This is a genomic window from Deltaproteobacteria bacterium (assembly GCA_020848905.1).
Classification (GTDB): Bacteria; Myxococcota_A; Polyangia.
This window is the reverse complement of the sequence record JADLHG010000033.1, coordinates 1-57671: the sequence shown is the minus strand read 5'-3', so window position 1 is coordinate 57671 and position 57671 is coordinate 1. Positions and strand designations below refer to the sequence as shown.

Annotated in this window: 44 protein-coding genes (1 of these 44 running past the window's edge); 29 read left to right on the top strand and 15 right to left on the bottom strand. The window is 71.7% G+C overall.

What is annotated here, in order from left to right:
* The 5 genes in view from IT371_14865 to IT371_14845 are tightly spaced (at most 12 nt apart) and all read left to right on the top strand, a layout consistent with a single transcriptional unit that may run on beyond the window.
* Nucleotides 1-422, top strand: the 3' portion of a protein-coding gene (locus IT371_14865) for a haloacid dehalogenase-like hydrolase (protein MCC6748938.1). The gene continues 343 nt to the left of window position 1, outside the view; only the last 422 of its 765 coding nucleotides appear in the window; its start codon lies beyond the left edge, outside the window; it ends in the stop codon at nt 420-422.
* 9 nt (nt 423-431) lie between these two features.
* On the top strand, nt 432-1208 hold the full coding sequence (locus tag IT371_14860; GenBank protein ID MCC6748937.1) for a TerC family protein: 777 nt from the start codon (nt 432-434) through the stop codon (nt 1206-1208).
* Nucleotide 1209: 1 nt separating this feature from the next.
* Complete coding sequence (locus IT371_14855; protein ID MCC6748936.1) at nt 1210-2595, top strand: TolC family protein; 1386 nt, start codon at nt 1210-1212, stop codon at nt 2593-2595.
* Complete coding sequence (locus IT371_14850; protein ID MCC6748935.1) at nt 2592-4109, top strand: efflux RND transporter periplasmic adaptor subunit; 1518 nt, start codon at nt 2592-2594, stop codon at nt 4107-4109. The genes IT371_14855 and IT371_14850 overlap by 4 nt, the downstream gene beginning before the upstream one ends.
* A gap of 12 nt (nt 4110-4121) precedes the next feature.
* On the top strand, nt 4122-7736 hold the full coding sequence (locus tag IT371_14845; GenBank protein MCC6748934.1) for an efflux RND transporter permease subunit: 3615 nt from the start codon (nt 4122-4124) through the stop codon (nt 7734-7736).
* Here IT371_14845 and IT371_14840 read toward each other — a convergent pair.
* A complete protein-coding gene (locus tag IT371_14840) occupies nt 7684-8907 on the bottom strand; it encodes an MFS transporter (protein MCC6748933.1) in 1224 nt (407 codons plus the stop codon). The two genes, IT371_14845 and IT371_14840, sit on opposite strands and share 53 nt — an antisense overlap.
* 559 nt (nt 8908-9466) lie before the next feature.
* Between IT371_14840 and IT371_14835 the strand changes: the two genes are divergently transcribed.
* Entirely contained in the window at nt 9467-9658 is a 192-nt protein-coding gene (locus IT371_14835) for a hypothetical protein (protein ID MCC6748932.1), read from the top strand.
* Between the two features lie 365 nt (nt 9659-10023).
* Nucleotides 10024-11481, top strand: a complete 1458-nt coding sequence (locus IT371_14830) for an amino acid permease (GenBank protein ID MCC6748931.1) — start codon at nt 10024-10026, stop codon at nt 11479-11481.
* 23 nt (nt 11482-11504) lie between these two features.
* Here IT371_14830 and IT371_14825 read toward each other — a convergent pair whose 3' ends face one another.
* Both IT371_14825 and IT371_14820 read right to left on the bottom strand, forming a co-directional pair.
* Nucleotides 11505-12062, bottom strand: coding sequence for a hypothetical protein (locus tag IT371_14825; protein ID MCC6748930.1), 558 nt, complete (start codon nt 12060-12062; stop codon nt 11505-11507).
* A 12-nt stretch (nt 12063-12074) separates the two neighbouring features.
* Nucleotides 12075-13085, bottom strand: a complete 1011-nt coding sequence (locus IT371_14820) for an AraC family transcriptional regulator (protein ID MCC6748929.1) — start codon at nt 13083-13085, stop codon at nt 12075-12077.
* Nucleotides 13086-13292: 207 nt separating this feature from the next.
* On the opposite strand from IT371_14820, the gene IT371_14815 reads away from it, so the two are divergent.
* Nucleotides 13293-14081 carry a sigma-70 family RNA polymerase sigma factor gene (locus IT371_14815; protein ID MCC6748928.1) on the top strand — a complete coding sequence of 263 codons (789 nt, stop codon included), beginning with the start codon at nt 13293-13295 and terminating at the stop codon, nt 14079-14081.
* Here IT371_14815 and IT371_14810 read toward each other — a convergent pair.
* The 5 genes from IT371_14810 to IT371_14790 all read right to left on the bottom strand — a co-directional run bounded on the left by IT371_14810 (nt 13965) and on the right by IT371_14790 (nt 21620).
* Nucleotides 13965-15128 (bottom strand): hypothetical protein, encoded by a 1164-nt coding sequence (locus tag IT371_14810; protein ID MCC6748927.1) that lies wholly within the window; start codon nt 15126-15128, stop codon nt 13965-13967. The two genes, IT371_14815 and IT371_14810, sit on opposite strands and share 117 nt — an antisense overlap.
* Nucleotides 15125-17317, bottom strand: coding sequence for a TonB-dependent receptor (locus tag IT371_14805; protein ID MCC6748926.1), 2193 nt, complete (start codon nt 17315-17317; stop codon nt 15125-15127). Before IT371_14805 ends, IT371_14810 begins: the two co-directional genes overlap by 4 nt.
* 3 nt (nt 17318-17320) lie before the next feature.
* A complete protein-coding gene (locus IT371_14800; protein MCC6748925.1) occupies nt 17321-19495 on the bottom strand; it encodes a diguanylate cyclase in 2175 nt (724 codons plus the stop codon).
* A gap of 89 nt (nt 19496-19584) precedes the next feature.
* Nucleotides 19585-20898, bottom strand: coding sequence for an MFS transporter (locus tag IT371_14795; GenBank protein MCC6748924.1), 1314 nt, complete (start codon nt 20896-20898; stop codon nt 19585-19587).
* Nucleotides 20886-21620: an SDR family oxidoreductase gene (locus tag IT371_14790; GenBank protein MCC6748923.1), complete on the bottom strand. Its 735-nt coding sequence runs from the start codon at nt 21618-21620 to the stop codon at nt 20886-20888. The genes IT371_14795 and IT371_14790 overlap by 13 nt, the downstream gene beginning before the upstream one ends.
* Nucleotides 21621-21718: 98 nt before the next feature.
* Between IT371_14790 and IT371_14785 the strand changes: the two genes are divergently transcribed.
* Entirely contained in the window at nt 21719-22864 is a 1146-nt protein-coding gene (locus IT371_14785) for a hypothetical protein (GenBank protein MCC6748922.1), read from the top strand.
* Nucleotides 22865-22873: 9 nt separating this feature from the next.
* On the opposite strand, the gene IT371_14780 is transcribed toward IT371_14785, so the two are convergent.
* Nucleotides 22874-23857, bottom strand: coding sequence for a zinc-dependent alcohol dehydrogenase family protein (locus IT371_14780; GenBank protein ID MCC6748921.1), 984 nt, complete (start codon nt 23855-23857; stop codon nt 22874-22876).
* 293 nt (nt 23858-24150) lie between these two features.
* Between IT371_14780 and IT371_14775 the strand changes: the two genes are divergently transcribed.
* The 9 genes from IT371_14775 to IT371_14735 all read left to right on the top strand — a co-directional run bounded on the left by IT371_14775 (nt 24151) and on the right by IT371_14735 (nt 34703).
* Entirely contained in the window at nt 24151-24522 is a 372-nt protein-coding gene (locus IT371_14775) for a response regulator (GenBank protein MCC6748920.1), read from the top strand.
* 95 nt (nt 24523-24617) lie between these two features.
* Nucleotides 24618-25634, top strand: a complete 1017-nt coding sequence (locus tag IT371_14770; protein ID MCC6748919.1) for a thiamine pyrophosphate-dependent dehydrogenase E1 component subunit alpha — start codon at nt 24618-24620, stop codon at nt 25632-25634.
* Nucleotides 25634-26659: a pyruvate dehydrogenase gene (locus IT371_14765; protein ID MCC6748918.1), complete on the top strand. Its 1026-nt coding sequence runs from the start codon at nt 25634-25636 to the stop codon at nt 26657-26659. Before IT371_14770 ends, IT371_14765 begins: the two co-directional genes overlap by 1 nt.
* A gap of 12 nt (nt 26660-26671) precedes the next feature.
* On the top strand, nt 26672-27769 hold the full coding sequence (locus IT371_14760) for a M20/M25/M40 family metallo-hydrolase (GenBank protein ID MCC6748917.1): 1098 nt from the start codon (nt 26672-26674) through the stop codon (nt 27767-27769).
* On the top strand, nt 27756-28940 hold the full coding sequence (locus tag IT371_14755) for a hypothetical protein (protein ID MCC6748916.1): 1185 nt from the start codon (nt 27756-27758) through the stop codon (nt 28938-28940). The genes IT371_14760 and IT371_14755 overlap by 14 nt, the downstream gene beginning before the upstream one ends.
* A 24-nt stretch (nt 28941-28964) precedes the next feature.
* Nucleotides 28965-29759 (top strand): hypothetical protein, encoded by a 795-nt coding sequence (locus tag IT371_14750; GenBank protein MCC6748915.1) that lies wholly within the window; start codon nt 28965-28967, stop codon nt 29757-29759.
* Between the two features lie 174 nt (nt 29760-29933).
* Entirely contained in the window at nt 29934-30941 is a 1008-nt protein-coding gene (locus tag IT371_14745) for a hypothetical protein (GenBank protein MCC6748914.1), read from the top strand.
* A 112-nt stretch (nt 30942-31053) separates the two neighbouring features.
* Nucleotides 31054-33186 (top strand): glycogen debranching protein GlgX, encoded by a 2133-nt coding sequence (gene glgX / locus IT371_14740; GenBank protein MCC6748913.1) that lies wholly within the window; start codon nt 31054-31056, stop codon nt 33184-33186.
* Between the two features lie 8 nt (nt 33187-33194).
* On the top strand, nt 33195-34703 hold the full coding sequence (locus IT371_14735; GenBank protein ID MCC6748912.1) for a hypothetical protein: 1509 nt from the start codon (nt 33195-33197) through the stop codon (nt 34701-34703).
* Nucleotides 34704-34747: 44 nt separating this feature from the next.
* On the opposite strand, the gene IT371_14730 is transcribed toward IT371_14735, so the two are convergent.
* Nucleotides 34748-35404 carry a hypothetical protein gene (locus tag IT371_14730; protein ID MCC6748911.1) on the bottom strand — a complete coding sequence of 219 codons (657 nt, stop codon included), beginning with the start codon at nt 35402-35404 and terminating at the stop codon, nt 34748-34750.
* Between the two features lie 310 nt (nt 35405-35714).
* Between IT371_14730 and IT371_14725 the strand changes: the two genes are divergently transcribed.
* Together IT371_14725 and IT371_14720 are read left to right on the top strand one after the other, a co-directional pair.
* Nucleotides 35715-36251, top strand: coding sequence for a hypothetical protein (locus IT371_14725; protein ID MCC6748910.1), 537 nt, complete (start codon nt 35715-35717; stop codon nt 36249-36251).
* A gap of 54 nt (nt 36252-36305) precedes the next feature.
* Complete coding sequence (locus IT371_14720) at nt 36306-37250, top strand: LysR family transcriptional regulator (protein MCC6748909.1); 945 nt, start codon at nt 36306-36308, stop codon at nt 37248-37250.
* 164 nt (nt 37251-37414) lie between these two features.
* On the opposite strand, the gene IT371_14715 is transcribed toward IT371_14720, so the two are convergent.
* Nucleotides 37415-38440, bottom strand: coding sequence for a hypothetical protein (locus tag IT371_14715; GenBank protein ID MCC6748908.1), 1026 nt, complete (start codon nt 38438-38440; stop codon nt 37415-37417).
* A 38-nt stretch (nt 38441-38478) separates the two neighbouring features.
* Entirely contained in the window at nt 38479-39108 is a 630-nt protein-coding gene (locus tag IT371_14710; protein ID MCC6748907.1) for a nucleotide-binding protein, read from the bottom strand.
* A 587-nt stretch (nt 39109-39695) separates the two neighbouring features.
* Between IT371_14710 and IT371_14705 the strand changes: the two genes are divergently transcribed.
* The 4 genes from IT371_14705 (at nt 39696) to IT371_14690 (ending at nt 43592) form a co-directional block, all read left to right on the top strand.
* A complete protein-coding gene (locus tag IT371_14705) occupies nt 39696-40670 on the top strand; it encodes a phosphatase PAP2 family protein (GenBank protein ID MCC6748906.1) in 975 nt (324 codons plus the stop codon).
* A gap of 282 nt (nt 40671-40952) precedes the next feature.
* The gene (locus tag IT371_14700) at nt 40953-41936 is read left to right on the top strand and encodes a hypothetical protein (protein ID MCC6748905.1); all 984 of its coding nucleotides are present in this window, start codon (nt 40953-40955) and stop codon (nt 41934-41936) included.
* 57 nt (nt 41937-41993) lie between these two features.
* Nucleotides 41994-42368 (top strand): hypothetical protein, encoded by a 375-nt coding sequence (locus IT371_14695; protein MCC6748904.1) that lies wholly within the window; start codon nt 41994-41996, stop codon nt 42366-42368.
* A gap of 213 nt (nt 42369-42581) precedes the next feature.
* Nucleotides 42582-43592, top strand: a complete 1011-nt coding sequence (locus IT371_14690) for a hypothetical protein (protein MCC6748903.1) — start codon at nt 42582-42584, stop codon at nt 43590-43592.
* A gap of 66 nt (nt 43593-43658) precedes the next feature.
* On the opposite strand, the gene IT371_14685 is transcribed toward IT371_14690, so the two are convergent.
* Nucleotides 43659-44282: a glutathione S-transferase family protein gene (locus IT371_14685; protein ID MCC6748902.1), complete on the bottom strand. Its 624-nt coding sequence runs from the start codon at nt 44280-44282 to the stop codon at nt 43659-43661.
* Between the two features lie 160 nt (nt 44283-44442).
* On the opposite strand from IT371_14685, the gene IT371_14680 reads away from it, so the two are divergent.
* A complete protein-coding gene (locus IT371_14680; GenBank protein ID MCC6748901.1) occupies nt 44443-47043 on the top strand; it encodes a hypothetical protein in 2601 nt (866 codons plus the stop codon).
* A gap of 14 nt (nt 47044-47057) precedes the next feature.
* On the opposite strand, the gene IT371_14675 is transcribed toward IT371_14680, so the two are convergent.
* Together IT371_14675 and IT371_14670 are read right to left on the bottom strand one after the other, a co-directional pair.
* The gene (locus IT371_14675; GenBank protein ID MCC6748900.1) at nt 47058-47651 is read right to left on the bottom strand and encodes a hypothetical protein; all 594 of its coding nucleotides are present in this window, start codon (nt 47649-47651) and stop codon (nt 47058-47060) included.
* A gap of 63 nt (nt 47652-47714) precedes the next feature.
* The gene (locus tag IT371_14670; protein MCC6748899.1) at nt 47715-52724 is read right to left on the bottom strand and encodes a protein kinase; all 5010 of its coding nucleotides are present in this window, start codon (nt 52722-52724) and stop codon (nt 47715-47717) included.
* Nucleotides 52725-52810: 86 nt separating this feature from the next.
* Here IT371_14670 and IT371_14665 point away from each other — a divergent pair, with 86 nt between their 5' ends.
* The 4 genes from IT371_14665 to IT371_14650 all read left to right on the top strand — a co-directional run bounded on the left by IT371_14665 (nt 52811) and on the right by IT371_14650 (nt 57577).
* Complete coding sequence (locus IT371_14665) at nt 52811-53758, top strand: sigma-70 family RNA polymerase sigma factor (GenBank protein MCC6748898.1); 948 nt, start codon at nt 52811-52813, stop codon at nt 53756-53758.
* Between the two features lie 152 nt (nt 53759-53910).
* Nucleotides 53911-55158, top strand: a complete 1248-nt coding sequence (locus IT371_14660) for a PDZ domain-containing protein (protein ID MCC6748897.1) — start codon at nt 53911-53913, stop codon at nt 55156-55158.
* Nucleotides 55159-55334: 176 nt separating this feature from the next.
* Complete coding sequence (locus IT371_14655) at nt 55335-56696, top strand: hypothetical protein (GenBank protein ID MCC6748896.1); 1362 nt, start codon at nt 55335-55337, stop codon at nt 56694-56696.
* Between the two features lie 335 nt (nt 56697-57031).
* Nucleotides 57032-57577 carry a hypothetical protein gene (locus IT371_14650; GenBank protein ID MCC6748895.1) on the top strand — a complete coding sequence of 182 codons (546 nt, stop codon included), beginning with the start codon at nt 57032-57034 and terminating at the stop codon, nt 57575-57577.
* Nucleotides 57578-57671: the final 94 nt, after the last annotated feature.

The window sequence follows — 57671 nt, the reverse complement described above, 5'->3', positions numbered from 1 at the left end:
TGGTGGAGCTCCTCGACGCGCTGGACGAGCTCGCCGATCGGACGACCGTCGCGGTGGGGCTCGGCACCGGAAATCTGGAGCGCGGCGCCGAGCTCAAGCTGGCCCGGGTCGGTCTGTCCGGTCGCTTCGCCTTCGGCGGGTACGGCAGCGACCACGAGGAGCGCGCCGAGCTGATTCGCGCCGGCGCTCGTCGAGGCGCCGACCGCCTCGGTTGCGACGCCGGAGACTGCCGGGTGGTGGTGGTCGGGGACACCCCGCGCGACGTGGCGGCCGCGCTCGCGGTCGGGGGCGAATGCGTGGCCGTGGCAACCGGCGGGCACCGCACCGAGGCGCTGCTCGCCGTCGGAGCAGTGGCAGCCTTCGAAGATCTGACGGCGCCCGGCGTGCTCGAGGCGCTGCTTCCCTCGCGCCCCGGCCGCTGACCGGAGCAGATGCACGACGCGCGCCTGGCCCCGCGGCCAGGCAAGGAGACGGAACCGGTGGCAGACATCTTCACCATGGAGAACCTGCTGGCGCTCCTCACGCTCACCACGATGGAGATCGTGCTGGGCATCGACAACGTCGTCTTCATCGCCATCCTCTCGGCACGCCTCGAGCCCTCGAAACGCAACCGAGCCCGCCGGATCGGCCTGGCCCTGGCCATGGTCGTGCGCGTCCTCCTCCTGCTCGGCCTGCAGTGGGTGAGCAAGCTGACCAAGCCGCTCTTTCACCTCGTGGGGCACGACTTCGCCGGACGCCACCTGATCTTCATCGTGGGCGGGCTGTTCCTCATCGCCAAGGCCACCTACGAAATCCACCACAAGATCCAGGACCACGAGGCCACCGCCGAGGGGGTGACGAAGTACGCCTCGATGCGCAGCATCATCATTCAGATCATCTTGCTCGACATCGTCTTCTCCCTGGATTCGGTGATCCCCGCGGTGGGGATGGCGCGCGCGCTGTGGGTCATGATCACGGCGGTCGTGCTCGCGGTGGTCGTGATGCTCCTCTTCGCCGGCAAGATCGGCGACTTCATCGAGCGCCATCCGACCTTCAAGATGCTCGCCCTCTCCTTCCTGCTGCTCATCGGCGTGATGCTCCTCGCCGAGGGCTTCGAGCGCCACATCGAGAAGGGCTACGTTTACTTCGCCATGGCCTTCGCTCTCGGCGTAGAGCTCCTCAACCTGCGCGTCCGAAAGGCGCGCGCGCCGGGACCCGAGCAGGGGTGACATGCACGCGTCGGTCATCTCCCTGGCCGCGTGCTGGGCGCTGGTGGGGACGGGCTCGGGCTGCCTGACCGGCGCGACCCGCCAGAGCTACGACGCGCTCCTCCGCGAGAGCGCCGCGCCAGCGAGCCGCCGCGGGCCCGCCTCCCCGCCAGGCGACCTGGAGGCCGAGCTCGCCCGTGCGCCGCGTCTGACGACCATCCTGCGCCTCATCGGCGAGCGGCACCCGGAGCTCGCCGAAGCGCGAGGCCGCCTCGGGGGCCTCCTCGAGCGGGTTCCGGCGGCCAGCCGCCTTCCGGACCTGGAGCTCCGGTACGAGCAGCGCGGGGTGCCGGTCGTGCGCCCGCACCGGCTCGACCGGGCCGACGGGATCGCCTTCGGCCTGCGGCAATCCTTTCCCGCCCTCGGCCTCCGCGACGCGAGCTCCCGCGTCGCGCTGGAGGAGGCCCGCGCCGCCGCCGAGCTCCTGCGCGCCAAGGAGCGTGACCTCCTCGCGCGAGCCCGACGGGCCTTCATCCAGCTCTACCAGGCGGAGCGCGAGCTGGAGCTGCAGCAGGAGCACGTGGCGCTGGTCGGGCGCCTCGTGGAGCTCTCGCGCGCCACCTACCAGAGCGGCCAGGGGAGCCAGCACGACGTGCTGCGCCTGGTCCTCGAACAGACGCGGCAGCGTGCGCGCCTGCTCGGCCTGGACGAGGAGCGGCGCCTGGCCCGCCTGCAACTGAACACGCTCATGGCCCGGCGCCCCGACGCCCCCCTCGGGGTCCCTCCGCCCCCCGCCCTCGCCCCGCAGAGCCTCTCCGCCGCGGCGCTCGAGGCCCTGCTCCACCAGCATCGCGCGGAGCTCCGCGCGGCCGATCACGCCGTCCTCCGGAGCACCGCCGCCGTCGAGGCCTCGCGCAGCGTCGCCCGCTGGCCGACGCTGATGATCGGCGCGGACTACATGGTCATGCCGGCCGCGATGGACTCCATCCATACCTACGGGCTGATGCTCGGGGCGAACCTGCCGTGGCTCAATCCGCTCTACGCCGACCGGCAGCGCGAGGCCGAGGCGCTGCTCGCCGCGGACCGCCGCGCGAAGGAGAACCTCGCCAACCTCCTGCGCCAGGAGCTGCGCGAAGCGCTCGTCCGCGTCCAGACCCTCGGCCGGACGCGCCACCTCATCCACACCGAGCTCCTCCCGCAGGCCCGCCAGAGCTTCGACGCAGCGCGCGCGGCCTACGCCGCGGGACAGGGCGAGGCGTCGGCTCTCGTGGATGCCCTGCGCACCCTCCTCGAGGTCCGCCTCGAGGAGCACCGCACCCTGGCGCAGCTCGCCGCGGCCGAGGTCGAACTGGAACGCGCGGTCGGCCGCCCCGTGGCGCCCGCGCCCACCTCCGGGGGGGATCGATGACGGAACCCGAAGGCCGAGAGACCCACGGACCCGGCGAGCCCCTCCCCGAGGGGAAGGAGCCCCCGCCCCCGGGGACGCGCGCCATGGCCGTCGTGCGCTGGAGCCTCGTCGCCGGCATGGCGCTCCTGGCCGTCCTGGCGCTGCGCACGACCTGCCGCGAGAGCGCGACGCCACCTGCGACCAAGGCCACGCGCTACCACTGCCCGATGCACCCGACCATCGTGCGGGACCGTCCCGGGGAGTGCCCCATCTGCGGCATGGGCCTCGTCCCCGTGCCGGAGAAGCCCGACGCCCGGGCCGGACAGAAGACGGTCCTCGCCACCGGGCCGGTCTACGCCTGCCCGATGCACCCCGACCAGACCTCCTCGGACAGCAAAGCCGAGTGCCCGATCTGCGGCATGCGCCTCGAGCCCCGGCCCACCGCTGGCCCCGACCACGGCGGGCACGGGGTCCCCGGGCTCGCCCCGCTCCAGCTCTCCCCCGATCGGGTGCAGCTCATCGGCATGCGCACGGCCAAGGTCACCCGCGAGCGGCTCGTCCCGAACCTCCGCACCGTCGGTTTCGTCTCGGCTACCGAGACCGGCGTGGCGCACGTGCACACCCGCTTCTCCGGCTGGATCGAGCACCTCTACGTCTCGCAGACCGGGGCCCGGGTGAAGAAGGGCGACCCGCTGGCCACGATCTACAGCCCCCAGCTCCTCACCGCGCAGCAGGAGTACCTGAACGCGCTCAAGTGGTCCTCCGGTGCCACGCGCGACGGAGGCAGCTCCCGGCTGGGCGAGAACTTCCTCGAGGACGCCCGGCGGCGCCTCGAACTCCTCGGCATCTCCGCCAAGGAGATCGACGAGCTCAAGCGCACCGGCGAGCGCATCCGCGCGGTGAAGCTCCGCGCCCCCATCAGCGGCTACGTGGCGCGCAAGACCGCCCTGCACGGCCTCTTCGTCCAGCCGGGCACCGAGCTCTTCGAGCTGGCCGACCTCTCCACGCTCTGGGTCCTCGCCGAGATCTACGAGTACGAGATCCCCCGCGTCACCGTCGGACAGACGGCCCGGCTCGCCCTGCGCGGCCAGGCCGAGGATTTCACCGGACGCGTGACCTTCATCCACCCCACGCTCAACCCGGAGACGCGGACGCTGCGCGTGCGCCTCGAGTTCAAGAACCCCAAGCTCCGCCTGCGCCCGGGCATGTACGGCGACGTGAACATCGACCTGGAGCCTGCCGAAGGGCTCGTCCTCCCCCTCGAGGCCGTGGTGGACACGGGGGCCGTGCAGTACGTCTTCGTCGCGCTCTCCGAAGGGCGCTTCGAACCCCGCCGCGTGCGCCTCGGGGCCCGCTCGGGTGGCAAGGTGCAGGCCCTCTCCGGGGTCGGCGAAGGCGAGATCGTCGTCACCACGGCCAACTTCCTCATCGACTCGGAGAGCCGCCTGCGCGCCGCCATCGAGGGGCTCTCGGGCGGCAGAGACGGCGCGGCACCCCGAGCTCCCTCCGACGCCGGTCTCCACCGTCACCCCTGAAAGGCCTCGTCGATGGTCGAGCGGATCATCGAAGTCTGCGCGCGCAACCGGGGGCTGGTCCTCCTCGGCGTGGCGTTCGCCACCGTCCTCGCCGTCTGGTCGATCCGACGCGTGGAGCTCGACGCCATCCCCGACCTCTCGGACCCCCAGGTGATCGTCTTCACCGAGTGGATGGGGCGCAGCCCCACTCTCCTCGAGGACCAGGTCACCTACCCGCTCGTCTCCGCGCTGCGGGCCGCGCCGCGCGTGACCGACGTCCGCGGCTACTCGATGTTCGGCATGTCCTTCATCTACGTCATCTTCGAGGAGGGCACCGACCTCTACTGGGCGCGCACCCGCGTCAGCGAGCTCCTCGGCACCGCGCGGAGCCGCCTCCCCGAGGGGGTCAGCCCCGTGCTCGGTCCCGACGCCACGAGCGTGGGGTGGGTCTTTCAGTACGCGCTCGTGGACCGCAGCGGTCGCCACGGCCTCGACGAGCTGCGCGCCTTTCAGGACTTCACCCTGCGCTACGCCCTCGGGAGCGTCCCCGGCGTGGCCGAGGTGGCCTCGGTCGGTGGCTACCAGAAGCAGTACCAGGTCACGGTGGACCCGAACCGCCTGCAGGCCTTCGGCGTGACGCTGCAGGAGGTCATCGCCGCCATCCGCGACTCGAACAACGACGCCGGGGCGCGGATCATCGAGCTCTCGGGCCGCGAGTATTACGTCCGCGGGCGCGGCTACCTGACCGACCTCGGCAGCCTCGAGAAGGTGGCCGTGCGCGCCTCCGGGCCGAATGGAACGCCCGTTCTAGTACGCGACGTCGGATCGGTCCGCTTCGGCCCCGACATCCGCCGGGGCCTCCTCGAGTGGAACGGGGACGGCGAGGCGGTGGGGGCCGTGGTGGTCATGCGCCAGGGCGAGAACGCCCTCGCCGTGATCGAGCGCGTGAAGAAGAAGCTCGCCGAGCTCCGCCCGAGCCTGCCCCCCGGCGTGGAGGTGGAGATCGCCTACGACCGGTCGGGCCTGATCGAGCGCTCGATCCGCACGCTGGCCCACGCCCTGCTCGAGGAGGCGGTGGTGGTGAGCCTGGTGATCATCCTCTTCCTCCTCCACCTGCGCAGCGCGCTCCTGCCCATCCTCTCGCTGCCGCTCAGCGTGGCGCTCTCCTTCATCCCCATGTACCTCCTCGGCATCCCTTCCACGATCATGAGCCTCGGCGGGATCGCCATCGCCATCGGAGCCACCGTCGACGCCGAGATCGTGATGATCGAGGCCGCCCACAAGAAGCTCGAGACCGCCCCCCCCGGTGCCGACCGCCAGGCGCTCCTGCGGCACGCCGCGGCGGAGGTGACGCCGGCCATCTTCTTCTCGCTCCTCATCATCGCCGTCTCCTTTCTCCCCGTCTTCACCCTCACCGGACAGGCGGGGCGGCTCTTCCGGCCGCTGGCCTTCACCAAGACCTTCGTCATGCTCTCGGCGGCGCTGCTCTCGATCACCTTCGCGCCGGCGCTCCGCGACCTGCTCATCCGGGGGCGCATCCTCTCCGAGGCCCGCCACCCGCTCTCCCGTTTCATCGTGCGGCTCTACAAGCCGTTCGTCTTCGTGGCCCTGCGAAACCCGAAGTCCACCGTCGCGCTCGGGCTGCTCGCGGTCCTCTCCGCCGTCCCCCTCGCCGGCCGCCTCGGCCACGAGTTCATGCCCCCGCTCAACGAGGGGGACCTGCTCTACATGCCCACCACCTTCCCGAACATCTCGATCGAGGAGGCCAAGCGCCAGCTCCAGTATCAGGACCGCCTCCTGCGCTCCTTTCCCGAGGTAGCCTCGGTCTTCGGCAAGGTGGGGCGCATCGAATCGCCCACCGACCCCGCGCCCCTCACCATGGTCGAGACCACCGTCCGGCTGCGCCCGGCCGCGGAGTGGCGCAAGGTCCCCATCCACCGCTTCTACACCGCCTGGGCCCCGCGCTGGCTCAAGGGCCTCCTGCGTCCCTTCTGGCCCGAGGAGAAGCCCCTCTCCTTCGAGGCGCTCACGGCCGAGATGAACGACAAGATGCAGTTCCCGGGCTGGACCAACGCCTTCACCATGCCCATCAAGACCCGCATCGACATGCTCTCCACGGGGGTTCGCACCCCGATCGGGGTGAAGGTCTTCGGCAGCGACCTGGCGGAGATCGAGCGCGTGGGGACGAGCCTCGAACGGGTGCTCGCCCCCCTCGCCGGCACGCGCAGCGTCTACTACGAGCGGAACGAGGGGGGCCTCTACCTGGACATCATCCCGGACCGGGACGCGCTCGGACGCTACGGGCTACGAAGCGGGGACGTGCAGCGCACGATCGAGGCTGCCGTGGGCGGCCTTCCGATCACCGTGACCATCGAGGGCCGCAAGCGCTTCAGCGTGAACGTCCGCTACCCGCACGACCTGCGCAACGACCTGGACCGGCTCAAGCGCGTGCTCGTGCCGCTTCCCCCGCGCGCCGCGGGGAGCGCCTCGGCGGGCATGGGCTCCGGCTCCTCTGCGATGGACGCCTCCGCGGGTGGAGAGCCGATGTCCGAGCCACCGCAGGGGTCGACCGGCGGTGGCGCGCCTGCCTCCCCTTCGGCGGGGGAGCCGGCCTCGCTCGGCGGCTCCCGTCAGGCCTTCGTCCCGCTCGGGCAGCTCGCCGAGCTCAAGGTGGTGGGGGGCCCGCCCATGATCCGCGACGAGGACGGCCTGCTCGTGGGCTACGTCTACGTGGACGTGGACCAGACCCAGCGGGACATCGGCGGCTACGTCACCGAGGCCAAGGCCGCCGTGGCGCGCGCCCAGCAGGCGGGGACCCTCGCCTTTCCGCCCGGCACCTTCCTCAAGTGGACGGGGCAGTACGAGCTCCTCGAGCAGATGGTGGCCAGGATGAAGCTCGTCGTTCCGCTGACCCTCTTCCTCGTGGTGCTTCTGCTCTTGCTCCACTTCCGCAACCTGGTCGAGACGCTGATCGTCTTGCTCTCCATCCCCTTCGCGCTCGTCGGCAGCGTCTGGCTGCTCTGGCTGCTCGACTACCGGATCTCGACGGCGGTCTGGGTGGGGGTCATCGCGCTCGTGGGCCTCGCCGCGCAGACCGGCATCGTGATGATCGTCTACATCGACCAGGCCTTCGAGCGGCGCCGGCGGGCGGGGAAGATCCGCGACCTGGACGACATCATCTGGGCGCACCTGGAAGGGACGGTGCAGCGGGTGCGTCCCAAGCTGATGACCGTGAGCACCATGCTGGTGGGTCTCATCCCGCTCCTTTGGGCCCAGGGCTCGGGGGCCGACGTGATGAAGCGCATCGCCGCGCCGATGGTCGGAGGCCTGCTCACCTCGGCCTTCCTGACGCTCGAGATCATCCCGGTGGTCTACACCTACTGGCGGCTGGAGCAGCTCCTCTGGGAGCGCCTCGCACCGCTCGACCCGCAGAGGCTCCGGCGGCTGAAGCTCGCCTCCCTCGGCCAGGGGGCGGGGTGGTTCATTGGAGCCGCTGTTCTAGTAGCCCCCATCTATTATCCGCCGGCCGGGGCGCTCTCGACGCCGCTCCTCGCGCTCGGGGGCCTGCTGGTCCTCGCGAGCGGGGTCGCGTACCTCACGCTCCGGCCCGCGGCGCGTCGGCAGGTGTGGCCCGCGCCCGCGCACTAGCCCGGCGGCGCTCGCTCGCGCCGAGCGTCATGGCCAGCGCCAGCGAAACCACCGCCGCCCCGACCCAGACCCAGCGGACGTGCCCGAAGTCGTAGACCGTCTTTCCGTCCACCACGTGGCGCGTGGACTCGATCATGGCACCGCTGATCCAGTCCTGCGCCGCGGCGCCGGCGTAGCTCAGGCCACCCACGATGCCGAGCGCCGCCCCCGCCGCGCGCTTGGAGGAGATATCCATCGCGGCCAGGCCCCCGAGGAAGACGAGCTGCCCGCCGGTGGCAAAGCCCGCCACGGCCATCGCCCCCTTCACGAGCCACGGACTTCCGGGGGGAGAGAAGAAGAGGACCGCCAGCGCCACGACGAGCATCACGCCGTAGATCGTGGTCACCGGACCGCGCCGCGCCTGGAAGAGCCGGTCGGAGATGATCCCCGAGAGCGCGGAGCCGAAGATCCCGACGATGGGAAAGAGCGAGACCACGAAGGCCGCGTCCACGAGCGAGTAGCCCTTGTCGACCTGGAGGTAGAGCACGCCCCAGTTGTTCAGGGCGTAGCGCGCCACGTACATCGAGGCCGAGGCGAGACCGAGGATCCAGACCATCGGGTTGCGGAGCGCCTCGAGCTGCAGCTCGCCGATGCTCGCCCCCTCGTGGGCCCGCGCGGCCGCAGGGTCCTGCACGGGGGGGAGTCCGAGCGCGACGGGGCGGTCGGCGAGGGTCCGATAGAGGACGAGCGCCACCGCGAGGCAGACGAGCCCCGGCCCGATGAAGCCCCAGCGCCACCCGGCCCTGTGCACGAGCACCGCCGTCCCGACGAAGGTCGCCCCCTCACCGAGGCTGTGGGCGATGCTCCAGACCCCGTAGCGCGTGCCGAGCTCCCGCGGATCGAACCAGCTCGCCAGCGTCACACCGCTCGTGGTGGCTCCCACCGACTGGAACCAGCCGTTGAAGGACCAGAGCACGAGAAACGCCAGAAAGCTCCCCGAGAGGCCGAAGAGCACGTTGGCTCCCGCGGAGAGGAGCAGGCCCGTGGCCATGAAGCGGGCCAGGTGCACCCAGTCGGCGATGAAGCCGTTGAGGGTCTTGCCGATGGCGTAGGTGAAGAGCATGCCGAAGCCGACCTGCCCCATCTGCTCGACCGTCAGCACGCCGGCGTCCAGGAGCGGCTTCTTGGCCACCGAGAGGCTCAGGCGAACGGTGTAGAAGAAGCCGTACCCGATCGTCGCCGAGAGAAAGATGCTCCAGCGCCACCGGCGGTAGCGGCGCGTGAGCGCTTCCCAGCTCCTGGGTGACCGGCTGCGGGTCGCCGGTACGAAAGAAGCGAAGCAGGGGACGGAGCATCTACGGGCCAGCCCTCGACCGGAGGTCGGATGACAGTCGACGGCTCCTCACGGTCTGTCAATCGCCAAACGGGTCGGAGCGGCGCTGCAGGGCGATCGCGTTTTCCGGATGGAAGAGACTGGGGAGGGCCTTGGGCGCTCGTGACGCGGGCCCTGGCGGACGCCGCCCGGGCCTCGCGTCACCTCGCGCCCGCCGGGGCCCCGGTGATGCCGGCGTAGGCGTGGAGGATGGACCGCGCGGGAGGGCTCGAGGGAACCGAAGGGTGCTAAGAGCGGTGTGCGGCGAGGACCAACATGCCTCGCGCCTGCTCGCCGAGGCCAAGCACATAGCGATCGATGGCAAGACGAGCCGCGGCCTTCACGGAGGTGGACGACCCACGAGGGCACGGTCCTCGACGTGGCCGTTGGCGAGGACCGGGCCCGGCATCGCGCCAAGAACGCCGCGGCCAACGTGCCCATCCTGCGCCACTTCGCCCTCAACCTCGTGAAGACCGACCAGCGCCGCAAGGTCGGCGTCGCCAACTCCAGAAAGCGCGCCGGATTCGACCGTTCCTACCTCCTGCACCTCCTGATGGGCGCTCAGGCCTAGCTCCTCTCCTCGGCCCACCCGAGCACCCCGACAACGGCAGCGGCGCGGCGGGGCAAGGCCCCCGAGCGCAGCGTCCGTAGGCAGCAGCGCCCGCCAGGGCGCTGTCGCCGGAGGTCCGCAGCCCCGCACGTCGCGCCTCTCGCATGTCCCCCTGCCTCCTCTCCCCACGGCCTCCTCGGCACCCTCCATCCCACCCCTCCACGGCGCGCGACGACTGCGGGGCGGTGCGCGAGGGGGCGCTTGCCCGACGCGCCGCCCACTCTATACCCCCATGTCCGAGAACTCGGGAGCCCTGAGCAGGGCTGTCGGCGCTCTAGCCCAGGGCCGCGCGGCCATGGTAGATGTGGCACCGACGAGGTGCAGACATGGCGAAGGGGTTGTTCGTCCGCAAACAGATCGGGGATCTACTCGCCGAGCCCGGCGAAGGGCACGGGCTCAAACGGGTGCTCGGGCCCCTCAACCTGACGAGTCTCGGCATCGGCGCCATCATCGGCGCGGGCATCTTCGTCCTCACGGGGCAGGCCGCGGCGGGCTACGCCGGACCGGCCATCGTGCTCTCGTTCGTCATCTCGGGGCTCGGCTGCGCCTTCAACGGCCTCTGCTACGCCGAGATGGCCTCGATGATCCCCCTCGCGGGAAGCGCGTACACCTACGCCTACGCGACGCTCGGCGAGTTTCTGGCCTGGATCATCGGCTGGGACCTCATCCTCGAGTACCTCTTCGGGGCCTCGACCGTCGCCGTCGGCTGGTCGGCCTACGTGGTGAGCTTCCTCAAGGACTTCGGCCTGGCTTTGCCGGCCCAGCTCACCAGCGCCCCCTTCTCCTACGATGCGGTGCACGGCTGGTCGAGCACGGGCGCGCTCGTGAACCTGCCGGCCATCTTCATCGTGGCCCTCGCCACCGCGATCCTGGTCATCGGCATGCGCGAATCGGCCCGCTTCAATAACCTGATCGTGCTGACCAAGATCGTCGTCCTGCTGCTCTTCATCGGCTTCGGCGTCTCCTACATCCACACGGAGAACTGGACCCCCTTCATCCCGCCCAACGACGGCACGTTCGGCCACTTCGGCTGGAGCGGGGTGATGCGCGGCGCGGGGGTGATCTTCTTCGCCTACATCGGCTTCGACGCGGTCTCCACCGCGGCGCAGGAGGCCAAGAACCCGCAGCGGACCCTGCCCATCGGCATCCTGGCCTCTCTGGCCGTCTCCACCGTGCTCTACATCATCGTCGGCCTGGTGATGACCGGCATGGTCCCCTACAACCAGCTCGGCGTGCCCGACCCCATCGCCGTCGCCGTGAACGCCGCCGGCCCGGCCCTCTTCTGGCTCCGCCCGGTGATCAAGGTGGGCGCCATCGCCGGGCTGAGCTCGGTCGTGCTCGTGCTCCTCATGGGTCAGCCGCGCATCTTCTACGCCATGGCGCGCGACGGGCTGCTGCCGGCGGGCTTCGGCAAGATCCACCCCCGCTTCCACACGCCGCACGTCACGACCCTCCTCACGGGCTGCGTGGCGGCCATCATCGCCGGCCTCTTCCCGATCGGGATCCTCGGGGAGCTCGTCTCCATCGGCACCCTGCTGGCCTTCGTGATCGTCAGCGTGGGCGTGGTGGCGCTGCGCTACTCCCGCCCCGACCTGGAGCGCCCGTTCAAAACGCCGCTCTCCCCCTTCGTGCCGATCCTGGGGGCGCTGATCAGCGTGGCGCAGATGGCCGCGCTCCCCCGGGACACCTGGCTACGCCTCGGCGTCTGGCTGGCCATCGGGCTGGCGATCTACTTCGGTTACGGTCGGCACCACAGCCTGGTGCAGAAGGCGGGCCGCGCCTAGCGCCTCAGGCCGCGCCTAGCGCCTCAGGCCGCGCCGCTCTCCACCCGCGCCAGCAGGTCGGGGCGCGCCTCGTGAATGCGCAGGAAGTCGTTCGTGCTGCCGCAGCGGAGCCGCACCCAGTCGAGCTCCAGGCCGCGCACCGCGGGAAACCCGGGCCGGCAACGCTCGAGCCCGAGGAGCACGGCGTCGGTGCAGATCCAGTGCGACTGGTCGACCCGGGGCGCGGCGAGCGGAACCGCGATCCCCGTCAGCCGACGGGCGAGGAGCCGGGGCACCAGGCCGTAGGTGCGCCGGCGGTCATACGGCCGCCCGAGGAGGCTCCGGGTCCAGGCGAGGAAGGCCCGCCGTTCGTCGGGGTGCTGCCACCCCGGACGGAGCACGAGGGGCGCGAGCGAGGCCCGCAGCAGTCGCTCCACCGGAAGGCACCGCACGCGTGGCTTGTCGATGTTCACCGTCTCGCCCCCTTCGACGACGATGGCGACGTGGTCGTAGGCGTTGCCGGCCAAGCGGCGCCCGAGCGCAAAGATGCGCCCCGGGCTGCGCACCAGGATCAGATCGCCGGGCTCCGCGACCGTCGTCATGGGCGCGCCTCCCTACTGGGTCCGCCGGAACTCTCCGGGCGTGGTTCCGGTCCATCGCTTGAAGGCCCGGTGGAAGGCGCTCGGCTCCGAGAAACCGAGGAGAAAGGCCGCCTCTCCGATGGCCATCTGCCGCTCGCCCAGGTACTGCGTGGCGAGCTCGCAGCGCATCGTGTCCACCAGGTCCTGGTGCGAGGCCCCCTCGTCCTTGAGGCGTCGCTGCAAGGTCCGGGGGCTCATCTGCAGCCGGCGCGCCACGGCCTCGACCGACGGATCGCCCCCGCGAAGCGCCTCCGCCACGAGCCGCCGCACGCGGTCGGTGAAGGCTTCCACCTTCGGCAGCCGGTCGAGCAGGTCCTGCGCGTAGCGGTCCAGGATCGCCCCCAGTTGATGATCGGCCCGGCGCGCGGGTCGCTCGAGGAGCGCCGCCTCCATCAGCAGCGCGTTCGTGCTGCGCTCGAAGGCGATCGGCGCCTTGAAGAGCCGTCGGTGCTCGCGCGTGTCGTGCGGCGCCTCGTGCTGGAACCAGACCTCCGTCGGGACCCACTCCTCCTCGAGGATCTGACGCCCCGCCACGAGCCAGATCGCGACGGCCCACTCGGCCGCCTGGCGCGGCGAGGCGCGCGGATCCTTCGGTACGTCGTAGCTCAGTCGGGCGATCCGGCCGGTCACCTCCAGCCGCACCTCGGCCAGGTCGTGCACAAGCCGCGAGTAGCGCGCCAGGCGGGCAAATGCCTCACCGAGAGTGGGGGCGTTGCGTGCGGCGTAGTCGAGCACGGCGAAGGCCCCCGGCTGCAGGCGCTCTGCCACGTGCAGCCCGATCGCGTCGTCGCGGGTGCGGACGGCCAGCTCCTGCCACAGACGAAAGGTAGCCTCGCGCGGCACGCGCCCGTCGGAATCGGCGAGCGCCTCGGGCGCAAGGCCCACCGCGGCCAGAAGCTCCGCCAGCCCCAGGCCCGCCGCCTGCGCGCCACCGAGGAGCATTCGGACGTAGGGGACCGAAACCGTGCTGTGGTCAGAAAGCATACCTGTAGGTTGCCCTCCTGGTTCGTTGATTCTAGTGGCGGTATCGAGGACTTCAACGGGGACAGATGTGAGCACCTTCTCCCACCTGCCTGACGCAACCTGTCAACGCTTCTGACGGAACGCGTCACTGCGCCACGCGGCTCCGCGGCTACTCTGAGCGGCGCTGGCGTCAACGCGGACCATCTGACGGAAGGCACAGAGGATTTCATGACAGTTGCAGACACGATGGCGTGGAAGGTCACTCGAGCCCCGGACGGAGAATCGCTCGCCGGTGGAGCCTCGGCCGAGGAGCTCGCGCTGCTCGACCGGGTGCTGGCGGGGGACCGGGAAGGCTGGACTCTCTTCTGCGAGCGCTACGAACGCCTCATCAGCGGCTGCGTCGCGCGCGTGCTGCGCCGGTTCGGCGCCGCGGCCACGGCAGACGACCGGGCCGACCTGGTGGCCGAGGTCTGGGTGCAGCTCCTCGGCGAGGACCGGCGGAAGCTGCGGGCCTTCGACCCCGCACGCGGCTACCGGCTATCGAGCTGGCTCATGCTCCTCACGATCAACTGCACGATCGATCGCCTGCGAGCGCGCTCGAGTCACAAGAGCCGCCTCGAGGCCCTCGCGGCCGAGGCGCCGCTCGCCGTCACCGACGAGAGCCCCGACGCCCAGCTCGAGGCCGAGCAGGCGGCCGAGCTGGCGCGACGGGCGCTCGCCCACCTGCCCGTGGAGGACCAGCGGTTCCTCTGGCTCTGTTTCTGCGACGAGCGCCCCACGGCCGACGTGGCCCGCGAGCTCGGAATCGCGGTGAACACGGTGCACAGCCGGAAGTTCAAGCTGCGGAAGAAGCTCGAACAGCTCGTGGCACGCCTCGAACGGCAGGCGCTCGGCCGCCCCTCAGGGGCAGGGAAAGAGGGCCTCGACGGCCCCGTGGACCGCGGACACCGCGCGCGCCTCGACGCGCGGACGCGAGAGCTCCGCGCGCAGCGCCTCGGCCTGCGCGGCGTCGCGTAGCCTCGCCTCTCGCTCCAGGATGCGCCCGACGAGCTGCGCGCTGTTCCACAGCGCGGCCCGCGCGGCCTCGCACCCCGCGTCCGCGGCGGCCTGGACCCGCGCCTTCACCAGCAGCGCGAGCCCCCGGAGGAGCGCACGGTCGAGCTGGCCCACCGCCTTGCCGCGCAGGTCGAGCTGCTCCGCCTTGTCCGCCGGGTCGAGGTCGCGCCAGCAGCGCACGGCAAGGAGACCGTCCCAGACGCGGTCGTGCGCCTGCGCACTGAGGTCGCGCACGTAGCGGGCGAGTCCGAGCCCTCCGCTCCGCGGCGCGCCGCCGTGGTAGTAGGCCTGGCTGGAGTCGCAGTCCTTGCGATTGCTCGCGCAGGTGAGCGCCTCCTTGTGCACGGAGAGGTAGAGGAACCAGAGGAGACCCGCCTCGACGCGGGCCGCGCTGGTCAAGGGCTCCGTGCCCTGCGCCCCCGCCGCAAAGGCCTGCGTGAGGAGCGGCAGGATCTGCGCGGGCCCCGCACAGCGGTCGCGGCTCGCGGAGAGCTCGTCCGCGGTCATGTCGGCGCACGCCTTGGCCGCCGGCGCGACGTGCTCGTCCTCGCGCCGCGCCACCCGCGAGAGGAGGCCCTCGGGCTGCGAGTAGGCCACCCGCGCGTCCACGAAGGCCTGCCGCGAAGGAGCGTCCCCCCCGAGCAGTCGGCTCCGGATCTCCTCGAAGGCCGCGACCCGCGCCGCGCTGCTGATGCTCGGATCGAAGGGGTGGTAGGCGCCGTCGTCCGAGACGCACGGCGGCCAGCCATCCGCCGCGTCCCCCGGCGTGTAGTCACCCGCCCGCTTCGCGCATCCGCCCGGCTGCCCCGTCACCGTCGGGAGCGCCCAGCTCGCGCGGCAGCTCGAGACCGCATCGGCCAGCGTGCCGCTCTCGCGCCCGTTCACCCTCGCGTCGCGGGGGCCCGCGTCGCCCGTCGGGACGGGGTCCGAGGCCGAACACGCGCCGAGGCAAAGGGCGAGCACCGCGATACGGACGTGCCGGGCCGACCCGCACCTTCGTGTTCTCACAAGCGTCCCTCCAGGTTCACGGTCACGCTGCGTCCCGGCCCGTTCACGCTCGAGCCGTGATAGCGGTACACCGCATCGCCCAGGTTTTCCAGGAGCAGGCTGACGAGCAGGTGTCGCCGGAAGCGGTAGCCCGCGCGCAGCTCCAGCACGGCGAAGCCCGGGGTGCCGCCAGCGGGGATCCGCACGTCCTGCTGATCCCCGAGGGAGAGCCGGCTCTGCGCGAGCGCCCAGCGCAGGCCAGCCCCGCCGAAGAGGCCCACGCGGTGACGGTAGCGGAGTTCCGCGGTGCCGTTCAGCGGCGGCACGCGAGAGAGCGGCACCGAACCGGAGGCGGCGCCGAGGGGACTCGGGCCCTCGCCCACGGCGTAGGCCAGCGTGGTCCGCACGGCGAAGCCGAAGGGGAGCGTGACGCGCAGCACGGCCTCGGCGCCGGCGAGGTGCGACCAGCCGTCCAGGTTCACGAGCTGGAAACGCGACCAGGACGCCGCGCACTGCGGCAAGGAGGGCGGGCACGACGCCGCGCTGCGGGGGGCGCGTTCGATCGTATCGGCGAGGCCGGTCCAGTAGCCCCAGAGCTCGGCCGACACGAAGCGCGACGCGAGCCGCAGCCCCGCCTCGACCGTCAACGCGTGCTCGGGGTCGAGCGCCGGGTTCTCGAGCTGAAAGCCCGGGCCGGTCTGCTGCCGCGAGGTCAGGTCGTCCAGGTTCGGCGCCCGGAACGATCGATCCACGTGCACGAAGAGCGCGAGCGCGTAAAGCGCCTGCCACTCGAGCCCGAGGTGGCCGACCGCGGAGCCGAACTTCCGGTTCACGGCGCGACTCCCCGACTCGCGGTCCGCCGACGCCCGCGCCGCGACGCCCGACGCGCGGCCGCCGACGCGCAGCCAGAGGCGTTCGGCCACGCCGAGCTCACCCTGCGCGAAACCTCCCCCCCAGAGGTAGCGCGCGCCGTCCAGGTACTGCCCACGCGTGGAGGGGATGACCCGGTCGTCCAGATCGGAGAAGAGCGTCCACGCCGTCGAGGCGACCCAGTCGTGGTAGAGGTCCGCGCCGTAGCGCACCCGCGCGCGGAGTCGAGGCCCGACCGCGAACCAGCGCGATTCGAGCTGCGCCGCGAGCCCGAGCGTGTGCACGTCGTCGCGGCCGCCGTTCACGGTGAAGGCGTACGGGCGCTCGTGGGCCCGTCGTTCGTGCTGGAGCTGATACGAGAGCACCGCGCGGCTTCGCGGGGCGAGCCGGCCGAAGGGCCCTTCGTACGCCAGGTAGCCGAGCGTCCGATACTGCTCCTCGTAGCGCAGACACTCCGAGCGGGGCGCGTAGGCCGGCGGACATTGATCGGTGCGAGGCGCGTCGAATTGCCGGTAGTCGTAGAGCGCCGCCACGAGCCGGGAGGTCGGGCCGAGCCGCACGGCGAGTCGCCCGTCGGAGGCGAGCTCCCGAAAGCCCGTGCCGAGCTGCGTGCGGCCATCCTCCGCCAGGCGCGGCACGAGCGACGGCTCCCCCGTCGAGCGACTCCGCAGCAGGCCGCCCCCCTCGAGCGCCCCCACGCGCCGGTACCCCGTGCCGCCCACGAAGGCGGCGCGGTCGCCGAGCTGGAGGTCGAGCTGCACGCGCCCCCCGAGCTCGCCGTCGGCCGAGCCATAACGAAGCATCGCCGCCGGCCGCACCCGCCGCCACCCGCGATCCTCCGCACGAAGCGTCGGCTCGATGGGGTTGGCCTGCAGCACGCCGCCAATCGCGTCGCTACCGTAGAGCGTGGAGGCCCCTCCGCGCAGGACCTCGAGGCTCTGGACCGTACGCGCGTCCACCGTGAAGAAGTACTGGTTCGGCCCCTGCCGGAAGGTGCTGGTGTTCAGCCGCACGCCGTCGAAGAGCAGCACCGTCTGCTGGCCCGTGCGCCCCCGCACGTAGGCCGAGGCCTGCCCGTGCCCGGTCTGCTGGACGAACACGCCCGGCTCGTAGCGCAGCGCATCGGGGGTGGACCTGGGGAGGCGCTCCTCCAGCTCCTCACGACCGACGCGGCTCGTGGCGCGCCCCTGCGGCAGGCGTGGCGGCCCCTTGGGCCCGTGCACCACCGTCTCGAAGGAGGGGCTCGGCCCGGGCTCAGCCTGCGCGAGAGCGGAGCGCGCCGGTCCGGCGCAGACGAGGGCGGCGGCGGCGAGCATCGGCGCGAAGAGGCGACGGCCCACGACTCAATCGCTGCTCGTCCCCGGCAGCGCGGCGGGCCGCCCGAAGTGGTAGCCCTGCAAGAGGTGGCATCCCAGATCCGACAGGGTCACCGCCTCCTCCTCGCTCTCCACCCCCTCGGCGATGACGCGGATCCCCTCGCCATTGGCGAAGTCCACGATGCGGTTGATGAGGCGCGAGCGGCGTCCGGCCTTGTCCACGTCGCGCACCATCGAGCGATCGATCTTGATGAAGTCCGGTCCGAGGAGGGCCACCGAGTTGAGGCTGGCGTAACCAGCTCCCAGATCGTCCACGGCGAAGCGGTAGCCGAGGGCCCGCAGGCTGTCGACCGTGTCCAGGAAGCAGCCGAAGTCCGGGATGGCGGCGCGCTCGGTCAGCTCGAAGACCACCCGCGAGGCGTACGCGCGGAGGTGCCGCTCCCCCTCCATCAGGTGCGGGTCGCGGATCTCGGCCGGGTGCAGGTTCACGAAGACGAGGCACGAGTCGGGCACCGCGGCGAGCCCGTCGGCGATCAGCTCGCGCACGGTGCGCCCGAGCTTCCAGAGGCGACCGACGCGCAGGGCCGCGTCGAAGAGCACCTCGGGGCTGGCGAGCGAGACGCTCGCGGCGCGACAGAGCGCCTCGTAGGCGAAGAGCTTGCGCGAGCCCACCTCCACGATCGGCTGATAGAGCAGCTTCAGCGCCCGATCCGTGATCAGGCGATCGATCTCGTCGGCCTGGTCCGGCGCCACCGCGCGCAGGATGTCCGACGGCGTACGCAGGTTCTGGCGGGCGAGCTCGCGGCGCACGAGGCCGTCCTCGACGGCGGCGGGGAGGTGCGTCGCCCCGTCCGCACGCAGGAGGAAGAAGTCCACGCGCGCCACGTTCGTCCCACGGATGGCGATGAAGATGTCTTGCGTGTCGAGGAAGAGCACCCGCAGGGCTCCCGGGAGAAACGCCTGCGTGTTGCGCAGGAACTCCACGCCGCTCTCGGTGCCAAGATCCTGGTCCGCGATGACCACGTCGAACTGCTCGTGCGCGCAGAAGGTGAGTCCGGTCGTGGCTGCGTGGGCCACCGAGACCTCGTAGCGCGCGTCGAGCGCCTTGCGGTAGGCCTCCGCCCGCCCGCGGTCGGGGTCCACGATCAGGGCCCGCACGGTGTTGCGGTGCAGCGCCTGCGGGGGCGGCGCCTCGGTGCGCGGGGAGTAGACCTCCACGCGATTGCGCCCGAGACGCTTCGCCTCGTAGAGCGCCTCGTCCGCGTGGCCCACCAGCTCCTCGAGCGACCGGCCGTGCTCGGGGAAGACCGCCACGCCGATGGAGATGGTCTGGCGCCGCGTGGACCCCGGGACGAGCTCCCCCACGGGCAGGTCGTAGACCACCTGGCGGCAGCGCTCGGCCACCTGCACCACGGCCTCGGGCAACGTCTCGGTGAGCAGGACGAGGAATTCCTCCCCGCCGAAGCGGGCCACCTTGTCCGTCTGCCGCACGGTGCGCCCGAGACCCTGCGCCGTGGCGACCAGGATCGAGTCACCGGCCTGGTGGCCGTGGGTGTCGTTCAGCTTCTTGAAGAAGTCGAGGTCGCACATCAAGAGACCCACCGAGCGGTCGTGCCGGCGGGCGAGGCTCAGCGCCTGCTCCGCGTACTCGGTGAAGGCCCGGCGATTGAGGACGCCCGTGAGCGGATCCACGAGGGAGAGCCGCGTGACCTCCTCGAGCGCCGCCGTGAGCTCGTTCGTTCGCTGCAGCACCTGCCGCTCGAGGTCGTCGGCGCGCGCGCGTTCCTGCGCGAGCAGCTCCTTGTAGTGCATCTGCATGCGCGCTTCGGCGCTCACGTCCCGGAAGGCCTCGATCACGCCGACCGCCACGCCCCCCTCGTCGAGGAGCGGGATGAAGGTCTGCAGCACGGTGAAGGTCTGCCCCGACAGGTTCTGGACGCGCACCTCGGCGAGGTGGATCACGCGTCCGCCGCCCAGACTCGCCTCGGCGTTGCGGCGATCGGTGTCTACCGAGTGCCCGAGCACCTCGAAGACCGAGGCCCCCTTCGCGAGCGTGCGCTGGAGGTCCCGATGACGAAGCCCCGTGAGGGAGACGAAGATCGAGTTGTAGTGCACCGCACGGAGTTCCCGGTCGAGCAGCACCGCAGCGTCGGGGAACCCGGACACGATGGACCGGGCGAAGAGCAGGGGATCTGTGGTCATGCTGTGCTGTGGCCTTCGTTCGCCAGGACGCCAGCTTATCAGGGACGGCCGCGCCCCGCGACCTTGCATCGCGAGGCGCAGAAAACCAGTTAGGACTCCTCTGCATGCTCCTCGCGCGGAGGCCCCTCCGCGCGGACGACCCTAGGTGGCGGTCGCCAAAGGAGCCAGGTCAGACAGCCGGGAAGCAGCCACGCGGCGAGACCGAAGATCGCCGGCCGGTAGCTCCCGGTCCTCTTGACGGCAAAACCGATGAGCGGGTTCGCCACGATGTACGCGGCGGACTGGGCCGCGGCCGTTACCCCGCTGGCGGTGGAGATGGCTTCCTGCGGCACGCGCGCCAGCATGTCGGAGGTGAGGAGCGCGAGGAGCCCGCCGCCTCCCGCCATGGCGAGGCCCCCGCACCCCATCGCCTCCCACGGCGTGCGAGCGAACGGAACGAGGGCGAGCCCTGCCGTGAGCAGCAGCGCGAGGGCGAAGAGGCCTCGGTGGGGGGTGTCGAGGCGCTGCGGGGCGGCCCAATGTCGGCGGTCGACGCGCGTGGCGAGAGCGCCGAAGAGCACGCTGCCGGCGTCGAAGCAGAGAGGGGGGAACCAGAGGTAGCGGGCGGTCTCGGCCTGACTCATACCGAAAAGCGCCACGAGGAGCTTGGCCCCCCAGAGGAGCAGGAAGGCCAGGGCGGGCGAGGTCGCGACGACCACCGCCATCGCGCGAAGCACTGCCGGATGCCTCGCCAGCCGGAAGGGCGACGGGGCGGCTCGCGAGACGTTGGGCGCACCTCGCCGGTCGAGAAGGGCTCGCACCTCGCGCGGGCGCGTGGCCCACCACCAGAGCGGGAGCCAGAGGAGCCCGGCCAGCGAGGTCCCCACGAACGACAGCCGCCAGCCGAAGCGCCCCGCCAGCGCGACGGCCAGGGGCGGCGCCACCGCCGCGCCGACGGAGCTCCCGGTGAAGAGCACGCCGAAACCCGCCGCACGGTCGGGGGGCGGCAGGACGCGCTGCACGGTCTGCGCGGCGCCGGGAAACGAAGGCGCCTCCGCCAGACCGAGGAGGATGCGCAGCGCGAAGAGCGCGGCGTACCCGGGGACCAGCGCGTGGGAAGCGGCCACCACCGACCAGACCAGCACCGCCGCGAAGAGCGCCAGGCGTGCGCCGGCGCGGTCGACCCACCGTCCGGCGAGGGGCGCGGCCACCAGGTAGGCCAGCGAGAAGGCCGCCTGCAACCAGCCGTAGGCCGGGTCGGAGATGGCGAGCTCGCGCGTCACCGTCGGAGCGAGCGCGGCGAGGGCCTGCCGGTCCACGTAGCTCACGGCCATCGTGAGGGTGCCGGCGAGAGACACGCTCCAGGCGCGACCCCGGGAGAGCGGCCAGTCGCTCCCTGCGGGCGGCACCGTCAGATCCCCCACCCGCCGCTCACCACGAGGTTCGCGCCGTTCACGTAGCGCGCGTCGTCCGATAGGAGGTAGCGCACCGCCCCCACGGCGTCGTCCACCGTCCCCACGTAACCGGCCGGGATGGACTTCACCATCTTCGCCAGCTCGTCCGGAGGGGCGCTCCCCGAATCGATGAAGCCCGGCGAGATCGCGTTCACCGTGATGCCGTCCGGGGCGAGGAGCTTGGCCAGCGTCCGCGTGAGGACGAGCACGCCGACCTTGGCGATGTAGTGCGCGGTGACCATCGGCTGCGCCAGCGCCTGGTCTGCGTTGGCCATGGCGAAGGTCACGATGCGTCCCCACCGGCGCGTCCGCATTCCCGGCGCCACGGCCTGCGCCAGGTAGAAGACAGGATGCAGGTTGTGGTCGAACATCTCGCGCCACCCCTCGGCGCTCTCCTCGAGCAGCGGGACGCGGTGGTAGGGTCCCGCGCCGTTCACGAGGACGTCGACGCGCCCCCACTCGCGCTCCACGTCGGCGACGAGCTGCCGCGCCACGACCGGGTCCGAGACGTCCCGCGCGAGGGCCAGGCATCGCCCGCCCCCTCGCTCGACCGCGGCGACCGTCTCCGCGGCCGCGCCGGTGCTCGAACGGTACGCGACGGCCACCCGCCACCCCTGCCGGCCGAGGTCGAGCGCCACCGCCCGACCGATCCCCTTCGCTCCTCCCGTGATGAGCGCCACGCGCGCCGTCATGTTCCCCCTCCTTTCGTGCCAGGGCCCCATTCCTATCATGTGGCCGTGAAGCTGCCGCGCGCTTTTCGCGCCCCCGAACCTGTGCTAAGCGGACCCGCATGGCCGACCTGAGCGCGGACGAGCTGGTGGCGCTCCTCGAGCGCGTCTTCGCCCCGACCTCCGAGGAGCGGCGGCTGGCCGTGCTCGTGGACCTGCCGGACGAGGAGCTGCCCGACACCCCCGCCTGGAGCGAGCGGCGCCGGACGGCGAAGGGCTGGGTCGAGGCGCTCGCCACCTCGCCGTACGAGGCGGAGCTCTTCGTCTATCCGCACGCGCCGGCGAACAACGCGGACCTCCCCCCGGCCCTCTTCTCCCTCGGCGAGGGGGCCTTGCCGAACGACGCCTCGGAAGTGGACCCGCGCGCCGCGCGTCCGCTGGTAGAGGTGCTCTCGGCCTTTCCGCTCGTCCTCGCGCCCACGCAGCTCTCCGCCACCGCGCCGCTGAAGCTCCTGGCTCTTCGACACGGATTCCGCGCCGCGACGATGCCCGGCTTCTCGGCGGCCATGCTCCCCGCGCTCCGGCTCGACTACGCCGAGGTCCACCGGCGCGTGCTGCGCCTGAAGGCGCTGCTCGACCGCGCCACCTCCGCCGAGCTGGACTTCGACGTGACGGGGTTCGGTCCCCGCGCGCTGACGCTCGACCTGCGCCACCGCACCGCCCACGCCTCGAGCGGGCTCCTGCACCGACGAGGAACCGCGGGGAACCTCCCCTCGGGGGAGGCCTTCATCGTCCCCTACGAGGGGGAGCGCGCCGGTGACCCGAGCCTCTCGCGGGGGGAGCTCCCCGTCGAGCTCGGCGACTCGCTCCTGCTCTACCGCATCGAGGAGAACCGGGCGCGCGCCGTGGAAGGGTCGGGGCCCGCGCGGGAGAGCGAAGCCGCGCGACTCGTCGCCGAGCCCGCGTACGGCAACCTGGCGGAGCTCGGGCTCGGCGTGCTGGCCGACTTCGGGTTGCGTCCCACCGGGGACCTTCTGCTCGACGAGAAGCTGGGCCTGCACCTGGCCTTCGGGCGAAGCGACCACTTCGGAGGTCGCGTGGGCCCGCAGGACTTCTCGCGCCCCGAAGCGGTCGTGCACCTCGATCGGGTCTACCTGCCGGAGCTCCAGCCGCGCGTGAAGGTGCGCGCCCTGGACCTCCTCCTCGAGGACGACGACCGGCGCCTGCCGCTCATGCGCGACGGACGGTATCTGGACCTCTTCGACTAGCCCCGGGCCTCAGGGGACGAGGACCGCCGCACCTCGTAGCTTCCCCGAGCGCAGCGCCTGCAACGCCTGGTTGGCCGCCGCGAGGGGAAAGGTGCAGGTCTCCGTTCGAATGGGGACGCGCGGCGCGAGCGCGAAGAACTCCTCGGCGTCCCGACGCGTGAGGTTGGCCACCGAGCGCACCGTGCGCTCCCCCCAGAGGAGCCGATACGGAAAGCTCGGGAGGTCGCTCATGTGGATCCCGGCGCAGACCACCACGCCGCCGGGCGCCACGTCACGCAGCGCCGTCGGAACGGACTCGCCCACGGGGGCGAAGAGGATCGCGGCGTCGAGCGGAACGGGGGGCACGCTGCCGGCGTCGTGCGCCCAGACCGCCCCGAGCTCGAGGGCGAAGCGCTGCGCCTCGCGGTCCCCGGGGCGCGTGAAGGCGAAGACCTCGCGCCCCTGATGACGCGCCACCTGCACGAGGATGTGCGCCGCGGCGCCGAAGCCGTAGAAACCGAGGCGCCGCCCCTCCCCTGCCGCGACCAGCGCGCGGTACCCGATGAGGCCCGCGCAGAGGAGGGGTGCCGCCTCGACGTCGCCGTACGCGTCGGGGATCGGCACGCAGAAGCGCTCGTCGGCCACGAGGTGCTCGGCGTAGCCTCCGTCGAGCTGATACCCCGTGAAGCGCGCCGCCGGACAGAGATTCTCGCGGCCCGCGAGGCAGTAGGAGCAGCTGCCGCAGGTGTGCCCGAGCCACGGGACCCCCACCCGATCCCCGCACCGCAGGCGGTGCGCCGCGGCGCCCGTCGCCTCGACCACCCCGACGACCTCGTGCCCCGGAATGAGCGGAAGCTTCGCGTCGGGCAGCTCGCCGTCCACGACGTGGAGATCGGTCCGGCACACGGCGCACGCGCGCACGCGGATCAGCACCTGCTCCGCCGCAGGGACAGGGACCGGCACCTCGGAGAGCAGGAGCGGCCGCCCTCTCGCCTCGAGCACCATGGCCTGCATGCGCCGCACCCTCCGCGCCTCGCACCACCTCGCGGCGAGGCGCCACGCTGACCCTATCGCAGGGTCGGCGCAGTCGCCATCGGCTCAGATCGACCCACTCCTGCCTTCGGCCTCGCGCGGATTCGGCGCCCCGGCCGGGCCCACCTCGGGCCCGGAACGCCTCGGTGGCGACGCGCCACGTTGACGTAGCAAAGGATCCCGCGAAGATGGCCGCCGAGAGGGGACGCGAGGTCCAGGATTCCCCCGCTGGAACGTGCCTTGCAATCGTCGCGCTCCCGGAAACAGGACGACCTGTGCCGCTAACGATCCTCCTCGTCGAAGATGACGCAGCCTGCCGGACGAGCCTGGCCGAGGCGCTCGAGTTCTCCGGCCACGTCGTGCACACCGCCGTGGATGGCCAGGACGCGCTCGAGCGGCTGAACGGCCATCCGATCGACGTGGTGGTCACCGATCTCATGATGCCGCGCCTGGGCGGACTCGAGCTCATCGACCGGCTGGGCGCGCACCAGCCGGGCCTGCCGGTCATCCTGGTGACCGCCTTCGCCAACGCGCCCGAGGGACAGGTTGCTCTCGACCACGGCGCCTTCGCCGTGCTGCACAAGCCGATCGACCTCGACCGCCTGGAGGAGCTCGTGGAACGCGCGGGCGCCTCGCTCCGTCCCTGAACCAGGCTCCCGTCCGGCGCACGCCGCGGGGAAATCCGCTCCCACGCCCCTCCAATTTTGCTAGGCTCGCCGCGCGTGGCGGACGGAGGCGTCGCATGGCGGGGCTCACCTTGTATCGCAGCATGGCGCGGGCCCGGGCGTTCGAACTGGCGCTCGCGGATCTCTGGCAGCGCGGGCTCATCTCGGGCGAGATGCACCTCGGCACCGGCGAAGAGGCCATCGCCGCCGGAGTCGTGGCGCACCTGAAGCCCGGCGACGCGGTCGCGCTCGATCACCGTCCGACCCCCGTGCTCACCCTCCTCGGCGTAGACCTGCGGCTGATGCTGGCCGAGATGCTCGGCCGGCGCAGCGGCCTGTGCGGCGGCATGGGCGGGCACATGCACCTCTTCTCCCGGGAGCACCTGGCGGCCTCGAGCGGTATCGTGGGCGCGGCGGGCCCTCTCGCCGCCGGGTTCGCGCTGGCCAGCGAGAAGCTCCGCCCCGGATCGGTCTCCGTCTCCTTCTTCGGCGACGGCGCGGCAAACCAGGGGATGCTCCTCGAGTCGTGGAACCTCGCCGCCGCGTGGCGCCTCGGCGTGCTCTTCGTCTGCAAGGACAATGGCTGGGCCATCACCACCCGCAGCGCGGAGGTGACCGGGGGGAGCCTGCTCGAGCGCGCGAAGGCCTTCGGTCTCGCCGCGACGCGCGTGGACGGCAGCGACGTGCAAGCGGTGCACGACGCCGCGGGGCCCCTCCTCGAGCGCGCCCGTCGCGGCAAGGGACCGGGGTTCCTCCTCGCCACCTGCCCTCGCCCCGACGGACATTTCCTCGGCGACCCCCTGGTGCGCATGTCCCAGCGCCCGCTCGCCGAGGGAGGCGAGGTGCTGGGCAAGGTCCTCTCTGCCGTCACCGCCCCCGACGGCGGGTCGGTGGGTTCCCGCGCGATGAGCCTGCTCCGCATGGCCAACGCCATGCGTCTCGCGCGCAAGAACGAGCGCGACCGGGACGACGATCCTCTCGTGCGGGCGCGGCACGCGCTGCGCGGGGAACGCGCCGAGGTGGAGCGCATCGACGCCGAGGCGCACGCCGAGGTCGCCGAGGCCGTGCGGCGCGCGCTCGAGGAGGAACGCTGATGCCGAGCTGCAGCTTCAGCAAGGCCGTGGACCAGGCGCTCGCGCAAGCCATGGCACGGGACGACCGCATCGTCGTCTTCGGCGAGGACGTGCCGATGCTCCGGCCGGAGCTCTTCGCGCGCTTCGGGGCCCGCCGCGTCCTCGGCACCCCGATCAGCGAGGGGGCCTTCGTGGGCGCCGCGGTGGGGGCCGCGATGGCGGGGCTCCGCCCGGTGGTCGAGGTGATGATGGTGGACTTCATCGCCGTGGCGCTGGACCCCATCCTGAACCACATGGCGAAGCTGGAGGCCTTCTCCGACGGGAAATGGCGCTGCCCTGTCGTTCTGCGCGCGGCGTGCGGCGCCGGCTACGGCGACGGCGGCCAGCACGGCCAGGCGCTCTGGGGTCTCCTCGGCGGCATCCCGGGGCTCACGGTGGTCGTCCCCTCGACGCCGCTCGACGCCGCGGGACTCATGCTCTCCGCCCTCGCCGCCGACGGCCCCGTGATCTTCCTCGAGCACAAGCTCCTCTCGGAGAGCTGGCTCGAGTTTCTCGGCCGCGGCGGGCGCACCACCGTCACCTTCGACGTACCGCCGGAGGGGGCGACCGGGGAGGTACCGGACCCCTGCTCGCCGACGCCGATCGGCAGCGCCGAGACGCGGCGGTCGGGCGGCGATCTGACCATCGCCTCCCTCGCCGTGGGCGTGCACCGAGCCCTCGCCGCCGCGGAAGCGCTCGAGCGTCGCGGCATCTCGGCCGAGGTGATCGACCTGCGCACCGTGCGCCCTCTGGACCGCGCGACGGTCACCTCCTCCGTCGCGCGCACCGGTCGCCTCCTCGTGGTGGACGAGGACGTGCGCGAGATGGGGATCTCCGGAGAGCTCGCCGCGAGCGTGCTCGAAGCCGGGCTCGCCCCGCGCTATCGCCGCGTCTGCACCGAGGGGACCCTCCCCTACGACCGCGCGCGCGAGGCGCAGGCGCTCCCGCACGTGGCGCAGATCGTCGCCGCCGCGCTGGAGCTGACGGAGGCGCGACCTCCTCTGTAGTATGATCCGTTCATGCCTTCGCCCTCCCCGGTCGTCGAGCTCCTCGGAGAGCTGATCCGCCGCGACACGCACAACCCCGGCGGGGACGAGCCAGCCCTCGGGGAGTACCTCGCCGAGCGCCTGCGGGAGCTCTCGCCCGACGAGGTCACGCTGGAGAGCCCGCCGCGCCCCGACGGAAACGGCCGCGGCGCGTACGTCTACGCCCGCTTCGGCACCCCGCGGCTGCTCCTGAACGCGCACCTCGACACGGTCCCTCCGTCGGGCCCGTGGAGCCAGGACCCGTACCGGGCCACCCTGCGCGACGGCCGCGTCACGGGCCTCGGCGCCGCCGACATCAAGGGGGCCATCGCCGCGCTGCTCACCGCCTGCGCGACGACGCAGCCCCGGGACGTGGCGATTCTCTTCTCGGGGGACGAGGAGCGCTCGAGCTCGTGCATGCGGGCCTTCCTCGCGACTCCGGCGGCCCGCGCGCTCGAGCGGGCCATCGTCTGCGAGCCGACGAACTGCCGCGTCGGGCAACGCCACCGCGGCATGCTCTCCGTCGAGATCCGCCTGCCGGGCGTGGGCGGCCACTCCTCGCAGGCGGACCGCCTCCCCGCGCCGCTCGCCGAGCTCTGCCGCCTCGGCGCCGACCTGGCCGACTGGGGCGCCGCCCGCCGCCACGACGGCCCTCCCGGGTTCCCGGGGCTCTGTCTCAACGTGGCGCGCCTCGACGGAGGCGTGGCCTTCAACGTCATTCCGCCCGAAGGGACGCTCACCGTCTCGCTGCGCCCCCCGCCCGGAGTGGAGGTCGCCGGCCTGCGCGACGAGCTCGAGTCGATCGTGCGCCGGCGCGTCGCGGAGGCGGAGCTCACGGTCCGCATCGACCATCCCCCCCTCGCCACGCGCGACCTTCCCTCGTACCGCGAGCTCCTCGGTCCACGCACCGACGCCCCCGTGGACCTGCCGTACTGGACGGAGGCCGCGCTCCTGCGGCAGAGCGGCATCGACGCCGTGGTCTTCGGCCCCGGCGAGATCACCCAGGCCCACGCCGCGGACGAATGGGTGACCGTGGCCCAGCTCGAGGAGGCCACGCACGCCTTCGAGAAGGTGCTCGATGCAACCGGCTGACGTGGTCCTGCGCTTCCTCGAGAGCGTGGGCCGCCGGGGCGAGGCCGAGTTCTACCTTGCGCTCTTCCGCGCGGAGGCCAAGGAGCGCTTCGCGCTCATCGCCGTGGACGCCCCCGTCATGCGGCAGGCCTCCGACGCGGTGGTGCTGGACCTTCGGCTCCTCTCCGCGCTCGGCCTTCGCCCCGTGGTCCTCCTCGGGCTCCTGGAGCCGCACCAGGCCGCGGCCCACGCCGAGCGGCTGCACCGCCGTCTGCATCACGCCGGCGTCGAGGCCGCGCTCTTACCCCTCGCCGGCGCCGACGAGACCCACCGCGCCGTCGCGAGCACGATCCGCGACGGCCGCCTGCCCCTGCTCGCCTTCGCCCCCGAGGCCGCCGCCGAGGAGCGCTGGACCCGCCTCGGGGAGCTGCTCACCCGGCTCGAAACGCGCAAGCTCATCCTGCTCAACCGCCACGGCGGCCTGCGGCCGAACGGCTCTCCCATCTCGCTGCTCAACCTGACCACCGAGCTCGAACGCGTGGCCGAGGCGCCGGGGCTCACGGCGAAGGAACAGCTCCTGCTCCTCGAGTCCCGGCGGCTGATCTTCGAGCGCGTGCCCCACAAACTGCTCATCTCGATCACCTCGCCGCTCTCGCTCCTCACCGAGCTGTTCACGGTGAAGGGCGCGGGGACTCTCCTCCGCCGGGGAGCCGTGATCCAGCGCTTCGACGGGCTCGCCGGCGTCGACGCCGACCGGCTGGCCGCGCTCCTCGCCTCCAGCTTCGGCCGCCCGGTGAGCCCGGCCCTCTTCGAGCGCCCGCTCTCGCGCGTCTATCTCGAACAGGACTACCGCGGCGCCGCGCTCATCGTGGACACACCCCTCGGCGGCTACCTGACGAAGTTCGCCGTGGGACGGGAGGCGCAGGGCGAAGGGCTAGGCAACGACCTCTGGGCGCGCCTGACCGGCGACTACCCGGCGCTCTTCTGGCGGGCCCGCGCCGAGAACCCGATCAACGCCTGGTACACCCGTCAGTGCGACGGACTGATGCGCCTGCCACGCTGGCACCTCTTCTGGAAGGGGATCGCCGTGGAACGCGTGCAGGAGGCCATCGACTACGCGCTCGCGCAGCCCGTCGACGTGCCGCACGGCGACCCGGAAGACGAGCATGCGATGGACGCCCCATCGAAGTGATCGCGCGAAGGGAGGACACGATCGATGCGCCGTACCAAACTCGCTCCTTGGCTCCTCGGCTCCTTGGCCCTGCTCGGGGCCTGCGCCAAGGAGGAGATCCCTCAAGGCGCCGAGCGTGGGACGTGTTTCCCGAACGGAACCTGCTTCACGGGCCTCGTCTGCCTCTCCGGGGTCTGTGTCTTGCCCCCGGCTGACGGCGCCGTCGCCACGGCCGACAGCCGCCCATCGTCCCCCGACGGCGGGGCGGCGGACCACGGCACGACCCGAGATCGCGGCACCCTCCCCCGGGACAGCGCGCCCCGGGCCGACGCCTTCGTCCCGCCCAAGACCACCGACCCCTGCACTCCCGGGGTGAAGATGTGGTGCGAAGGGCTGGCCTTCAGCGGGTGGGGACAGGTGACCTGCGGAACCGATGGGACGTGGGCCACGAAACTCGTCAACGGAAAGACCGCCTTCGACTGCAGGGAGACCAGCGACGGCCGCCGGCCAACCGGTCGCTGCGCCTGCTACCACTTCTACTTCAACGCCATGTGCTGTGAGCAGCCGAGCTGCTTCGTCCCCGCGGGGAGCAGCGGCCAGCTCTGCCCGGCGAGCCCGGGCAAGCTCTGCGACTACTGCAACCCGACGAAGCCCGAGTGCAGCGAGACGGGAGGACGGTGCATCGTGACGAACTCGTACGAGACCTTCTGCGGGCGCGCTTGCTCCAAGGCCAACCCGCAGACGAACCCCTGCCCCACGGGCTACACCTGCATGACCGTCAAGGTCACTGGCACCAGCGTCGACCAGTGCATCCCCGACGACCTCAGCTGCTACAGGTAGGCCCTCGAGGGGTTCGCGCCGCGAGGTGGCGGCTCCCCTCGCCGCGTCTCCGGACCTCGGAGAGCCCCGCCCCGCCACGGCTCGTCTCCGCCGCGTGATCTCGCGCTCTTGGCCTCGGGAGCGAGAGGCACGACTCCTGCTCATCAGAGGTCGTCCCCTGACCCCACGGTGCCCATGGTTCGCCTTGCGTCGCGCGCCCTCGTTCTCGCCGGAGTGCTGGCCGTCGGCCTTCCGGCCTGCACCGCCGAGCCCTCCGACGGCGCCACGCCGCGGGCCCGCATGGGCCAGAGCTGCACCCTCGGGGCGGAGGTCCAGACCCGCGTGCGAGAGCTCTTCGCCCTCGGGGTCCGGCTCGGCCAGAACCCGCGGGCCTTCTCCAAGGTGGGAGACAGCATCAGCGCCTGGGACTTCTTCTTGAAGGGCTTCGAACGCACACGGCCCGATGGGAGCCCGTACCACACGCTGACGGCCGACTGGCAGCAGGAGGAGCTCGACCACTTCGCCGGCTCCTTCGGCCGCACCTCTTTCGCCGCGGTAGGCGGCTGGTCCTCGGGGATCGAGCTGCTCCCGCGCTACGCGCCGAAGGACTGCGTCGACACCGACGGGAAGCGACTCCCTCCCCTGCTCTGCGAGTTCGAGCGCCACCGCCCCGCCCTGGCGGTGATCATGCTCGGCACGAACGACGTCGGCAGCCGCTTCCCGCTGCGGCCCACCAAGCTCAACCCCGACTGGAACCTCGAGGCGCACCTGCGCTGGATCCTCGACCGAACCCTCGAGCGCGGTATCATTCCGGTGCTGTCTACCATCCCGCCCCTCGTGTGGCGTGGCGACAGCCCGACCGCCCTGCAGCCGGCGGCCGACCAGGCCAACCTCCTCATCCGGGAGCTGGCCACGAGCTACCGCCTCCCGCTCGTGGAGTTCGACCGCGCGCTCCGCCGCCTCCCCCGCCAGGGGCTGAGCTCCGACGGCATCCACCCGAGCTGGGAGTGGCAGACCCTCTCGACGGACCTGCGCCAGGCCGACACCTACGGCTTCACGCAGCGCAACCTGCTCACGCTCGAGATGCTGGCCGCGGTCCGGAGCTGTGTGGCCGCCGACGCCCCCTCCCCGGACGCGGGTCCGGCTCCCACCACGCCAAGCCCCGTCGCGCCGAAGCGCCACCGCGACCTGCTCCCCGAGTAAGTATCCGGCACCCGTCACCCGGCCCCGCGCCGGTCCGCGGCCATCCGTCGCCCCCTTGCCCTTTGACCCGCGCCGCGCGAGGCTTCCTCACCGCTGCCGGAGACCCACGCACATGGAGCTACGCCCGCACTCGCGCTACCGCCTCACGGCGGGGCGCCACTATCCGCTCGGAGCCACGGTCGGCCCCGACGGGGTGAACTTCGCCCTCTACTCGCAGTTCGCCGAGGCCGTCTACCTGCTGCTCTTCGCGCGCCCCGAGGACGCGGAGCCCACCGACGTGATCCGCCTCGAACAGCGCGACCGGTTCGTCTGGCACGGCTTCGTGCACGGCCTGGCCGCCGGCGCGCTCTACGCCTACCGCGTGGCGGGCCCCTTCGAACCCCGCGCGGGCCTGCGCTTCAACCCGGCCAAGCTGCTCCTCGACCCCTACGCGCGTGCGATCACCGGCAAGGCCGTGAACCGGGACAACCTCCTCCTGGCCTACGACGCGAACGGGCCTGGCCGCGACCTGGAGCTCGACCCGCGGGACTCGGCGCCCGTGATGCCCAAGGGCGTGGTCGTGGAGGACCGCTTCGACTGGCAGGGCGACCGCCCGCTCGAGCTCCCGCTCGAGAAGCTCGTGATCTACGAGACGCACCTGAAGGGCTTCACCGCGCACCCCTCGTCGCGCGCCACGCACCCCGGGACCTACCTCGGCTTCATCGACCGGATCCCGTACCTCAAGGAGCTCGGCGTGAACGCCGTCGAGCTCCTCCCAATCCACGAGATCTACGTCGAGGACTTCCTGCACGAGCGCGGGCTCACGAACTACTGGGGCTACAGCACGCTCGGCTTCTTCGCCCCCGAGTCCTCCTACGCGGCGGGCAACCGCCCCGGCTGCCAGGTGGACGAGTTCAAGACCCTCGTGCGGGCGCTCCACGCCGCCGGGATCGAGGTGATCCTCGACGTGGTCTACAACCACACCGCCGAAGGCAACGAGCTCGGCCCGACGCTCTCGCTCAAGGGGATCGACAACCCGAGCTACTACGCGCTCACCGGCCAGCCGGGGGAGAGCGGCCGCTACTACATGAACTACACCGGCTGCGGCAACAGCCTGGACCTCCGTCGGCCGCCCGCCATTCGCCTGGTGATGGACTCGCTCCGCTACTGGGCCCAGGTCATGCACGTGGACGGCTTCCGCTTCGACCTGGCCTCGGTGCTCGGCCGCGAAGGGGGCGACTTCGTGCAAGGGTCCGGCTTCTTCGACGCCATCGCGCAGGACCCCGTCCTCTGCCACGTCAAGCTCATCGCCGAACCGTGGGACCTCGGCACCTACCAGGTCGGCAACTTCCCCATCGACTGGTCCGAGTGGAACGGGCGCTACCGCGACACGCTGCGCCGCTTCGGCAAGGGGGACGCGCGCCAGCTCAAGGAGCTCGGCTGGCGCCTCACCGGCTCGGCCGACCTCTACGCCGACGACGGCCGGTCGGCCTACAACAGCGTGAACTTCGTGACCTGCCACGACGGCTTCACGCTCTACGACTGGGCGAGCTACAACCACAAGCACAACGAGGCCAACCTCGAGGGGAATCGCGACGGTTCGGACGACAACCTGTCGTGGAACTGCGGCCACGAGGGCGAGACCGCCGACCCGGAGGTGCGACGCCTGCGCCGGCAGCTCTGCAAGAACCAGATCTGCTCGCTGATGTTCTCGCTCGGCACCCCCATGCTCCTCGGCGGAGACGAGGTGCTGCGCAGTCAGGGCGGCAACAACAACGCCTATTGCCAGGACAACGCCCTCTCCTGGATGGACTGGTCGCTCGTCGAGAGGAACGCCGACTTCCTCGCCTTCGTACGGCGCGCGATCGCCTTCCTCAAGCGCTGCACGATCCTGCACCGCCGGAAGTTCTATTCGGGGACCGACGGCGATCAGAACGCCGTCCCCGACCTGGCCTGGTTCGGCCCCGACGGCGGTCCGCCGGCGTGGAACGACCCGGAGGCGCGCGTGCTCTGCTACCAGCTCGACGGGAGCGAGGAGCCCTCGGAGCTCGGGGACTACCGGCTCTTCTTCGCGCTCAACGCCGACCACCAGCTCCGCGAGGTGCGTCTGCCCACTCTCTCCGGCCGGCTCAGGTGGCATCGCGTCGTGGACACGGCCCTCCCCGCGGGGGAGGACTTCGCCGCGCCGGGCGAAGAGGTGCCGCTCGACCCCGACGACCACTACCTCGTCAACGCCCGCAGCACGCTCGTGCTGCTCGGTCGATGATGGGGGTCTTGCCGGTGCGCAGCCGCGCCGCGGTGACGGCCCTGCTCCTCGCCGCCGGAACTCTCGCCCCGGGCTGCTCGGCCCGTCCGGCGCGCCAGAAGGCCTCCGCCGCCACCGGTGCGCCACGCGACGCGACCGAGGGCGCCGCCCCCGCGCCGCTGCCGGTCCTGCCCCCCGAACAGGTGCGGTGGATCGTCATCGGCGGCGGCTCGTCTCCCGAGTACAACCAGATCTCGATCGAGCAGGACGTGGCGCTCGCCCAGGAGGTGCTCGGCGCGGGCGGGCAGGCCTTCGTCGCGGGCGGCCCGGGCCATCGGGCCGTGCAGGTCCTTGGCCGAACGGGCCTTCGGGCGGGGGACCCGCTCGCGCGCGTGCTCGGCGAGCTCTTCAACCCACGCGGAGGTCGAGAGAGCCGCTACCAGCGCAGCCGCCTCGGGCTCGTCGGCGCCTCGACCTACGCCGAGGTGCAAGCCGCCGTCGACCGCGCCGCGCAGGCCGGACGCGCGCCGCTGCTCCTGCTCCTCAACGGACACGGCGACCGCGGTAACCAGGCCGCCGACAACTCGGTCGGCCTCTGGGGACAGTCCAAGCTCACGGCCAAGGAGCTCGCCGAGTGGCTGGACGGCGCGACGCGCCCGGTGCGAGTGCTGGTCACGACCTGCTACGGCGGCGGCTTCGCCGAGCTGGCCTTCGCGCAGGCCGACCCGAAGAAGGGGGCTGCGCCCGGAGCCCGCTGCGGCTTTTTCGCCACGACGGAGGACCTCCCCGCCACCGGCTGCGATCCGAGCCCCGACCGCGCCGCCCACGAGGGGTACGCCGTCTACTTCTTCAACGCCCTGCGCGGGCGTTCGCCGTCGGGACAGCCGCTGCCGCGCGAGCGGGTCGACACGAATCGCGACGGCAAGATCTCCCTGATCGAGGCACACAACTGGGTTCGCGTCGCCTCGTCCGCCCCCGACGTGCCCACCTCTACGAGCGAACGCTGGCTACGCGCGGTGGCGCCGAAGAGCGGCCGCCGCGTCGCGGTGGAGCTCCCCGAGGAGGAGCGGGTGATCGCCTCCCTCGCGGCCTCCACGAAGCAGGCCGCCGACCCGACCGCCGTACACGCGCGCCTCGATGCGCTCGAGGACGAGATCGACAAGGTTCGCACGCAGCGCGACGAGGCGAGCCAGACCGAGGACACCGCCGCGCATGCCCTCGCCGGCGAGCTCCTCGCGCGGTGGCCCGTGCTCGACGACCCCTGGCACCCCGACTTCGCCTCGACGCTCGCCCGCCACCGCCAGGCCATCTCGCGGCTCGTCCACGCCTCGCCGCGCTACGCGGACTACCAGACCGCGCGCAAAGCGGTGGACGACGCCGACGCCGCGTACTGGGCGCTCCGCCGCCTCGCGGCCCCCGTCGAGCGCCTCGCCCGCGCCATGGACACCGTGGAGTTCGCCGAGCGCCTGAAGGCCAAGGGGGGGGCCGACTGGCATACCTACGCGCGCCTGCTGGCCTGCGAACGCGGCCTGCCGTAGGCCTGGACACCTTGGCCGCCTACGGCGCGCCGTCCTCTCGAAGCTCAGCGTCCCGGAACTTCGTCCGTACGCAGCTTCCCTCGAAGCTTCCAGCCCGTGTGCAAGAGCCAGGTTCGTGGCTCGCCGACCGTAGGCTCTCCCGAGGGCGGCACCGGCGCGACGTCCTTCCAGCCGTCCTTGAGATAGCGTGCCGAGGAGCACGGATCGAGCTCACGCCGGGGCACCCACTTGCCGCGCTCTGCGCAGTGCTTCCGTCGGTTCTGGAGCACATAGGCGACGGCTTGCTTCGTCTCGCTCGGCGTTTTCAAGATGCGCTGGTGGTAGCGGTCGGCGAAGACCCGCCCGTGGCGCCCGAGGCGGTCGTTGAGTCGCCGGGCGAGGCGAATCGCCAGGCCCCTGAGCCCCTTCATCAGGACGTCCCGGTCTTTGGCCTCGGTGATGAGGTGCAGGTGGTTCTTCTGGATCGAGTAGTGCGCGAGATTGAGCCCGTGGCAGCCGAGCGCCGCCCGAAATGCGCCCTCGATCACCCGGAGCTGCGGCTTGGCGCGCAGGTTGGGCAGGTCTGACACGACCTTCATCGTCACGTGCACCGGAAACCGGCTCGCGAGGAGCGGTCGCGCCCGATGGGGGAGGCCGCTGCCCGGCTGTTTATTCCGGCCCGCACCCTTCCGCTTCCCGCCCCAGCCCTTCGCTTCCCGCATCGGCAGTGGAAGCTGCCTCGCTGAACCCGCCGGCGAACGTGTGCCAGAAGACCAGGCACCGCCCGAGGAGGATTCGCGTTTCCGTGCCATCATGAATAAGGCTAATATTAGCCTCAGCGGGTCTGATGTCAAGAATGTCCGTGGGCAGAAGTGTCAAGAGGATGTCTGTGGTTGCACACCCCTCCCCGCCTCACCCTTGACCGACGGTCCGAGATCACACCCCTTCACCGAGGCGCAGTTGACGCCCCGGCGGTTCGTCGGCAGGATGCCGCCCGACAGCCCTCATCGGTCTTCTATACGGAGTCAGCTCATGCGTACGTCTTGCCTAGCTTCCATCACCTTCGCGATCGCGCTCGGAGGCGCAGCCTGCTCCGGGAGCGGCAGCTCCACGCCGGACACCGGCTCCACCGCGACCGCGGACAGCGGAGGAACGCCCGCCGGCGATGCCTCCTCGCCCACGCGGGACGGCGGAACCCCCGCCGACCAGGGTCAACCCTCGAGCGACAGCGCCGCGCCGCGGAGCGACGGGGCGGCACCCAGGGCGGACGGGTCCAAGCCCACGGGGGACGGGGGCAAGGCTCTCTCCTGCGCGGAGATCGGGACCTGCTCGGATACCTGCGCGCAGGGCTGCTCGGGGCTCGGCAAGCTCGCCTGCCTCATCAAGTGTTCCGACGACTGCAAGAAGAAGGGGTGCGCTGCCGCCCAGTCGGTCTACGGCACGCTCTACGGCTGCGTGAGCACCAAGTGCTTTCTGGACTGCTCGGGGGGCCCGACCCCGGCGTGCAAGACCTGCGTGCAGAGCAAGTGCGTCGGGGAGAACACCGCCTGCAACGGACAGAAGTGCTGATGGCCTAACCGATCGCGGGTGGCTATCGGTTAGACTGTCCCGCAGGAGGGACAGATGGCCGATTTCAACGGAGTCCTCGCCTTCGTTCGGGTAGTGGACGTCGGAAGCTTCCGGGGGGCCGCGAAGGAGCTCGGACTCCCCAAGTCGAACGTCAGCCGCAAGGTGCAGGACCTGGAGGACCGCCTCGGCGCGCGACTGCTCGAGCGCACGACGCGGCGGCTCCGCCTGACCGAGGTGGGCGCGGCCTACTACCGCCAGGTCGCCCCCGCCGTCAGCGCGCTCCAGCGAGCCGAGCGAACCGTCGACGAGCTGCAGACCGAGCCGCGCGGCCAGCTCCGCATCAGCGTCCCGGTGGCGCTCGGTCACCTCTTCTTCGGCGCGCTGGTAGCGGAGTACATGCGCCAGTACCCGGCCCTGACCATCGCCGTGGATCTCTCCGACCGCGCCGTGAACATCATCGAGGAAGGCTTCGACCTCGCGCTACGGGCGGGACACCTGCCCGACTCATCCCTCGTGGCGCGCCGCCTGGGAGAGGCGCGCGTGCAGCTCTTCGCGAGCCCGGCCTACCTGCAGGCCCGAGGGATCCCGCGACACCCGACCGACCTGCTGCAACACCACTGCCTGGTCTACGCGGCCACCGCGAGCCCCCAGAGCTGGGCCTTCCAGGACCGCCGGCGGCAGCTCCAGGTCGCGGTCGAGCCCCGGGCCGTCGCCAACAGCTTCTTCGTGCTGCGCGAGCTGGCCCTCGCCGACCAAGGGATCGCGCGGATGCCCGGCTTCATCGGCGCCCGACTCGCCGCCGAGGGTCGGCTGCGCACGGTGCTCGAACCTTTCGAGCCTCCGCCGACGCCGCTCAGCCTGCTCTTCCCCAGCGCACGCCACCTGTCGCCGAAGGTGAAGTCCTTCGTCGACTTCCTGAGCGCACGCTTCACGCCGCCACCATGGGATCCACTCGAGGCCACGCGCGGCCCGGCGCCCGCCGGAGTCGCCCCGACGTAATTGTCCTGTTTATGGGACAAACTGTCCCAGGCGCCGAAGCTGTCACCGGCCGAGCCCCGCGTATCTTTCCTGGTGCAGTCGAACGGCCGGGGCGAAGGTCGTTCCCCCCCGACCCCGCCCCGCCGTTCGGCAGCGTTTCCGACCGCGGAACCCTTCAGGGGCCCTCAGTCGTCGAAGCGCCCTCGGCGCCGCCAAAGAATGCGGGCGAGCGCCTTTCCCCGAAGGCCCGACAGCAGGTTGACCGAGACGGCCCCGTCGGAGGCCTGGATCACGAGTCGCGGCAGGCGGACCTCGAACTCCCCAGGCTGCAACTGCGCCTCTCCCTCGGCCTGGGCTGCCTCCCAGAGGTCGAGCCTCTCGCCGTCGAGAAGCGTGAAGCACGAGTGCGTGGGCCACATGTGCGGGTAGTACCGGATCTTGGTCACCACGTCCCGCGCCCGCTCCTCCCTCCAGGCGATCTTCCGGTAGGCGTCGTACTTGGCCGTCTTGCTCGCCCCCTCCTTGCGCTGGGGCACGGGGCGAAGCCGACCGTCGGCGTAGGCCTTGATGTCCTCGACGAGCGTCCGCCGGATCACGGTGTCGATCTGCGCCTCGAGGTCGAGGGGGTCGCGCGTCCGAGCGATCGGGAAACGGTGCTGCGCGATGAGACGCCCGTTGTCCATGCCCGCCGACAGCAGCATGTAGCTCACCGCCGTCTCGGCATCTCCGTTCTTGAGCGACCAGAGGGTCGGCAGCGAGCCCCGGTAGGCTGGAAGGATCGACGGGTGCACGTTCACCGCACCGAGGCGGGGAGCCGTCACGACAGCCCCGGCCAGCATCCACCAGTCGTTCACCACGAGCAGGTCGATCGCGTGCTCGCGCAGGTACCGCGCGCCCTCCTCGGCCTGGTCGAAGTCCACGAGCTCGAGGCCGCGCCGGGCGACGCGCTCCAGGTAGCCGACGTAGTCGCGAAAAGGGCTCGTCATGAAGGGCGCCGCCCCCCGAAGGAGGGCGAGCTCTACCGCGGAGGTGCGCAGGCGCGGGCGGTCCCGGAGGGTGCGATACGTACGGCGGAAGAGCTCGTCGGCCGGGTTTCTCGTCGGGCGCAGGAACTCGGGGTTCAGGTTCACCGCCCGCACGTCGAAGGAGCGCTCGGCGAGCAGAAGCTCGAGGCTCTCCTCGTGGTTGCCGATGTAGGCGAGACGCAACACGGAGGCCTACCGGGAGATGCCGCGCCAGACCAGCACAGCTAGCGCTTGGCGGGCTCGAGCTTGGCCCCCTCGACCATGACGGGGTAGCTGTAGCCCGCGCCGAAGTCCTTGCCGACGCGCACCACGCCGCGCAGGAGCACCACGTCCCCCACCTCCGCCAAGTCGGCCGTCGTGACAGTGAGGTCCCCGTCCTTTCCAGCGGCGCTCCCCGTACCGTCCTCGACGTGGAGCCAGTTGCGGCCGAGAATCTTGGCGTTGAACTTCGTCACACGCGCGCGCACGGCGACCGGCTTCTCCTTCAGCTGATCCTTCTGCGCGAAGACCTCCGCCACGGTGCGCCCCGTCGGGCCCTCGGCCTTCGGCAGCCGAGGCCCCTTGGGCCCGCTCGCAGCGGGAGCGCCCTTGGGCGGTGTCCCCGGCGAAGCGGGGGCCTGCGCCACGGCAGCCCCCGCACCGTCGCCGAGCGTGCCGAAGTAGATCGCCGGGAAGGTGCGGTTCAGGGTCCGGCTGGCGAAGTTCCGCATGAGCGACGCGTTCGTCACGCGCACGACCGCCCCTTTCTTGATCTCGGCCTTCATCACCGCGGCCCAGATCTCGCCCTCGGTCGCCTTGAGCCGCAGATAGGTGTACCCGGCCGCGGGGAAGGCCTCGAGCACGGTGCCGGACACGGTCTGACCTGCGGGCTGCGCTGCGGGCTGGCCTGCGGGCGTCGCGCCACCCGCGCCAGGCATACCCGCATGCGGGTCGGCCGCAGAGCCGTGCGCCATCGGGGCTCCGCGCGCCCCGGGAACGGCCGACGGCGCCGGAGGAACGAACGGCTGCGCCTCCCGAGGAGGCGCCTCCTTGGTACATGCCGCCGCGGGAAGGAGCAGCGCGGCAGCAGCAACTCGACCGATTCGAAGGATTCGTCGCATGGCGTGACCTCTCTCGGGGCGGAGGATACCCTAGTACCCGACGGCGGGCCACGTCGCCCGACGTCGGCCGCAGGAGACCTCGAGTGTCCGCCTCCCGCGCGTCCGCGCAGCATCGTGCGAGTTTGAGGCGCTGCTCCTTGACGCAGAGCAAGCCGCGCCCTGCGCAGCCGCGCTTGCCCCGCATGCGCCTTCCCGGGTAGAGTTCTTCGGCTCGCGGCGCTGTCCTTCGGAACCAGACGGCCCAGTCACCCACGTCAAACCGACGCCGCCGAGCACGACGGAAGAGCACCCGCCGGATGTTAGAGCCCGCCGCGGCGACCGACACCTCGAGTACCGGAGGCATGCCCGCGTCCGCCGCAGGAAGCGCGCCGGCGGCCTTCGACTGCCCGCTCTCCGGGCTGGGGGAGTTCTGCCGGCGCAACGACGTGCGCCTGGCCGAGGCGATGTGGCTCCTGGCCCACCTCTTCTTCGACCTGATGATCGTCGCCGCCTGGGCGCTCCGCGGCCTGCCGCAGGCCCCCCGCTACCTTGCGCTCAACATGGCGACGATGACGGCCATCCTGCTCTTACGCCCCGCGATGCGGCGCGCTGAGCGCGGCTTCTTCTGGATCGCGCGCCAGTGGTACCCGATCTCCTTCTTCACCCTGTTCTTCCTCGAGTGTGGCGCCCTCGTGCCGGCCATTCACCCGCGCGAGTACGACGCCCAGGTGGCGGGCCTGGACTTCGCCCTCTTCGGCGACCTTCCGGCCCGCTTCATGGCCTGGATTCACCACCCCGCCCTCTCCGAGTACCTTCAGATCTGCTACGCCGTGTACTACTTCCTCCCGATCATCGCGGGCATCCAGATGATGCGGCGCCTCGGCACGAAGCCCCTCGCCGACGGGATCGCGATCATCTCGATCGCCTTCTATGGCTCGTATGCGACGTACTTCTTGATTCCCGTGGTCGGCCCGCGCTTCTTTCCCCCCTACCACGAAGGCCTCTCGGGGCTCTGGACCTTCGACGCGATTCGGAACTGCCTGGCCGCCGGTGAGGGGCGCATGCACGACTGCATGCCGAGCGCCCACACGAGCATCACGCTCCTCACGCTCTTCTTCGCCTGGCGCTCGCACCGCCCCACGTTCTGGGCCCTGCTCCCCATCGCCTCGGGCCTCATCTTCTCGACGGTGTACCTCCGCTATCACTACGTCGTGGACGTCATCGCCGCGGTGCCGTTCACCTACGCGGCCGTCCGCCTCGGCGGCGTGCTGGTCCGCAGGTGGGATCGCCTCCGCGGCGCTCGGGACGAGCCCAGGTTCCTGCCCGACCCGACCTGACACGCCGCGCATCGACCTACCGCGCCCTCTCTCCAACGAGCACTGGACCGAGAGTGCGCGAACTCTCCGAACGCCCGCGTGTCCAGCCCAAGCCCCGGGGCGCGTGCGGCGAATCCAAGTCCGCGCGGCCACGACGAGCCGCCACCGCCCTGGCCACCCCTGCGCACGGCACGACCCGTGCAAGGCCGGACCTCAGACACCGCTCGCGTCGACGCCACCTGCGAGGAGCTCCCGGCTCTCTCGACGAGGGCAGGCGTGCGCGCGGGAGAAGGAGAGCGTTCGATGCGGCAGGTCAGGTTCGCAGGTCTCGGGCTCGCGCTGGTGGTCGTCGGCTGCGGCGACCCTCTCGAGCTCGAGCGCCACACGAGCTCGGTTCAGGACGCGGGCGCTCCCGCACGCGACGGTGGCAACGGCCGCCCGGGGCTACCGCAATACAGCTGCCTGGCCACGCTACCTCCGCGCATCGAGCCCTCGCCCCCCCTCCCGGCCGACACCTGCGACTGGATGGACTGGAACCTCTCGTCCGACGGCTTCTATCACATCGGCCGCTTCGGCACCTCCGAGGACAAGGAGACCTACGGCCGCATGAGCACCTGCGGCGGGCTGCAGGCCCACTACACGAGGTGGTGCTGCCTCTACGACATCCACACCAAGAGCTGCGCCGACGGGCAGACCCCGCTCAAGCACACCTGCAAAAAGAGCGATCCGCGCGTGCCGCAGATCCCCTGGGCCAAGGGACATGTCTCGTACAACGTCAACACCGTCGTGGGCTCGGTCTCGGGCTACTTCTTCGACCTCAAGGGGAAGCTCAAGCCCGCGGCCGAGACGATGAACTTCCCGCACCCGGAGTACTTCTACGTCGCGGACGCGCAGCGCTTCGGCTGCGGCGCGGTCCTGCGCATCACGAACACGGAGAACGGCCGCTGCATCGTCGCCTTCGCCGAGGACAGCGGTCCTGGCGCGCGCTACGAGCAGGCCGACAAGGGCGGGCGGCGCGCCATCGATTCGTCGCCGGCGGTGCACCGCTACCTCGGCAAGACCGAGCCGGGCTGGCGCGGCGCCACGCTGCTCTACGTGGAATGGGGCCAGCCGGGGGACCGCCCCGGCCAGCCTTGCACCCCGTGCGAGGCGACCCCGGCCATCACGGGCACCGAGAGCCGTCGCACGATCTTCGACGTGAATCACTTCGACGGCGGCAAGAACGGCCTCGGCTGCCGGTTTCCCAAGAGCACGCCATCGAGCACGCCCACGCCGCAGCCCCAGTAGGCGCGCGGCGCCACGAGCCACGAGAGCGCGTCTCTCGCGACAGAACGGAGCTTGGTCATGCGACACGAGGTAGTACGCAAGGCGATTCGAGGGCTGAGCCGCGTGCTCGTCCTGAGCATCCTGCTCGCGGCGGCACCGGCCATGGCGGGCGAGAAGAGCGGGGGGTTCCTCGCGAAGGCGGTCGAGCGGATGGAGCAGCGTCTGTATGCGCGCGTGAATCCGGCACGCGTGCCGCTCTTGCTCCGGCCTATCGTGGACCACTGGGTCAACCAGCGCGGCCGCGTCGTGGGCGATCCGCACGCGTACCTGGTCCGCACGGCGAACCGGCAGCCACCCACGAAGGTGACCTTCAAGCCGAGCGTGTTCACGCGCCTGAGCCTTTGGCTGCACCGGAACGACGTGGTGCGGTGCGACGCGGGCATGGGGCTGTAGCGAGAGCATCGGGCTCTGGCGCCGGGAATCGGGCTCTGGCGCCGGGCATCCGACCGTAGTGCTGGCGGGCTCGGCCACCGGCGCCGGCGCTGGCGCCACCCGCCAGGGTGGCCCGCCCCATAGTCCCCGTCGGAAACGGCCATCTACAGGCAATCCCTGCGGTGCGCTCCTGGCACGGTCGGTGCACAACCGGCCTGCCATCGGAGACTCCGCATGATGACCTCTTCTTCGTCGCGGTGCAGATGGCTCGGCCTCGCGGCGCTCGTCGCCGCCGCCAGCTCGGTCCCGGCCCACGCCGCGGAGACCCGCCAGGGAGAGCCCGCCTTCGTGGCCCGGACGCGCACCGCGTGGTCTCGCGCCCACCGCCAGGCGAACGCCGCCTTCCGGACCGCGCTGCAGCAGAGCGCCGCGGAGCTCTTTCGCACCCTCGACGCCGCGCCGGGCAGCCAGGCGAAGGCGCCAGCGCGGGTCATCGAGTACCGCGGCAAGCGCCTCGCCGTGCTCGCCGACACCTACAACGTGAAGGCGCACAACTGGACCTACGCCATGGCCATCGACGCCGAGGGGCGGCTCTATCGCCTCACGGTCCCGTCGCGCGGCTCGAACGAGGTGCTGGACGCCCGCTGGATGCGGGTCGGCCGGATGGGCATGCTGGCGTTCCATTCGGGCGACTACGACAGCTTCGACTTCCTCGGCCGCGTCGAGAGCATGATCGGCACCGCGCGCAGCGAGAGCCGCGTGGCGGAGTGCCGGACGCTCGGACGCACGGCGAGCGCCCTGCGGACGCAGCTCGCGACGCGGGTGGAGCTCGCAAAACGGCTGCCCCTGCTCACGGGCTGGAGCGACGCGGTCCTGAACGCCCTCGACGAAGCCCAGGTGACGGCCATCGAGCGGGCGCTCGGACAGACCTCTATCACCAACGCATGCGTGTCCAGATACTCCCAGAACTTCTCGGTGACCGCGGACGGCCGCCTGCACGGCAGCTCCGAGTTCGCCGTGGGGCGCAGCGCCGACGGCATGCCGTGGCAGGTCTATCGCCTCGGCAGCAACGGACGGGTGGACCTCCACGCGTACAACGGCCTCGTGGCCTACGGCTCGAACCCGATCGGCAAGGCCTTCTTCCGCACCGCGAGAGAGGACGTTCCCGCCGCGGAGATCCCGCACGAGGTGCTCTCGGCGATGTCATCCTGGCTCACGTCCATCGTGCAGCACGCGGGGCGCTGACGGGGAGGCGATCGCGGGAGGTGGACTCGCTCGGCGTGCGCGGTCCGGCGGGGTAGACCTTCGGGCTTAGAAACGCGGCGCCGTCTGCTTCCAGCTCTCGCGCGCCTCGATGCGCCCCAGCCAGCCGCGTAGCTGCGGGAATGCCCCGAGCTCCATGCGCGCGGGTACGCGATAGGCAAGAACCGACGCGAGGGCGAAGTCCGCGATCGACAGCCGCCCGGTGACGTACTCCTTGCCGGCGAGCTGGCTGTCCAGCACCGCCGCGAAGCGCTGCAGGTTCTGCTCTCCGTCGGCCACGAGCACCGGGTTCGGGTCCTGCTTCATGAACGTGGGCTTCATGACGCGCTCCCAGGTCAGGCGCAGGCAGGCCGGCCCGAAGTGCGCCGCCTCCCAGAAGAGCCAGCGGTTCACGTCGGCGCGCGCCCGCGGCTCCGTCGGATAGAGCCCCCGCTCGGGCCGCAGGTCGGCGAGGTAGGCCATGATCGCGTTCGACTCCCAGAGCCACAGTCCGTCGTGCTCGAGGAGCGGCACCTTGCCGTTCGGGTTGTGCGCGAGGAAGTCGGGCGCCTTGTGCTCGCCCTTCATGAAGTCCACGGGCTTGAGCTCCACGTCGAGACCGAGCTCGATCACGGCCACCTGATCCCGTCGGGAGTGCTGGGAAGCGGAGTTGTAGTAGAGACGCAGCGCCACGGTCGTCCTCCTTGGTTGGGGGGCGAACGCTAGCAGCGGAGCTCTGCCGCCGGCAAGTCGTGACGCGGCCGTGGCGCGGCCGACCGGCAGTGACAGGACCGGCCATTCGGTCCCCTCGCGGTCCTCGACAGGGACCCGGGCGCCGCGCAACATGCTCCGCATGCAGCACAGCCCTCGCACCTCTCGCCCGCCGAACCGCCCGGTCCGCTCTGCAGCCCCGACCGGGAGCGCCCGACCACCGTCGCGGCTTCTCCTCGGGGCCGCGGGGGCGCTCCTCCTCCACACGATCGCTTGCGGCGCGCCGCCGAGCACGTTGCCTACCGACGCCTCCTCCGGCGACGCCGGCCCGCGCAGCGACGCACGTGCCGTCCCCTGCGCCGAGCACGCCTTTTCCGCGCAAGGCACCTTCCGCGTCTTCGCCGTGCAGCTGCGCGCCGACTTCGCCCGCGTGGCGACCTACGAGGACTTCCGCGCGGCCGTCCTCGGCGAGATCGAGCGCTCCGTGCGTCCCTGTCTCGCCACCGACCGTCCCAACGTGATCGTCTTCCCCGAGACGCTGAGCGTCCTCGCGATGGGGATCGGCAGCCGGGCGACCCTCGCGCGCCGCCAGAAGAGCACGGTCGGTGCGGCCCTCCTGCTCCTCTCGACCTACGAGCGAGCGCTCGCCCACTACGAGGCGCAGTGGGCAGACCTCGGTCTCGGCGAGAAGCTGCAGCTCGCCCTCACCGACACCGTCTGGCGCGCGGTCTACGAGACGAGCCGCGAGGTGGCGCGCTCCACCGGCGCGTGGGTCGTCACCACCGCCGACGTCGCGGGCACCGTCGAGCGCAGCGAGGCCCCCGGAGAGCTGGCCGCCCTCGCCGACCCCGACCTCGCCTCACCGGGGTACGTCTACGTCGCCCGCGAGCGACAGATCTACAACAAGGCCCTCGTCCTCTCGCCTATGGGCGAGATCGTCGCCGACTACCGCAAGGCCTACCTCGTCTCGGCCGAGGAGAGCCCGCTCGAGCTGCGCTGGGGCCCGGTCGCCGGCGCCGAACCGATCGACCTCGGCTTCGCGCGGCTCGGCCTGCTCGTCTGCAAGGATGCCTTCATGGCCGACCTGCCCGACCGGCTCGACATTCTCGGTGCGGAGGTGCTCGTGCAGCCCGTGGCCTTCGAGGGCTGGGCGGTTCCCGAGTGCCCGAATCCCCCGTGCGGCTTCGAGGGCTCCGTCGACCCGGCCGACGCCTGGCGCCCGGACACGCTGCGCGGCAGCGCCTGGAACGCCGTGCAGCGGCTCGACGGCCTGCGCTACGGCGTCATGCCGCTCTGGACGGGCAACGTGATGGAACGCATCCTCGACGGTCAGTCCTCCATCGTCGGCGACGCGCTGCCCGGCTCGCGCCGCTGGGCCTACATCGGGCAGGACCCGGCCGCGGGCTTCCTCGCCGTTGCTCCCTGGGTGGCTCCAGACCCCGGTCGTGCAGATCCGTCGCTTTCCCTCGACGAGCGGCGGCGGCGGCTCCGCGCCGTCGGCGAGACGCTCGTCCCCGGCGGAGCGAAAGAGAACGCCTACGTGCAGACGGTCGTGGCCGCGGATGCCGAGCTCGGACGCTTCCCGCAGGCGCCGCACGGTCCACCGGGCGCGCTCGGACCGAGCCGCGAGCTGGCTCCCACCGCGGTCGGCGAGCAGCGCTTCCCGGCGGTCGCCAGCGACGGGCAGGAGCGCGTGGCCCTCGCCTGGCAGGACGCGCGTGACGGGCGAGCGCAGACCTACCTCTCGGTCTCGCGCGACGGAGGGCAGACCTTTTCCGCGGCGCGCGCCGTCGCCCCGGGGCCCGAGCGGCAGCACACCCCCGCCGTCGCGTGGCAGGGCGAGGCCCTCTATGTCGCCTGGCAGTCGGTCTCGGGGAGGGATCGCCGCATCCGGGCGGTCCGCTCTCTCGACGGTGGAGCGTCGTTCGCCGCGCTCGCGCTGCCCGAGCCCGCCGCTCCGGCCGACGACTGGACCCCGGCGCTGGCCTCCTCTGCCACGCACCTCTATTTGGCCTACGTGGGTGGCCAGCAGGGCAACGCACGCGTCCGCGTGGCCCGCGTGCCGTCGGGGGGCGACACCTTCACCACCGTGAACGCCGACGGCGCGCCTCCTGCGCGCCCCGCCCCGGATCCGCGCAACAACCACTGGGCTCCCGCGATCGTCGCGAGCGGCCGCACCGTCGCGGTCGCCTGGGTCGGCTATCGCAACTACAACTGGGACCTCTTCCTGTCGCGCTCCGAGGACGATGGGGCCTCCTTCTCCGCCGCGACGCGGATCGACGACGCGGGCGCGACAATGCTCGAGCGCAAGCACAACGACCCCGCGCTCGCCCTGCTCGAGGACGGCACGCTGGTCGCCGCGTGGGCCGACCGGCGTCGTCGGGAAGCACGCGCCTCGGTCCGCGTGGCGCGCGGGGCGCCTTCCTTCGGCGCGAGCCAGGAGCTCGCTCGCGGAGGGGCCGGCAGCAGCGCCTGGCGTCCACGGCTGACCTCGCTCGGTCCCCGCACCGTCCTCGCCATCTGGCAGGACTTCCGCGCCGACGGCAACGACCTCTACCTGGCCAAGAGCGTGGACGGCGGCGAGAGCTTCGCCCCCGAGCAGCGGGTGGACGACGGAGGAGACGGCCCGAGCTACCAGTTCACGCCGGTCGTGGCTCCCCTCGCGAAGGGACGCGCCCTCGTGGCCTGGATCGACACGCGCTCCGGGCAACGCCGGGTCCGCATCGCGGTGGGAGCCCCTTAAAGCTCCGAGCAGCCTCAGAACTGGCCCGAGACCGAGAGACCGAGGCGCTTGGGCCCGACGCCCTTCGAGGGGCGCAGGTCGATCCACTGCACTCCCGTGCTGACGCTCCCCCCGCCGGGGAGCTGCACCACGAGGTCCGTCCGGAGCACAGCCTTCGTGAGAGACCCACCGCGCAGCAGCTGAGGGTAGTGCGCGACGCCCGCGCCGAGCACCAGGTCGAGCGCCGGGGAGAGGCGCGTGACGTGCGTGAGCCCCACCGCCCCCCCCGCGCTCTTGGGGCAGCCGAAACGCGCGACGGTGTGCAGCGTGAGGCGACCCGTAAGCGGCCGGCGCCACGCGCTTCGCGAGAAGACCGTGCCGCGCGCGCCTTGCGCGACCACCGTGTCGCGGCACAGGGGCGATAGGCCGTGCTCGAGCGGGTCGTTCTCGTCGAGGAGCGAGAGGCGTAGCGGCTGCGCGGTGAGGGGCGGATCCGGGTCGGGCACGTCGGCCCCCGCGACGGGCGCTCCTGCCGCGAGAAGCCCCCCGGCGAGCAAGAGCAGGCCGGCCACGATCCCGACGCGCCCGCCGCCGAAGCGAAACGAGACCCCTGAGCTCCTCGGCCGCATCTCCCTTTGAGTCTACCACGCGCCCTCCGGTTGCCTCGGAGGCGGAGCGCGTCGCGGCCCGGGCTACCGCGGCCGACAGGGATGATCGGGGGGCACAGGCTGGAGCACGAACGCCGGACCCTCCGCACGCAGAGGCACCTCGCGCCAGACCCGCACCAGGAGCTCGCAGTAAGGCAGCGCGTAGAGGCCGAGATCCCAGCTCCGCGCGTCCCCGAGCTCGCTCGCCCCCTGGAGCCTCGATCCCACGAGGGACAGGTGCTGCACGGCGCCGTGCAGACGGAGCTCCTCCAGCCGCACGCCGGTCCGGAGATCCCACAGCGCGACGAGCCCGCTCGCGTGGCCCACGACCAGTGTCTCCCTCGGTCCGGGGATCAGCCGCAGCACCGGAGAGCCCGCGGTCCCCCGTTCGAAGCGCGTGCGGGGCCGCCTCGCGCCGTCCTCTGCGGGCGCGAGATCGATCGTTCCGTCCTCGAAGCCGAGCGCGAAGCCCTCCTCCACCCGCGCGGCAGCGGTCAGCCCCGGCTCTCGCGTGACGCGCACCCGACGCTCCTTCGCACCTTCCGTGAGCAGGACCTCGCCCCCGCCGAGCACGCGGAGCTCCGGCGGCGAAGAGCGCACGAGCGCGGTCCTCCAAACGGGCCTGCCGCTCGTCGCATCCCACAGCCGCACGGTGCCATCGTCGCCGCTCGTCACGGCCTGGGCGCCGTCGGGACTGAAGCGCACCACCGCCACCTCTCCGCGGTGCCCCTTGAGCGCCACGGTCCGCCCGGTCGCGAGCTGGACGATCCGCACCGTGCCGTCCGAAGCGGCCACGCCGACGCGCCCACCATCGGGATGGAAGGCGAGCCAGTAGAACCGCAGCCCCTCGTGGAGGAGCACGCGGCTGCGCGTCCCGGTCCTGTTCCAGAGACGAACCGTCCCATCCTCGCCGCTCGAGACGAGCTGCGAGCCGTCGGGGCTGAAGCCTACCCCCCACACCGCCCGGCTGTGGCCTCGCAGCACCGCCCGGCACGCTCCGCTCGCGAGGTCCCAGACGCGAACGGTCCGATCCGCGCTGGCGCTCGCCAGCCACCGCCCGTCGGCGCTGAAGCTCGCCGAGAAGACGGTCCCGGCATGCCCGTCGAGCGTACGCGGCAACCGCACCCCGCGGGGGGGGCCGCCGCCGAGCTCCCACACGCGGATCGTCCGGTCCTCGCCGTACGAAGCGAGCCGCGTGCCGCCCGGGCCGAAGGCGACACCCCGGACCTTGTCCCGATGCCCGAGCAGGCGTTCTTGCTCCGCGCCCGACCGCGCGTCCCACAGGCGCACCGTGCCGTCGTAGCTGGCCGTGGCGAGACGCTGGCCGTCCGCAGCGAAGCTGACGCCCGACACCGTGTTCTCGTGGCCCCGCAGCACGCGCGTGGGAGCTCCACGCGAAACGTCCCAGAGCCGCACCGATCGGTCCGCGCCCCCCGAGGCGATGCGCCGGCCGTCGGGGCTGAAGGCCAGGCCGAGGACGCCGCCCGTGTGCCCCTCGAGCCGCGGGTCCGGCGTTCCGCCGAGCCGCCAGAGGCGCACGGTCTGGTCGTAGCTGCACGAAGCGAGCCTCGAGCCATCGGGGCTGAAGCGCACGCCGAGGACGATCGACCCGTGACCCTCGAGCTGGCGCAGGAGCACGCGCGTCTCGAGATCCCAGAGGCGGATCGACTGGTCGTAGCTCCCCGAAGCGAGCGTGCGCCCGTCGGGACTGAAGCTGACCGAGGCCACCGTGCCGCCGTGCCCCGGCAGCGCGAACGCCGGCTCCTCGGCCTCGGAACGAGCGTCCCAAACGTGCACGCGCTGATCCGAGCCGCCCCCCGCCAGCCACCGACCATCGGGGCTGAAGGCGAGCTGCCGCAGCTCCACCGCGCCCGAGCGGAGCGTGCGTCGCAGCGTCCCCGAGCGCGGCTCCCAGAGGTGGACGACCCCTTTCGCGCCGACCACGGCGAGCGTGCGCCCGTCGGGGGAGAAGACCACGCTGCGGCTCCCGCGCCCCGGCCCGCGCAGCACCCGCGCCGCCCCCGGAGCGCGCGGATCCCAGAGACGGACGAGGCCGTCCGCACCGGCGGAGGCGAGGAGCTCGCCGTCGGGCCGGAACGCGACGCCGAATACCGCCCCCTGATGCCCGACGAGGAGCTTCGCCTGACCGCTCGCCAGCTCCCAGAGGCGCACCTCTCCCGACCAGCTCCCCGAGGCGAGAAGCCTTCCGTCGCGGGAGAAGGCCAGACTCAGCACCTGGTCCGCGTGTCCGCGCAAGACGCGCCCCGCGCCCGTCTCCACCTCGAAGAGCTGGATCGTTTTGCCGTGGGTGGCGACGGCCAGCCGCCGTCCGTCGGGGGAGAAGGCCAGGTCGTGGGCCACGGAGCCGACCTCCTGCTTCCAGAGCAGCGGCTCCGCGTCGAGCTGCCGCAGGAGGGCGCGACTCGGCATCGCGTCCTCGAGCTCGAGGGAGCTTCGTAGCTTGACGCGCGCCTCGAGCGGAGCTCCACGCAAGAGCGCCAGGGTCGCGCTCCTCTGCAGCGCCTCGGCGAGGCGATGACGCGCCGAGCTCCGCTGCTCCACCGCGAGCCGCCGCTCCTCCTCGGCGGTGCGCCTGGCCCGATGGAGCGCCCAGGCCACCGTCAGCGAGGCGAGGGCCACGACGAGGAGCAGCCCCCCGGCCGCGACCGACGCGGCCCGCCGTCGCCGCCGCCGTGCGCGCGCCTTCTTCAACCCGGCCTCGAGGAAGCGAGAGACCTGGCTCGAAACGGGCGCGGGGCGTCGCTCGACCGCCCGCAGCGCGTCCTGGATGGCTTGCCCCTGCCAGACCTCCTCGTCGCGCCGCCCTCGCCTCTCCCAGAGCTCCGCCGCCTGACGGAGCTCCGCGAGCAGCGCGAAGCCCTCGCGGCTCTCCTCCACCCAGCGCGCGAGGCGGGTCCAGACCCGGATCAGCGCCTCGTGCACCAGCTCGAGCTCCGCCCGGCCCGGATCGCTCGCCGGGGCCTTGCGCACCGTCAGCAGCCGCGCCTGGACCAGGCGACGCAGGACCTCGCTCGCTCCCTCCGCGAGCCCCTCAAGCACCTCGTCCTGCGGAAGGACCCGCCGCGTCCCCTCAGCGCTCACCAGACGCAGCAGGAGCTCCCGGGCCAGCCCGACCTCGCCCGCCGACAGGCCGCTCAGCACGCTGTCGGCGTGATGCGCGAGAGCGCCGACCACGCCCCCGAGCTCGCGATAGCGCTCGCGCAGAAGGAGCCTCCGCTCCTCGTCCCGCTCCTCCCACAGCGCCTGCGCCGCAAACTGCAGGAGCGGCAGGCAGGCCGACTCGCCCCGCACGTCCGCCACCATCTCGTTTGCGAGCTCCGGGTCCTCGAAGCGGTAGCCATGCACCTCGAGCGGCCGCACGAGGAGCTCCCGCAGCGCGCTCTCGTCGGGCAGCCGAAGGAAGGTCACCCGCTCGAGGGCCTCCGCGCTCTCGGAGCTCTCCACCAGGCGGTAGAGGAAGTCGTCGCGAATCGTGAGCAGCACGCGCACCGGCGCTGCCGGATCGTCGGCCGCCGTCAAGAGGGCCTGCACGAAGCTCCGGCGCACCACTTCGTCGGCCCCCTGGGTGAAGAGCTCCTCGAGCTGGTCGACGAAGAGCACCACGCGGCTTCCCTCCCGCAGGGCGAGCCGCTGGAGCCAGAGCCCGAGCGCCGACGGCGTCTCCCGCAGCTCCTCGGCGAGCTGCCGCGCCTCCTCGGGGCTCGAGCCCGAGCCGCCCCCCGAGCTCTCGCCGTGGACCAGCCGCTCGGCGAGCGCGAGAAACGGCTCGCGGCCGGGGCGAAGGCCGAGCACCGTCCACCGACCGCTCTCGCGCAACCCCGGGATGAGGCCAGCCTGCACGAAGGAGCTCTTGCCGGCCCCGGAGGGCCCCGCGATGGTCAGCAGAGGCTCGTCGCGCAGGCGCTCGAGCAGGGCCGCCACCTCCCGCTCGCGCCCGAAGAAGCTGGCCGCGTGCCGCTCCGCGAAGGGCAAGAGCCCGCGGAAGGGGCTCGGCGCCGCGGGGGTGCTGGCTCGCCGGCCGAGGGCCGCGCGTTTCAGCGTCTCCACCACCTCCTCGGCGGAGGGCCGGGCGCTGGGCTCCGTGCTGAGGCATTGGAACATCCGTTCTAGAACGTCCGGGGGCACGGTCTCGCCGCTGCCGAGGGGTGGGCGCCCGCCGCCGAGCACGAGCTCGCGCTGACCCGAGAGCGAGGTCGCCTGGTAGGGCAGACGCCCCTCGAGCATGCGGTAAAAGATCACGCCCCAGGCCCAGAGGTCCGTCGCCGTCGTGCACCGTTCGACGCGCCACTGCTCGGGGGCCATGTAGAGCGGAGAGCCGAAGAGCGCGGTGTCGGGAACGGCCGCGGAGGCCTCCTGCAGCGCCTTGGCCAGCCCGAAGTCCAGCACGCGCAGCCGACCGTCCTTGGCCAGCATGATGTTCGCCGGCTTCAGATCGCGATGCAGGATCCCGTGCCGGTGCGCCTCGGCCAGCGCCTCCGCGATGGCCAGCCCGATGCGCACGCACTGCGCCGGGCCCAGCCGCTCCTCGCCGAGCCGCTGCTGCAGCGTGTCCCCCTCGACGTACTCGAGCGCCGCGTAGGGCTGTCCTTCGTGCTCGCCGAGAGAGTAGAGCGTCACGATGTGGGGGTGACTGAACGTGGCCGTCAAGCGCGCCTCGGAGAGGAAGCGCTCGACCACCGCCGGAGAGCCGAGACGAGCCGGCCGGATGAGCTTGAGCGCGACCTTGCGTCCGAGCTTCAGGTCCCGGGCGAGGTAGACCTCGCCCATGCCGCCCGCGCCGATCCAGCGCAGGACGAGAAACCCATCCACCGTGGTCCCGGGGGCGAAGGCCGTGGCGCGGTCGGCAACCGGCGTCGCATCGGGGCCCTCTGCCGAGCCAGCGCTCCGTGGGCCGGGCGGGGACGGCGCCTTCGAATCGGCGATGGTGGCCTTGGTCAGCGCCGAGAGCAGCCGCCGGCACTCGGGGCAGCGAGAGATGTGGCGCTCGACCTCCTCGGTGACCTCGGCCGAGAGCCGCCCGTCGAGAAGGTCCACGAGGCGATATTCGTCCAGGCAACGCAAAGGGCCTCGCGGTCGGCTGCGGAAAAACCAAGTGCCCAAGGGGGGCGAACGATTCTACGATGCATGCCTCGAGCGTTCGAGGCCGAGGATCGCCCCTGTCCACCGCAGAGACCACGCCAGCCGGCATCTCGCACGCCAGCCTCTTTCTGGCCGCGCTGCGCCCGCCGCTTCGCGAGCAGTTCGAGGCCACGCCAGCCCTCGAGGCGCGGCTGACGCAGGGCCTCGCCGCCTGCCGCGCCGCGTGGACCACCTTCTCCGTGGAACCCGACCGCTTTCTCCCCTACCTGGCCGAGCGCATCGACGACGGAACCCTGGCCGAGGAGGCCCTCGACCCGTCACGCCTCGAGGAGCTCTACCTCGCGTGCGCCTGCGCGCAGGGAGACAGCCAGGCCATCGCCTCCTTGGAGGCGCGCTTCCTGACCGGACTCGGCCCGCCCCTCCGCCGGCTGGCGCTCTCCGACGCGGCGATCGAGGAGGCGACGCAGGCGCTCCGCGAGCAGCTCTTCGTCGCGCACGGCGAGGAGCGCCCGCTCGTCGCCAGCTACTCCGGGCGGGGCTCGCTCGGGGCGTGGGTGCGCGTGATCGCGATCCGGACCGCGCTGAAGCTGCTGCGCCGAGGCCAGCGGGAGATCCCGGTCGAGGAGGAGGTGCTCCAGGCCCTCCCGCTCCCCGAGGAGGATCCGGAGCTCGGCCTGCTGAAGCGCTTCTATCGCTCCGAGTTCAAGGAAGCCTTCGCCGAGGCGCTCGCGTCGCTCCCGCCGCGCGAGCTGGTCGTCCTGCAGCAGCACTACCTGGACGGGCTCACGACCTATCAGCTCGGAGAGCTCTATCGCGTGCACCAGACCACCGTGGCGCGGTGGTTGACCAAGGCCCGCGACACACTCCTGGCGCAGACGCGCGAGACCCTCATGCAGCGCCTGCGGGTGGGGGACGAGGAGTGCGAGAGCATCCTGCGCCTCATCACCAGCCACTTCGAGATCACCCTCCAGTTTTTTCTGGACCGCTGAAGTCCCGAGATTTCCAGGCCCTGGGCGAGCCAGTCCGCGCGGTCGAAAAAAACTCTGCATCAGCGGCCCGGCTCGCGGCACTACCCCTGAAGGCCCGAACGCCTTCGCGGCAGGAACGGAGCCACGCGCTCCCCCGATCCAGGCAGGTCCCCATGAAGAACGTCTCCTCGCGTCGTCTCGCTCTTCTCCTCTTCCTCGGAACGCTCCCGCTCGCCTGCGGCAGCTCCCCCACGCCGGCCTCGCCCGACGCCGGCGGTGCGGCCGTGGGCGACAGCGCGGCCCAGGCCCCGCGCGCCGATCAACGGCTCTCGACCGACGGCGCCTCCGCGTGCCCCGGCGGCATCCCGTTCAGCGATGCCACCGGAAAGGTCGTCGTGTCCGTGAAGATCAACGGCGCCGGCCCCTACTCGGTCTTCTTCGACTCGGGCGCGCCGAGCACCGTGCTCTCCACGAAGGTCACGGGGCTCCCCGACGGGGCCACCTTCGAGCTGAAGAGCGTCGAGCTGGGCCAAGGCGTGACACTCGGGCCCGCGAAGGTCTACTCGGTGAACTTCGGCCTCGGCTCGAGCATCCAGGGCATCCTCGGCAACGACCTTCTCGAGGGCAAGTCGCTGACCATCGACTACAAGCGCAACCTGCTCCGCATCGACCCGCAGGTGGACGAGGCGGCGCTCCTGGCCTGCGCCCACGTGGCCAAGAAGCCGGTGACCCTCCCGCTGACGCGCGAGTCCGGCTACCTCTACGTGGCGGGAAGCGTGCAGGGCCTGGCCGGCCAGCTCCTCCTCGATACGGGCGCCAGTGCGGGCGGGATCTCGAAGGACGTGCTGGCGGAGTCGGGGCTGAAGAACCCCGTCGTGGAGGGACTCGAGCTCCCCATGTCCTTCGGCACGTTCTGGGCCGGCTACACCGTCGTCGGCGACATCACCCTCGGCTCGCTCGCCGTCAAGCGGCTGGCCATGTACGCGCAGCCGGACAAGATGCTCCCGCCGGCCCCGACGGGGCGCACCCTCGGTGTCCTGCCCTACCCCTTCCTCAAGCACTTCCTCGTGACCATCGACTACCCGCACGACCGCCTCCGGCTGGACCCGCTGGCCGGCGACGCGATGACCGAGAAGCCGAGCCTGTTCGGCTACGGGCTGAGCCTGTCCATCAACGCGAGCGGGCCGGTGAAGATCACGCGCCTCATCGCCGGCAGTCCGGCGGAGAAGGCCGGCCTGAAGGTGGGCGACCAGCTCGTCTCCTTCGACGGCAAGGACCCTGCCGCGCTCGCCCCGCGGGAGCGCATCCAGCTCGTACTGGCGATGCAGGACGGTGTCCCCGTCTCCGTCACCGCCAAGCGCGACGACAAGGAGACGACCTACGCGCTCGACTCGGCCGACCTCTTCGTCGGCTTTCCGTAGACCGACACGGCTGCAGGCTCGCCCGGGCCTCGCCGGACGCATGCGATTCATCGACCCGGCCGCGTCCTTCTGGCATCATCCGTTGCGTCACTCATCAGCTCCCCATTTCGTGACGCGGACCAGACGCCGGTCCCTCGGGGTGCACGCTCACACGGCGTCGACGAGAGGACCAGGCCATGCACGTCAGCATCTTCGCGCGACTTCTAACCTGCTTTCTACTGGGGCTCTCGGGCCTGGCTGGCTGCAGCAAGACCGATCCCCTCCAGCCGCCTGCAGCGGACGGCTCCGTCTCGGCCGACCGCTCCGTCTCGGGGGACGGCTCCGTCTCGGCGGACGGCTCCGAGCCGACCTTGGAGAAGGTGACCAAGGCGCTGTCGAGCAACATGTCGGGCGAGCTCTCTCTGCCCAACGGCGCCAAGATCGCCATCCCGCTCTGGGGAATTCCGGTAGGTCCGCAGGGCGGCGCGGCGATCGAGTTCTCCCTCGCCCGAAGCAAGGGTGGCGTCGCGGCACCCACGGGCGAGACCGTTGCGTCGGACACCTATACTCTCTCGCCGGGCCATTTCACCTTCGCGCGGCCGATCGAGGTCACGCTCCCGATCGTGGGCGATCCGAAGCCCGACGAGGTGCGCGTATATCGCGTGAACCCCTCGACCAAGAAGCTCGAACGCTACAGCGCGCGCTACGACCCGGCGACCAAGCTCGCTATCGTGCAGACCTACGGCTTCTCCACCTGGTTCGGCACAACGCGCGCAAACCCGTCAGCCGATGCGTCCGGGGCGTTCAAGATCACGAACACGACGAGCGACCACTGGATCAACGTTTGCGTCACCGCCCGCGAGCTCACGTTCAAGGGCCAGGAGTCCGACTTTCCCTCGACCCCCGTGGCAGCCGCACCGAGCGGAACCACCGGCTGGTCGAGCAGCATCAACTGGTACCTGCCGCAGGGGAAGTACACGCTCTGCGTCGAGTCGCAGGAGAGCGGGACGCCCACCAAGCTGCCCGGCAAGCCCGTTCACATCATCGTCCCCGACCAGATCCTGGATCAGCCGTGGACGCATAGCGCTCCCAAGACCAAGGACCTCTCCTACGGCAGCCTGCCCGGCGCGGTAGCAGGCCCCTGCGATTGCACGCCGAAGGCCACCGCCGCCGAGCATGTCTTCGACAACGGCAACGTCGGCGGCGTGTACAACCAGCCCACCACGCCGACGGTCTTCACGACAGATCGCTGCTACTTCATCTCGCGGGTGGTGACCTACCACTGGAACGGCGGCGCCGGAAAGACGCCGGGCACCGTGGCCCTCAAGAGCAGCGACGGCACGACCTACGGACCGTGGCAAGCCTCGGGAACGCCGGGGCAAGGCGGTGTGGTCAACGCCTACTGGAACTGTTACCCCTCGATGGTGCTGCCCAAGGGAACCTATACCTTCGTGGACTCCGACCCGAGCACCTGGGCCCAGAACAGCGAGACGAAGGGGGCGGGCATGGCCTGGGTCGAAGGCCTGCCGACCGACTGTCCGCCACCGCCCAGCCACTGACCGGGACGAGCGGGTTCACCACGGCCCGCCCCGCGACGTAGCGTTCGCCCCTCGGAGGTGGCACGAGCGGCCAGGTGCGCGACGCGGGTCACTGACCACCGCATCCACCGTGGTGTCCCTGCAGGCCCGGCCCCGCTCCCCGGCAACGTGCCGACATCGTTTGCGGCGCCAGAGTCGGGCGTCTGGCACTTCGCTTGGTTTTCACCGGGGCACGAACCGCATCACGGACCAACGGATCTAGGGCACCGCCTCCGACGAGCGCGGCCTGGCAGGGGACTTCCCTCGCCGGGCCACGCGGCACCTTCAGGCGCGCTGCCTCGAAGGAGGAAAGGACCATGCGTGATCGAAGGACCATTCTGGCCGCCCTCGCGTTGCTCGCCCTGCCCTCGATGGGCTGGGCCAAGGCCAGCTCCCCGCAAGCCCGGGTGCTGCAGCGCCAGAAGGCGCTCTCCGAGCAACGCTACCAGCAGGTGTGCCGCGTCGCGCTGGACAAGAACTTCCACGGGCAGGGGCTCGGGCTCTGCGAGCAGATCACCGGCCGCGCCGTCTTTCTGACGATGGCGGACGAGCTGGCGGTGCGGCACGAGCGCCAGGCCCAGGAAAACAAGCGCTGGACCAAGGCGGTGTCCGAGGCCCCGAACGCCCTGGCGCGGTGGCTGAAGAAGACCTTCACCCGGCCGGAGAACAAGATCGGCCTATATGACTTCGAGAGCCTCTGGGGTCGGTCCGGCTACTACTCCCTCTTCGACGAGCTGAAGGTCCCCGCCATGAAGCAGGCGGTGCGCGCGCTCGAGGCGGCCGGGCTCTTCGAGCTGCGCACGATCCACTTCAACGGCGACAACCGCAACGTAACCGTCCGGGAATGGACCTGCGGCGCGTGAAGCGGGCGGGCGGCTGCGGCGGAGCGGATCAGCGGCGGGCGGGGAGCGGGTTCCAGCGATGAGGCAAGAGGTCAGCGATGTTGCGAGCGGGGTG

What these genes read in the sequence shown, in the direction of transcription:
- IT371_14845 (MCC6748934.1), top strand. Translation starts at nt 4,122, where the DNA reads ATGGTCGAGCGGATCATCGAAGTCTGCGCGCGCAACCGGGGGCTGGTC.
- IT371_14820 (MCC6748929.1), bottom strand. Translation starts at nt 13,085, where the DNA reads ATGCTTTCTGACCACAGCACGGTTTCGGTCCCCTACGTCCGAATGCTC.
- IT371_14695 (MCC6748904.1), top strand. Translation starts at nt 41,994, where the DNA reads ATGCGACACGAGGTAGTACGCAAGGCGATTCGAGGGCTGAGCCGCGTG.
- IT371_14830 (MCC6748931.1), top strand. Translation starts at nt 10,024, where the DNA reads ATGGCGAAGGGGTTGTTCGTCCGCAAACAGATCGGGGATCTACTCGCC.
- IT371_14665 (MCC6748898.1), top strand. Translation starts at nt 52,811, where the DNA reads ATGCATGCCTCGAGCGTTCGAGGCCGAGGATCGCCCCTGTCCACCGCA.
- IT371_14770 (MCC6748919.1), top strand. Translation starts at nt 24,618, where the DNA reads ATGGCGGGGCTCACCTTGTATCGCAGCATGGCGCGGGCCCGGGCGTTC.
- glgX (MCC6748913.1), top strand. Translation starts at nt 31,054, where the DNA reads ATGGAGCTACGCCCGCACTCGCGCTACCGCCTCACGGCGGGGCGCCAC.
- IT371_14855 (MCC6748936.1), top strand. Translation starts at nt 1,210, where the DNA reads ATGCACGCGTCGGTCATCTCCCTGGCCGCGTGCTGGGCGCTGGTGGGG.
- IT371_14730 (MCC6748911.1), bottom strand. Translation starts at nt 35,404, where the DNA reads ATGCGGGAAGCGAAGGGCTGGGGCGGGAAGCGGAAGGGTGCGGGCCGG.
- IT371_14760 (MCC6748917.1), top strand. Translation starts at nt 26,672, where the DNA reads ATGCCTTCGCCCTCCCCGGTCGTCGAGCTCCTCGGAGAGCTGATCCGC.
- IT371_14700 (MCC6748905.1), top strand. Translation starts at nt 40,953, where the DNA reads ATGCGGCAGGTCAGGTTCGCAGGTCTCGGGCTCGCGCTGGTGGTCGTC.
- IT371_14660 (MCC6748897.1), top strand. Translation starts at nt 53,911, where the DNA reads ATGAAGAACGTCTCCTCGCGTCGTCTCGCTCTTCTCCTCTTCCTCGGA.
- IT371_14680 (MCC6748901.1), top strand. Translation starts at nt 44,443, where the DNA reads ATGCAGCACAGCCCTCGCACCTCTCGCCCGCCGAACCGCCCGGTCCGC.
- IT371_14655 (MCC6748896.1), top strand. Translation starts at nt 55,335, where the DNA reads ATGCACGTCAGCATCTTCGCGCGACTTCTAACCTGCTTTCTACTGGGG.
- IT371_14705 (MCC6748906.1), top strand. Translation starts at nt 39,696, where the DNA reads ATGCCCGCGTCCGCCGCAGGAAGCGCGCCGGCGGCCTTCGACTGCCCG.
- IT371_14765 (MCC6748918.1), top strand. Translation starts at nt 25,634, where the DNA reads ATGCCGAGCTGCAGCTTCAGCAAGGCCGTGGACCAGGCGCTCGCGCAA.
- IT371_14675 (MCC6748900.1), bottom strand. Translation starts at nt 47,651, where the DNA reads ATGCGGCCGAGGAGCTCAGGGGTCTCGTTTCGCTTCGGCGGCGGGCGC.
- IT371_14785 (MCC6748922.1), top strand. Translation starts at nt 21,719, where the DNA reads ATGGCCGACCTGAGCGCGGACGAGCTGGTGGCGCTCCTCGAGCGCGTC.
- IT371_14850 (MCC6748935.1), top strand. Translation starts at nt 2,592, where the DNA reads ATGACGGAACCCGAAGGCCGAGAGACCCACGGACCCGGCGAGCCCCTC.
- IT371_14800 (MCC6748925.1), bottom strand. Translation starts at nt 19,495, where the DNA reads ATGACCACAGATCCCCTGCTCTTCGCCCGGTCCATCGTGTCCGGGTTC.
- IT371_14690 (MCC6748903.1), top strand. Translation starts at nt 42,582, where the DNA reads ATGATGACCTCTTCTTCGTCGCGGTGCAGATGGCTCGGCCTCGCGGCG.
- IT371_14825 (MCC6748930.1), bottom strand. Translation starts at nt 12,062, where the DNA reads ATGACGACGGTCGCGGAGCCCGGCGATCTGATCCTGGTGCGCAGCCCG.
- IT371_14720 (MCC6748909.1), top strand. Translation starts at nt 36,306, where the DNA reads ATGGCCGATTTCAACGGAGTCCTCGCCTTCGTTCGGGTAGTGGACGTC.
- IT371_14755 (MCC6748916.1), top strand. Translation starts at nt 27,756, where the DNA reads ATGCAACCGGCTGACGTGGTCCTGCGCTTCCTCGAGAGCGTGGGCCGC.
- IT371_14815 (MCC6748928.1), top strand. Translation starts at nt 13,293, where the DNA reads ATGACAGTTGCAGACACGATGGCGTGGAAGGTCACTCGAGCCCCGGAC.
- IT371_14750 (MCC6748915.1), top strand. Translation starts at nt 28,965, where the DNA reads ATGCGCCGTACCAAACTCGCTCCTTGGCTCCTCGGCTCCTTGGCCCTG.
- IT371_14780 (MCC6748921.1), bottom strand. Translation starts at nt 23,857, where the DNA reads ATGCAGGCCATGGTGCTCGAGGCGAGAGGGCGGCCGCTCCTGCTCTCC.
- IT371_14725 (MCC6748910.1), top strand. Translation starts at nt 35,715, where the DNA reads ATGCGTACGTCTTGCCTAGCTTCCATCACCTTCGCGATCGCGCTCGGA.
- IT371_14790 (MCC6748923.1), bottom strand. Translation starts at nt 21,620, where the DNA reads ATGACGGCGCGCGTGGCGCTCATCACGGGAGGAGCGAAGGGGATCGGT.
- IT371_14745 (MCC6748914.1), top strand. Translation starts at nt 29,934, where the DNA reads ATGGTTCGCCTTGCGTCGCGCGCCCTCGTTCTCGCCGGAGTGCTGGCC.
- IT371_14860 (MCC6748937.1), top strand. Translation starts at nt 432, where the DNA reads ATGCACGACGCGCGCCTGGCCCCGCGGCCAGGCAAGGAGACGGAACCG.
- IT371_14650 (MCC6748895.1), top strand. Translation starts at nt 57,032, where the DNA reads ATGCGTGATCGAAGGACCATTCTGGCCGCCCTCGCGTTGCTCGCCCTG.